Source organism: Rosistilla carotiformis (assembly GCF_007753095.1).
Taxonomy (GTDB): Bacteria; Planctomycetota; Planctomycetia; order Pirellulales; family Pirellulaceae; genus Rosistilla; species Rosistilla carotiformis.
The window spans coordinates 5665496-5723166 of the sequence record NZ_CP036348.1 but is presented as its reverse complement, the minus strand read 5'-3'; the positions used below and the strand labels follow the sequence as shown (position 1 = coordinate 5723166).

Annotated in this window: 42 protein-coding genes (2 of these 42 running past the window's edge); 29 read left to right on the top strand and 13 right to left on the bottom strand. The window is 57.8% G+C overall.

The genetic code is table 11. From position 1 onward, the window contains the following. Nucleotides 1–366, top strand: partial view of an HDOD domain-containing protein gene (locus Poly24_RS20720; protein ID WP_145100070.1) — the 3' end only. 1371 nt of this gene lie to the left of the window's left edge; only the last 366 of its 1737 coding nucleotides appear in the window; the start codon falls outside the window, past its left edge; the stop codon is at nucleotides 364–366. A gap of 198 nt (nucleotides 367–564) precedes the next feature. Continuing rightward, a complete protein-coding gene (gene ppnP / locus Poly24_RS20715) occupies nucleotides 565–855 on the top strand; it encodes a pyrimidine/purine nucleoside phosphorylase (RefSeq protein ID WP_145100067.1) in 291 nt (96 codons plus the stop codon). A gap of 36 nt (nucleotides 856–891) precedes the next feature. Here ppnP and Poly24_RS20710 read toward each other — a convergent pair whose 3' ends face one another. Next, complete coding sequence (locus Poly24_RS20710) at nucleotides 892–2001, bottom strand: chromosomal replication initiator protein DnaA (RefSeq protein WP_145100063.1); 1110 nt, start codon at nucleotides 1999–2001, stop codon at nucleotides 892–894. Nucleotides 2002–2259: 258 nt separating this feature from the next. On the opposite strand from Poly24_RS20710, the gene Poly24_RS20705 reads away from it, so the two are divergent. From Poly24_RS20705 to Poly24_RS20670, 8 genes are all read left to right on the top strand, one after another. Next, a complete protein-coding gene (locus Poly24_RS20705; RefSeq protein ID WP_145100058.1) occupies nucleotides 2260–4062 on the top strand; it encodes an ATP-binding cassette domain-containing protein in 1803 nt (600 codons plus the stop codon). A gap of 215 nt (nucleotides 4063–4277) precedes the next feature. Further along, nucleotides 4278–5012 (top strand): arginyltransferase, encoded by a 735-nt coding sequence (locus tag Poly24_RS20700; protein WP_145100055.1) that lies wholly within the window; start codon nucleotides 4278–4280, stop codon nucleotides 5010–5012. A gap of 171 nt (nucleotides 5013–5183) precedes the next feature. Next, nucleotides 5184–5621, top strand: coding sequence for a thioredoxin family protein (locus Poly24_RS20695; RefSeq protein WP_145100052.1), 438 nt, complete (start codon nucleotides 5184–5186; stop codon nucleotides 5619–5621). A gap of 74 nt (nucleotides 5622–5695) precedes the next feature. Continuing rightward, nucleotides 5696–6139: a hypothetical protein gene (locus Poly24_RS20690; RefSeq protein WP_145100049.1), complete on the top strand. Its 444-nt coding sequence runs from the start codon at nucleotides 5696–5698 to the stop codon at nucleotides 6137–6139. Between the two features lie 770 nt (nucleotides 6140–6909). Beyond that, nucleotides 6910–9963, top strand: coding sequence for a vitamin B12-dependent ribonucleotide reductase (locus tag Poly24_RS20685; RefSeq protein WP_145100046.1), 3054 nt, complete (start codon nucleotides 6910–6912; stop codon nucleotides 9961–9963). Nucleotides 9964–10105: 142 nt separating this feature from the next. Beyond that, nucleotides 10106–10600, top strand: coding sequence for a dihydrofolate reductase (locus Poly24_RS20680; protein ID WP_231753260.1), 495 nt, complete (start codon nucleotides 10106–10108; stop codon nucleotides 10598–10600). Between the two features lie 390 nt (nucleotides 10601–10990). Continuing rightward, the gene (locus Poly24_RS20675) at nucleotides 10991–12415 is read left to right on the top strand and encodes a TonB-dependent receptor (protein ID WP_145100038.1); all 1425 of its coding nucleotides are present in this window, start codon (nucleotides 10991–10993) and stop codon (nucleotides 12413–12415) included. Nucleotides 12416–12455: 40 nt separating this feature from the next. Next, complete coding sequence (locus tag Poly24_RS20670; protein ID WP_197452060.1) at nucleotides 12456–13523, top strand: potassium channel family protein; 1068 nt, start codon at nucleotides 12456–12458, stop codon at nucleotides 13521–13523. A 17-nt stretch (nucleotides 13524–13540) separates the two neighbouring features. Here Poly24_RS20670 and Poly24_RS20665 read toward each other — a convergent pair whose 3' ends face one another. The 6 genes from Poly24_RS20665 to Poly24_RS20640 form a co-directional block, all read right to left on the bottom strand. Beyond that, nucleotides 13541–14050, bottom strand: coding sequence for an RDD family protein (locus Poly24_RS20665; RefSeq protein WP_145100031.1), 510 nt, complete (start codon nucleotides 14048–14050; stop codon nucleotides 13541–13543). Between the two features lie 391 nt (nucleotides 14051–14441). After that, nucleotides 14442–15062, bottom strand: coding sequence for a bL17 family ribosomal protein (locus tag Poly24_RS20660; RefSeq protein WP_145100028.1), 621 nt, complete (start codon nucleotides 15060–15062; stop codon nucleotides 14442–14444). Nucleotides 15063–15155: 93 nt separating this feature from the next. Then, nucleotides 15156–16145 carry a DNA-directed RNA polymerase subunit alpha gene (locus Poly24_RS20655; RefSeq protein WP_145100025.1) on the bottom strand — a complete coding sequence of 330 codons (990 nt, stop codon included), beginning with the start codon at nucleotides 16143–16145 and terminating at the stop codon, nucleotides 15156–15158. Nucleotides 16146–16245: 100 nt separating this feature from the next. Further along, nucleotides 16246–16629 (bottom strand): 30S ribosomal protein S11, encoded by a 384-nt coding sequence (gene rpsK, locus Poly24_RS20650; protein WP_145100022.1) that lies wholly within the window; start codon nucleotides 16627–16629, stop codon nucleotides 16246–16248. Nucleotides 16630–16817: 188 nt separating this feature from the next. Then, nucleotides 16818–17189, bottom strand: coding sequence for a 30S ribosomal protein S13 (gene rpsM / locus Poly24_RS20645; RefSeq protein WP_145103237.1), 372 nt, complete (start codon nucleotides 17187–17189; stop codon nucleotides 16818–16820). Nucleotides 17190–17768: 579 nt separating this feature from the next. After that, nucleotides 17769–18404, bottom strand: a complete 636-nt coding sequence (locus tag Poly24_RS20640; RefSeq protein ID WP_231753259.1) for a DNA-3-methyladenine glycosylase — start codon at nucleotides 18402–18404, stop codon at nucleotides 17769–17771. A gap of 10 nt (nucleotides 18405–18414) precedes the next feature. On the opposite strand from Poly24_RS20640, the gene Poly24_RS20635 reads away from it, so the two are divergent. The 3 genes from Poly24_RS20635 (at nucleotide 18415) to Poly24_RS20625 (ending at nucleotide 21150) form a co-directional block, all read left to right on the top strand. Beyond that, nucleotides 18415–19653 carry an amidohydrolase family protein gene (locus Poly24_RS20635; RefSeq protein WP_145100014.1) on the top strand — a complete coding sequence of 413 codons (1239 nt, stop codon included), beginning with the start codon at nucleotides 18415–18417 and terminating at the stop codon, nucleotides 19651–19653. Beyond that, nucleotides 19654–20010, top strand: a complete 357-nt coding sequence (locus tag Poly24_RS20630) for a DUF952 domain-containing protein (protein ID WP_231753258.1) — start codon at nucleotides 19654–19656, stop codon at nucleotides 20008–20010. Nucleotides 20011–20097: 87 nt separating this feature from the next. Continuing rightward, complete coding sequence (locus Poly24_RS20625) at nucleotides 20098–21150, top strand: GHMP family kinase ATP-binding protein (protein WP_145100010.1); 1053 nt, start codon at nucleotides 20098–20100, stop codon at nucleotides 21148–21150. Nucleotides 21151–21154: 4 nt separating this feature from the next. Here Poly24_RS20625 and Poly24_RS20620 read toward each other — a convergent pair whose 3' ends face one another. The 4 genes from Poly24_RS20620 to Poly24_RS20605 are packed head-to-tail and all read right to left on the bottom strand — an operon-like array spanning nucleotide 21155 to nucleotide 38376. After that, nucleotides 21155–23170 carry a 3-oxoacyl-[acyl-carrier-protein] synthase III C-terminal domain-containing protein gene (locus Poly24_RS20620; RefSeq protein WP_145100007.1) on the bottom strand — a complete coding sequence of 672 codons (2016 nt, stop codon included), beginning with the start codon at nucleotides 23168–23170 and terminating at the stop codon, nucleotides 21155–21157. A 4-nt stretch (nucleotides 23171–23174) separates the two neighbouring features. Next, the gene (locus tag Poly24_RS20615) at nucleotides 23175–26567 is read right to left on the bottom strand and encodes a non-ribosomal peptide synthetase (RefSeq protein WP_145100005.1); all 3393 of its coding nucleotides are present in this window, start codon (nucleotides 26565–26567) and stop codon (nucleotides 23175–23177) included. After that, entirely contained in the window at nucleotides 26564–29632 is a 3069-nt protein-coding gene (locus tag Poly24_RS20610; RefSeq protein ID WP_145100002.1) for a beta-ketoacyl synthase N-terminal-like domain-containing protein, read from the bottom strand. The genes Poly24_RS20615 and Poly24_RS20610 overlap by 4 nt, the downstream gene beginning before the upstream one ends. Further along, complete coding sequence (locus Poly24_RS20605; protein ID WP_145099998.1) at nucleotides 29629–38376, bottom strand: SDR family NAD(P)-dependent oxidoreductase; 8748 nt, start codon at nucleotides 38374–38376, stop codon at nucleotides 29629–29631. Before Poly24_RS20605 ends, Poly24_RS20610 begins: the two co-directional genes overlap by 4 nt. Before the next feature lie 385 nt (nucleotides 38377–38761). Here Poly24_RS20605 and Poly24_RS20600 point away from each other — a divergent pair, with 385 nt between their 5' ends. From Poly24_RS20600 to Poly24_RS20590, 3 genes are all read left to right on the top strand, one after another. After that, entirely contained in the window at nucleotides 38762–39769 is a 1008-nt protein-coding gene (locus Poly24_RS20600; RefSeq protein ID WP_145099995.1) for an NAD-dependent epimerase/dehydratase family protein, read from the top strand. 160 nt (nucleotides 39770–39929) lie between these two features. Continuing rightward, nucleotides 39930–41057, top strand: a complete 1128-nt coding sequence (locus tag Poly24_RS20595) for an ABC transporter permease (RefSeq protein ID WP_145099992.1) — start codon at nucleotides 39930–39932, stop codon at nucleotides 41055–41057. A 37-nt stretch (nucleotides 41058–41094) separates the two neighbouring features. Further along, complete coding sequence (locus Poly24_RS20590) at nucleotides 41095–41793, top strand: ABC transporter ATP-binding protein (RefSeq protein ID WP_145099989.1); 699 nt, start codon at nucleotides 41095–41097, stop codon at nucleotides 41791–41793. Between the two features lie 292 nt (nucleotides 41794–42085). Here Poly24_RS20590 and Poly24_RS20585 read toward each other — a convergent pair whose 3' ends face one another. Further along, on the bottom strand, nucleotides 42086–43318 hold the full coding sequence (locus Poly24_RS20585) for a DUF4912 domain-containing protein (protein ID WP_145099986.1): 1233 nt from the start codon (nucleotides 43316–43318) through the stop codon (nucleotides 42086–42088). 487 nt (nucleotides 43319–43805) lie between these two features. Here Poly24_RS20585 and Poly24_RS20580 point away from each other — a divergent pair, with 487 nt between their 5' ends. The 11 genes from Poly24_RS20580 to Poly24_RS20530 all read left to right on the top strand — a co-directional run bounded on the left by Poly24_RS20580 (nucleotide 43806) and on the right by Poly24_RS20530 (nucleotide 54704). Beyond that, on the top strand, nucleotides 43806–44018 hold the full coding sequence (locus Poly24_RS20580) for an AtpZ/AtpI family protein (protein ID WP_145099982.1): 213 nt from the start codon (nucleotides 43806–43808) through the stop codon (nucleotides 44016–44018). A 53-nt stretch (nucleotides 44019–44071) separates the two neighbouring features. After that, on the top strand, nucleotides 44072–44494 hold the full coding sequence (locus tag Poly24_RS20575; RefSeq protein ID WP_145099979.1) for a hypothetical protein: 423 nt from the start codon (nucleotides 44072–44074) through the stop codon (nucleotides 44492–44494). Further along, nucleotides 44488–45510, top strand: coding sequence for a F0F1 ATP synthase subunit A (gene atpB / locus Poly24_RS20570; RefSeq protein WP_145099975.1), 1023 nt, complete (start codon nucleotides 44488–44490; stop codon nucleotides 45508–45510). The genes Poly24_RS20575 and atpB overlap by 7 nt, the downstream gene beginning before the upstream one ends. Nucleotides 45511–45576: 66 nt before the next feature. Continuing rightward, nucleotides 45577–45822: an ATP synthase F0 subunit C gene (gene atpE / locus Poly24_RS20565; protein ID WP_145099972.1), complete on the top strand. Its 246-nt coding sequence runs from the start codon at nucleotides 45577–45579 to the stop codon at nucleotides 45820–45822. Between the two features lie 82 nt (nucleotides 45823–45904). Next, on the top strand, nucleotides 45905–46576 hold the full coding sequence (gene atpF, locus Poly24_RS20560) for a F0F1 ATP synthase subunit B (protein WP_145099969.1): 672 nt from the start codon (nucleotides 45905–45907) through the stop codon (nucleotides 46574–46576). A 140-nt stretch (nucleotides 46577–46716) separates the two neighbouring features. Further along, nucleotides 46717–47343: an ATP synthase F1 subunit delta gene (gene atpH, locus Poly24_RS20555; RefSeq protein ID WP_145099966.1), complete on the top strand. Its 627-nt coding sequence runs from the start codon at nucleotides 46717–46719 to the stop codon at nucleotides 47341–47343. Between the two features lie 106 nt (nucleotides 47344–47449). Beyond that, a complete protein-coding gene (gene atpA, locus Poly24_RS20550; protein WP_145099964.1) occupies nucleotides 47450–48964 on the top strand; it encodes a F0F1 ATP synthase subunit alpha in 1515 nt (504 codons plus the stop codon). A gap of 127 nt (nucleotides 48965–49091) precedes the next feature. Beyond that, nucleotides 49092–49970: an ATP synthase F1 subunit gamma gene (gene atpG, locus Poly24_RS20545; protein ID WP_145099960.1), complete on the top strand. Its 879-nt coding sequence runs from the start codon at nucleotides 49092–49094 to the stop codon at nucleotides 49968–49970. A gap of 53 nt (nucleotides 49971–50023) precedes the next feature. Further along, complete coding sequence (gene atpD / locus Poly24_RS20540; RefSeq protein WP_145099958.1) at nucleotides 50024–51478, top strand: F0F1 ATP synthase subunit beta; 1455 nt, start codon at nucleotides 50024–50026, stop codon at nucleotides 51476–51478. Nucleotides 51479–51505: 27 nt separating this feature from the next. Further along, nucleotides 51506–51898, top strand: a complete 393-nt coding sequence (locus Poly24_RS20535; protein ID WP_145099955.1) for a F0F1 ATP synthase subunit epsilon — start codon at nucleotides 51506–51508, stop codon at nucleotides 51896–51898. Between the two features lie 145 nt (nucleotides 51899–52043). Then, nucleotides 52044–54704: a hypothetical protein gene (locus Poly24_RS20530; protein ID WP_145099952.1), complete on the top strand. Its 2661-nt coding sequence runs from the start codon at nucleotides 52044–52046 to the stop codon at nucleotides 54702–54704. Between the two features lie 590 nt (nucleotides 54705–55294). Here Poly24_RS20530 and Poly24_RS20525 read toward each other — a convergent pair. Further along, the gene (locus Poly24_RS20525; protein WP_145099949.1) at nucleotides 55295–56566 is read right to left on the bottom strand and encodes a lactate racemase domain-containing protein; all 1272 of its coding nucleotides are present in this window, start codon (nucleotides 56564–56566) and stop codon (nucleotides 55295–55297) included. 183 nt (nucleotides 56567–56749) lie between these two features. Between Poly24_RS20525 and Poly24_RS20520 the strand changes: the two genes are divergently transcribed. Further along, complete coding sequence (locus Poly24_RS20520; RefSeq protein WP_145099946.1) at nucleotides 56750–57184, top strand: 3-hydroxyacyl-ACP dehydratase FabZ family protein; 435 nt, start codon at nucleotides 56750–56752, stop codon at nucleotides 57182–57184. A gap of 2 nt (nucleotides 57185–57186) precedes the next feature. Continuing rightward, nucleotides 57187–57671: the 5' portion of an enoyl-ACP reductase FabI gene (locus Poly24_RS20515; protein WP_145099943.1), read on the top strand. Its footprint extends 319 nt past the window's final position; the window shows 485 of its 804 coding nt (coding positions 1–485); it begins with the start codon at nucleotides 57187–57189; its stop codon lies off the right edge, out of view.

The window sequence follows — 57671 nt, the reverse complement described above, 5'->3', positions numbered from 1 at the left end:
ACCACCGCGTCAAAGCGGCCCGCGCGGCGGACCAATTCGATGCCGACCCTTCATTATTGGAACCGCTCCCCGGCTCCGTTCGACTTTGTCGCGAGATTGATCGACGGGATGGATTTCCGCATCCAGCCCGCCGACGCATCGAATCTCCCGATGGCAGCGACGATCGTCGTCAATTGCTCGGGATTATCGAAGGCCCGTACGCAACAAGAGCTCCGCCGTTTGATGGAGACCGACATCGTGGCAATTGTCGATTGCGACGGCGCCGATGAATTGGAGGTGGATTGCCAAGTCGTGCAGCTGCCAGCCAGTTACGGAGCGATCCGATCGGTCCTATTTAAAGCTTCGGTGAAATTAGAATTGGCATAGTGGAGCCAGCGGCGCCAGAGTTCTGGCTGCACGGGGCCACTCTCTGAAATCGCATACGGTTTCCCTAACCCCGATGCTCATTGGCTGCGGTTTTGCTAAAACGTGCCCATCGGCCAACGGTTGCATCGGCGACCTCGCGGCGCGTGACAATCCGACTGCTTGGGCAGTCGCTCACCATCTAGCTAGAAGATACGTGCGATGAAGGTAAATGAATATTTTGACGGCAACGTCAAATCGATCGGTTTCGAGAATCGCGAAGGCCGGGCGACCGCGGGCGTGATGGCGGCGGGAGAATACGAGTTCGGCACTTCGGAAAACGAGTGGATGAAAGTTGTGTCGGGCGAATTGCAGGTCAAGCTGCCTGGTTCAGAGAGCTACAAGTCGTTTCCGGCGGGAACCGATTTCCGCGTCGGTGCCAACGTGAAGTTCCAGTTGATCGTCGCCGAACCGACCGTTTACCTCTGCTTTTACGGCGAATCGGCGGGTTAATCGTCGTGGCGTGCGACACGGCTGATGCGGAAAGCATTAATTGCCGCGGGGCGTCCACAGTTCGGCTCGCGAGCGGTGGCGGGTGAGGTCGATCGTCAACTCGGCGGTGATCTGGTCTCCTGCCGGCGTTTCGACACGGCAATAGACGTCGACCTCATCTCCCAAGGGATGCTTGCCATCCCATTGGATCGGAAGGTGGACGCCGTCGGTTGCGACGGTGGTACGCCATGCTTCGCGGACTTGAGGCAGATCGAAATCCCAGCGCCCGAGTCGAGCTTGGGAACCGCTGCGTTTGGGATCCATGATCGCTACCTTCAACGGGGTGTCGATTTTCACCTCGCGTCCCTTGGCATCGAGGGCTTTGAGCACGAGATAGACGCCCGTCGTTTCGCCGTCGCTGGTGAAGTCGTGTCCACGCGAGTAGGCGGGATCGATCAGCAGCGACGTGATCTCTCCCGGCGGTTCCTCCACCGGACTTTCGGCCGCAACCAATTCAACCTGCGATCCCTGATCGAACAATTGATTCACTGCCGCTGGCAGGATCACTTGTCCCGGAGCCGCTGACGGAAGGTTCCGTGCATCGCCGGGAGGCAAGACTTGGCCGGTATCGATTTGCGGCGGAATCAATAAGGAATCCGAAGGCGGGCGGACCTCGCCTGGGATAATTTCGGGCAATTGGATGTCGGGCAAGTTGTCGTTATTGGGCAAGCTCATTTTAGGCGGCGTCACATTGGGTTGTCCCAAATCGACTCGCGGCGTCTCGATCGGGCCGAGCGTGTCTTGGTCATCGTCGTCCCGTCGGGGGACGTTGTCGTCGTCGCGGCGGTCTGTCGAACGGTTGTCCTGGTCGTCATCACGCGATGGTTTGACGCGGCTTGGGGAACGCAGCACGCTCTTGGGGGGGGCTTTTTCGGCGCGGGCCTCGGCTCGCTTGGCTCGCTGCAATTTCTCGCGCAAGACCTTGTTTTCGTAGTCGATCTGGTACAGCTGGTCTTCCAGGAATCGGACCTCTGCCGCCAATTTATCGACGTAGACGTCGTTGTGCGCCGCGCTGCGACAGCCTGCCAGGCACAACAGCACCACCGTGCTGCATGCCAAGGGCATGCAGTTCATGGAGAATCGCAAGAGGATCGAAATTCGTTTCATCAACAGGCGTTTGCTAGCTGTGGGCGCGGAGATTCACTCAGCAAGAGGTTGTCGATTACCAGAGAATCGCCTTCACGGTCAAGCCAACCCTGAGAAAGTTGCCAAATTGATTCAAGTTTTGCCGACCAGGTAAAATTGCAGCGGAGCAAGACACGGTGGGCCAGTTCAAGTACACGACGGGTCGGCGAAAAACGTTCTATCGGCTAATCTTTGGACTGCGTCACGTCGACGCAGGCGTTCGTTTCCCCTAGGTTTTCCATGGCACTTATTTCACTTCAAAACATCACCGTCGGATTTCGTGGCCCCAGTTTATTGGACGACGTCAATTGCCAGATCGAAGCCGGCGGGCGGATCGGTTTGCTGGGGCGCAATGGCGCGGGGAAGTCGACGCTGCTGAAGATGCTGCGCGGCGGGATAAAGCCCGATCACGGATCGATCATCATGCCGTCGGGAACCCGGGTCGCCTACCTGCAGCAGGATGTTCCGTCGGGAACCAGCGAAACGGTTGCCGAAGTGACTGCCAAAGGGCTCGGTGAGGACTTCCATCTGCAAGAGAACGCCTGGGAAGCCGAACATCTGGTCGAACAAACGCTCTCGCGGATGGAATTGGATGGGGAGGCGTTGTTCGAAACGTTGTCGTCGGGAATGAAACGGCGGGTGCTGTTGGCTCAAGCGATCGTTTCGAAGCCTCAGTTGCTGTTGTTGGACGAACCGACCAACCACTTGGATATTGAAGCGATCGGTTGGTTGGAAGGCTTTTTGAGCAAGTGGCCCGGGACGTTGATCTTCGTCACGCACGATCGGATGTTTCTGCGCCGCTTGGCAACGCGGATCCTGGAGATCGATCGCGGCAAGCTGTTCGATTGGTCGTGCGATTACGACACGTTTCTGAAACGCAAAGAAGAGGCTTTGGCGGCGCAAGAGAAACAAGACGCGTTGTTCGACAAAAAATTAGCTCAAGAAGAAGTCTGGATCCGCCAGGGAATTAAGGCTCGACGGACGCGCAACGAAGGCCGCGTCCGCGCCTTGGAAAAACTGCGTGAAACGCGATCGCAGCGCCGCGGCGCCACCGGCACGGTGCAGATGCAAGTGCAAGCGGCGGAGCGGAGCGGCAACCTGGTTACCGAAGTCAAAGATGTCAGCTTCGAATACCCCGACCGTCCGATCTTGAAGAACTTTTCGACAAGCATCATGCGTGGCGACAAGATCGGGATCATCGGTCCCAATGGCGTCGGCAAGACGACGATGCTGAAGATCCTGCTTGGGCAACTGGAACCTCAGTCGGGGACCGTTCGCACCGGCACGAATCTGCAAATCGCCTACTTCGACCAACTGCGAGATCAATTGGATGAAGAGGAAACGATTCAAGAGAACGTTGGCCTGGGGCACACCCAGATCGTGATCAACGGTCGTGAAAAACATATCATCGGCTACCTGCAGGACTTTTTGTTCAGCCCCGAACGGGCTCGCACCCAAGTGAAATTTCTGTCCGGTGGTGAACGCAACCGCGTCCTGCTGGCGCGGCTGTTCGCCAACCCAGCCAATGTGATCGTGTTGGATGAACCGACAAACGATCTGGACGCCGAGACGCTGGAGATGCTCGAAGACAAGCTGGTCGGATACGACGGCACGCTGCTGTTGGTTAGCCACGACCGGGCGTTCTTGAACAATGTCGTTACCAGCACGATCGTCTACGAACCCGATGGCGTCAAAGAATACGTCGGCGGTTATGACGATTGGCTTGCCCAGCGCGGCCCGCTGCCGACTGCGACGACCGAGAGTAGTTCGGCCGGGGGAAGCAAGTCGAAGAAGAAAGGGGGCGCTGCCTCCGCGGCACCCAAGCAGCGGCTCAGCTACAAACTGCAGCGCGAACTGGACGGGTTGCCGGCAGAGATCGAGAAATTGGAAAAGCAAATCGCCGGGGTCCATGAGACGATCGCTGACCCTAGCTTCTATCAAGGCCCTGGCGAGCGGATCGCCGAGGAGCAGCGTAAGCTGAAGGACTTGGAAGCGCGACTGGCCAAGACGTACGCGCGATGGGAAGAACTGGAAGCGAGTTAACCCCAGCGGGCTCACGGTGCCCGCCAGCACCCAAACTCGATGTCTTCCGAACGCGCCGGTGTTTGTTCCGCGACGGTGAACGGTCGCCAGGGGGCGCTTTGCCTGATCGGAAGCGACGTTCTGCCGAGAATGAATCGAGCAAAATCGGTGCGATTTGTTGACCTATCCAGTACACTGAAGTCGGCCCTTTTCAATTGTCCGCACGGCGTCACGCGATGTTCCAACCTCTACCCGTTCAAGGCGAAGCGACCAATCCGCTGGTCGTCGTCCACGACGAACCGCAGCCCTGCCCGTACATCGCCGGTCGTGAAGCGCGGATGCCGTTGCAATGGCCGCTGGGAATGATGACGGCCGACATGTTGGACCAGTATCTCAGTGCAGGTTTTCGACGCAGTGGGCCGTTCCTTTATCGAACGAAATGCGCCGACTGTCAGGCCTGTGAATCGACCCGCGTCGACATGCAATCGTTTCATTGGTCGCAATCATTCCGGCGGATCTTGAAACGGGGCGATCGAGATCTCCAAGTGCGAATCGCTTCGCCAACGGTCGACCCGGCGCGGGTCGCGATGTTCAACCAACATCGTAGCGCCCGGCAGTTGGGACTGTCGGAACGCGAATTGGACTCGCAAGAGTACACGGGCTTTTTGGTCGAAACGATTTGCGAAACCCAAGAGCTCAGCTTTTGGAAAGAGGATCAATTGGTTGCTGTTGCGACCACCGACTTTGGCCGCGACAGCCTATCGTTGGTCTATTGCTTCTTCGATCCCCAGTTCAGCCGATACAGCCTGGGGACGTATTCGATTCTGAAGAACTTCGAATTGGCGATGCAATCGAATCGCCGCTGGGTTTACCTTGGCATGTACGTCGCCAGCAACTCCCATTTGAATTACAAAGCCCGCTTCAAACCTCAGCAGCGTTTGCACCAAAAGGACTGGATAACATTCGAATAACTTGTCGGGCAAAAGCTTGCTATTCGGTTTATTTTTACCCACAGTGTGTCCTAGTTCACCGAACTGATTTCGGGAACCGACGATGCTTATCTCAACGATTCGCACTGAATGCGATCGCAGCGAACCAAGTCGTCGCATTAAGCACATCGAAAGACTCGAGGAGTTGTGGGAATGCGGAAGCCGCAGATTGGACGCCTGTCCATCGTAGCCGTTGTTTGTTTGAGTCTAATGCTGTCGCGCAGCGAAGCGTTAGCCGAGATTCAATGGATCAAATCCGTCGCGCAAGCGCAGCAGAAATGGAACACGTCGGCAAAGCCTTTGCTGGTTTATGTCACCTCCGAATCTTGTTTCTTCTGCCAGAAATTGGATCACGCAACGTGGATGGACCCATCGGTCGGCGTTTTGGTAAACGATCGATTTGTGAAGCTGAAGGTCAATGGCCAACGCAATCAAGCGATCGCAAAGCAATTGAACGTGACTGCCTTTCCGGCCGTGGTGGTATTCTCCGCGGACGGTCAGGTGATAGGCCGCCGCGACGGATTTGTTGAGCCGGGCGAAATGTCCGCCTTCCTGCAATCGGTCGTACCACCTCAGACGACACACCACTAAGATCGCTCGCCAGGTGCCGCTTTCGAAGCGTGCGACGGTGATCTCGAACTTCCCATTCGAAGGAAAACGTTTCCGTGAACCGACCGCAATCCACTTCGGACGACTGGCTGCCGTGTGAACCGGGGACTCTGCAACAAATCGCCGATCAACAACGTCGCAAGCGGCGAATCGCAACGACGCGGCGGATTGCCCTGCCGGTCGCCGTGCTCGGCTTGCTGGTCGCCGTGGGAATGAATATCGGATCGCGAAGCGCATCAGAGCACAAGCACCATGGGGGCCTCAGCTGTGCGGAATTCGCAGCGCACATCGAGGCCTTTGCCAAACACCAAGTCGATCCCGGATTGGCGGCGAAGATGCTCCAGCATGCCGATGATTGCCCTCGCTGCCAACAAAAATTGCACGCATTGCAGTCGGGAACGGCGCAGCGAGACGCCGTCACGACGCCCTCATGGTCCTCGCCGCTGCGCCAGGCCATTCCGGGATCCGCCGATATGTTGGCCGTTGCCGATCGCCGGTAAACCCCAAAATCGCTGCCTGCTTGCGACATGGGAACGTGTGTGGGGGGCCTCGCTGGCGGTGGCTTCGATGCCCGCCATGCTGAGACCTGATCTGCGCTAATCTCTATCGTCGGAAGCGGCATGCGCGGGGCGGGGCTGCGACGCGCATCACGACCGCAGGCGTTGCTTTAGGGGCTGCCGATACCCCGTCGCCACCGAGGATTTGTGAAATCAAGTCGCCGCTGCGCTTTGGCAGCGATCTTCCGTCGGTCGTCAAGCTTCGCCTAAGCGAAACGTGCGCTCTGAGGAATTTCAATATTTCACGAAATCTAAGCGGATTTTTTACGTGTCTAACATTGGATCCGTTGCAATTCTCTAAATCTTAAAGCAGCCTGAATTTACGTTATCCAACGGGCTCTCGGACGCTTGGTTTTGCGCGCTTTGCTATCACCGCTAGCAAAGCAGTTTGCTGCATTTTCCGCACTTTAAGCAGTTCGTTGACAGCGATCAGCCGAACGGTAGGATAAATGGAGATCAACATGTAGTGTTGTTCGTCATCGAATGCCACTACAGGTAGTGCCCAGCGAATGCTAGCGATTCTTGCTGTTTTTCTTGCGGTCGACGTGGATATGAGATCATAACGTGGCCAATCGCACGCTCGCAGACGGGTAACTGATCGAACGCTTGACGACTTTTTCTAATACTATGGCCTCACTCCTGACGCTGGGAAGCGTGTATCGCAAGATGCTAGGAGTGAGTCCCACGGATGAAAACAAGGGAGTTTCTGACCTATGGCAATTGCGCCCACCTGTCCCCAAAATGACCAGCAACATGGTATCGATCACGCCCGCGCCAAGTTTTCCTCCGCTGGACGCAGTAGCGTCGTGGGACTGAAAATTGATTCGGAGTTTTGCCCAACCGATGTCGACAGCCCGTTCGACACCAGCGAGTGGGTGCTCCGCAGCGCGGCGATCAAAGATGAAACGGGCACTGCACTGTTCGAGCAGCACAACTGCGAAGTTCCAGCGAAGTGGAGCCAATTGGCGACCAACGTCGTTGTCAGCAAGTACTTTTATGGCGACCCGAACAAGTCCGAACGCGAAACGAGCGTTCGCCAATTGATCCACCGCGTCACCCGCACGATCTCCGACTGGGGATTGGCCGATGGCTACTTTGACACCGCGGAAGATGGCGAAAATTTTTATCGCGATCTGACCTGGTTGTGCCTGCACCAACATGGTGCTTTCAACAGCCCGGTTTGGTTTAACGTCGGCCTCTACGACCAATACGGTGTGACCGGCGCGAAGTGCAACTGGCACTACGACAAGACGCAAGGCCGCGTCGACCAACCCGAAAACCCTTACGAATTTCCTCAGGGTTCGGCCTGCTTCATCCAGAAGGTTGAAGACAACATGGAAGACATCATGCGTCTGGCGACCAGCGAGGCGATGTTGTTCAAGTTTGGCAGCGGCACCGGCACCGATCTATCGAGCATCCGCAGCGAGCGAGAGAACTTGTCTGGCGGCGGCAAGCCGTCGGGCCCTCTGTCGTTCATGCGAGTCTACGATCAGATCGCCGCGGTTGTCAAAAGCGGTGGCAAGACCCGTCGCGCCGCGAAGATGCAATCGTTGAAGGTCTGGCATCCCGATATCTTGGAATTCATCGAGTGCAAGTGGAGCGAAGAGAAGAAGGCTCACGCGCTGATCGCCCAGGGCTACGACAGCAACTTCAACGGCGAAGCCTATTCGTCGGTGATGTTCCAGAACGCGAACCTGTCGGTCCGCGTGACCGATGATTACATGCAAGCGGTTCGCGACGGCAAGCGTTGGCAAACGCAATGGATCAGCGAAAAGGCGACCGGCACGCCGCCGGAATACGACGCTCGCGAACTGTTGAACAAGATGGCCGAATGCGCATGGCACTGCGGTGATCCTGGCGTTCAATACGACACCACGATCAACACCTGGCACACCTGTCCCAACAGCGGCCGGATCAACGCCAGCAATCCGTGCTCGGAATACATGTTCCTGGACGACACGGCTTGCAACCTGGCGTCGATCAATCTTATGAAGTTCCGTCGCGCCGACGGCAGCTTCGACGTCGATCGTTTCCACGCCGCCTGCCGCGTCTTCTTCATCGCCCAAGAGATCTTGGTCGATCACGCCAGCTATCCAACCGCCGACATCGCGCTGAACAGCCACAACTATCGCCCGCTGGGGCTGGGGTATTCGAACCTGGGTTCGTTGGTGATGACCAGCGGTCTGCCTTACGATTCCGATGGCGCTCGCGGGTTGTGTGGCAGCCTGACTGCATTGATGCATGGGACGGCTAATCTGACAAGCGCCGAAATGGCGGGTGTCGTCGGACCGTTTGAAGGCTTTGCCAACAATCGCGAACCGATGCTGAAGGTGATGGGGATGCACCGCGATGCTGTCGAACAGATCCACGACGAAGGTCCCGAATACCTGAAGGACGCTGCTCGCAACCTGTGGGACAAGGTCCTCGAACTGGGCAACCGTTACGGATTCCGTAACGCTCAAGCGACCGTGTTGGCACCCACCGGAACGATTAGTTTCTTGATGGACTGCGATACCACCGGCGTCGAGCCCGATATCGCGCTTGTCAAGTACAAGCAACTGGCTGGCGGCGGGATGTTGAAGATCGTCAACCGCGGCGTCGAAGGGGCTTTGGAGTCGCTCGGCTACGACACGACGCAAGCAAAAGCAATCGTCGCCTACATCGACGAACACGACACGATCGAAGGGGCTCCGCATCTGGCCGACGAGCATCTGCCCGTCTTCGATTGTGCGTTCACCCCTGCCGGCGGAACGCGCAGCATCGCTTGGCAAGCCCACGTGACGATGATGGCTGCTGCCCAACCGTTCCTGTCGGGGGCGATCAGCAAGACGGTCAACATGCCGACCGATTCGACACCTCAAGATATCGCCGATGCGTATTTCTGGGGTTGGGAACTGGGGCTCAAGGCGATCGCGATTTATCGGGACGGTTCGAAGCAGAGCCAACCGCTGAACACCAAGAGCGGTGAGAAGACGGCGGCGGATGCGGAAGTCAAAGTTGTCGAGAAGGTTGTCTATCGACCACGCCGGGAACGCTTGGAAGATACGCGCCATAGCTTGACGCACAAGTTCAACATCGCGGGACACGAAGGCTACATCAATGTTGGCCTGTATCCCGACGGTCGCCCTGGCGAAGTCTTCATCACGATGGCGAAAGAGGGTTCGACGATCGGTGGCCTGATGGACAGCTTCGGCACCTCGACTTCGATCGCGCTGCAATACGGCGTTCCGATCGAAGTCCTGGTCAACAAGTTCACCCACACCCGCTTCGAACCGATGGGGCATACCAGCAACCCTGACATTCGAATCGCAAAGAGTATCGTCGATTACATTTTCCGTTGGATGGGAATTACGTTCCTGGCCGGATATCGGGAAGCGACCGTGCCCGGAGCTGCCGAGAAGAACGACGGTGGCGATTCGACCGAATCGAAGTCGGTTGAAAGCGTGGCCAACGGAAACAAGCCCGGTGAAGGCGATGGGATGAAGATCGGTGGTAATGGTCCAACGATTGAGACTCACGACACGGCGGCGAAATACACCGTAGGCAATCTGCCGACGGTCGACATCGACGCGCTGGAGCGTGCGGGCGTTTCGATGCAGATTGCGGGCGACGGGGCCAGAGACAATGGCAAGCCCGGTTCGCGAAGCGATCAATTCGCTCGGTTCCAAAGCGACGCTCCGGCTTGCGACAACTGCGGCAGCATCACCGTTCGCAACGGCAACTGCTATCTGTGCCACAACTGTGGTGCCAGCATGGGCTGCAGCTAACGTTCGGTTGGACGCAGTCAAGAATTGCACAGCGCTTCGGTGACCTCACCAAGCGCTGTGCCGATGCCAACACGGCCACCTTCGCGGTGGCCAGTTTTTTTGAATAACCGGCTTCGCTCTCTGCTACAAAAAGTTTCTCCGCGTGACATTGACCGCAATCGTTGCCGCAACCTCGACGGGGACCATTGGTCTCGATGGTGATATGCCGTGGCAATTGAGCCATGATCTGCGGCGGTTCAAGCGTCTAACGATGGGTTGTATCATCGTGATGGGACGTAAGACGTTTGACTCGATCGGTCGTCCCTTGCCGGGGCGAGAAACCTTTGTGTTGACGCGCGACCGACAATGGTCGCATCCCGGAGTGGCTGTCTTTCCCGATCCGGAATCGGTGCTGGCTGCCATCGGCGAACGAACGGCGTTTGTCGTCGGCGGTGCTCAAATCTATGCGGCGATGCTGCCGGTTTGCACGCGTGTGTTTCTGACGCGTGTCTGGAGCCAGACGGTGGGCGACACGACGATCGATTTCGACTTGAACGGCTGGCATTGCAGCTACGTCGAACGCGTGCCCCCTGCGGCGCGCGACAGCGTTCCCAGCGAATTTAGCGTTTGGGAGCGGCCGATATCACGTCGGTCGTAATCGTTCGATCACAAGAGCTTCCAGAATCGATCGTGTTGCGATTGCATGCTTTTATTGCTGTTGTGCATGTATTCTAGGCACGCCCCTTGGGCCGCGATGGTTGGATCGAATCGGATTTGCACAAATTTTTGGCAGTGCATTGAATAGCGGCCCCTCCTCAGAATTCCAGCTCGGATCAGTTTGAGCTGCCGATTTGCAGGGCAACACGCCCCCCCGATTCTTTCATCGAAGCGGGTGAGGTTCCGAGCGGTGTCGTCTGGTGGAACTGCGGATACGGAAATTTCAATTCTTAACCTGCGTGAATCTTGGAATTGGTACACTTCGTGCTATTAAACACGGATTCAACTACTTTCACTTTTTTCGCGTTTGAACATGGCGGGCTATTTCAAAATGCAATTGTCACCACGTATTCCTTCACCGGAACCTATCGACACACACCAGAAGGCGTTGCAGGTCAATCTCGATCCACGCCGCTATGGCACGTTTGCTGAAATTGGTGCGGGCCAAGAAGTGGTGCGGTGGTTCTTCCGTGTCGGCGGGGGCGCCGGAACGATCGCCAAAAGCATGTCGGCCTACGATATGAAGGTCAGTGATGCGATCTACGGTCGGGCGAGTCGATATGTTTGCCGCGAGCGTCTGCAAGCGATGCTCGATTACGAGCACCGTTTGAACTTGGATCGCTTGAAAGATGTGCGTGGCGATACAACGGCCTTCTTTGCTTTTGCCGATACCGTCTCGGCTCGGAATTTCCAGGGCACCAACGAATGCCATGGCTGGATGGGAGTCAAATTTCAAGCGCACCCGCGAGATGACGACAGCCAAATCATCATCCATGTTCGGATGCTCGACAACGAAGCTGCCTTGCAACAGGAGGCGCTGGGAATCGTCGGTGTGAACTTGGTCCACGGCGCGTTTGCCTTGAACCACGAACCCGAACTTTTAGTCGATTCGCTTTTGGATGGACTTTCCACCTCGCGGATCGAGATCGACATGATCGAATTCTCGGGGATCGCGTTCCGACACGTCGACAACCGTTTGATGAGTTTGAAGCTGGTCGAGCTGGGGCTCAGCGGCGCGGCGATGTTTGCTGCCAACGGCGACGTGTTGCAACCTTCGGAGTTCTTCCATCGCAAGCCGATCCTGGTCGAACGCGGCAGCTTTCGGCCCGTCTGCAACGTCAATCTCGACATGCTGCGTTGTGCCAATGAAAAGTTTACGGAGTTGCCGAATGTCCAAGGCAAAGAAGTAGCGCAGGTGATGGAGATCACGATGCGGAACTTGAAGGCCGAGGGCGAAATCGACCTGCGCGACTTCTTGGCCCGCGCCGACGTGATGTCCGCCTGTGGGATGACGGTGCTAATCTCCGACTATTTTCAGTACTATCGCTTGGCGTCGTATTTGTCGCGGTACACCAAAGAAAGTATCGCGATCACGATGGGGGCAGCCAGTCTGTTGGACCTGTTCGACGAAAAATATTATGCGTCGTTGGACGGTGGGATCCTTGAATCGTTTGGGCGGTTGTTCAAAAACGATCTGAAGATCTACTGCTATCCGCTGCGTGATCAGGCGACCGGCGCTATGATGACGTGCGAAAACCTGGAAATCAAACCCGAGTTGCAAAAATTGTATGGGTACCTCAAGGATCGTGGCGGCATCAACGACTTGGACAACTTCAATCCCGAATGCCTGAACGTCTTTTCGCGCGAGGTGCTGTGCAAAATTAAGGACGGCGATTCCAGCTGGGAGACGATGGTTCCTGGTCCGGTTGCCGATGTCATCAAATCGCGCAGCTACTTCGAATACCAGGCAACATGAGGAACCTTCTGTCTAGGGCACGCCGGCTGGGATGTCGGCCATGAGCGAAAGCACCTCGGTGCGGAAGATGTTGGTGGGATTGACGTTTCTGTCGATCACCTGTGTCGCTGCTGTGTTTGGATTCATCGCGGCGGGCTGGTCGGTTGTCGATTCGATCTACATGGTCGTGATCACGATCTTCGGTGTCGGTTACGGCGAAGTCCATCCCATCGACAGCACCGGCTTGAAGGTCTTTACAGCTTTCATCATCGTGGCCGGTTGCTCGTCGGGAATCTATGTCGTGGGCGGCTTTGTGCAAATGGTTGCCGAAGGGGAATTTTATCGCGCGTTGGGAGCGAGGCGGATGAGTCAGGGAATCGCACAAACATCGAACCACGTGATCATTTGTGGGTTCGGACGTGTTGGCCGCAATTTGGCTGAGGAGCTCAAGTCGCTTGACCAGGCGTTCGTCTGCATCGACGAAAATCCTGACCGCATCGCGCAAGCGGAAGAGCTTGGCTATCTTGTGGTCACGGGCAACGCGGGCGAAGAGGAGACGCTGATCAAGGCTGGCATCCACCGTGCCGCGTACCTTGCGACCGTTTTGCCCGAGGATGCCGCCAATGTCTTCATCACGTTGACCGCCCGTGAACTGACACAAGAATTGCAGATCATCGCCCGTGGCGAATCTGAATCGACTCAGCGGAAGCTTGTTCGCAGCGGGGCCAATCACGTGGTGATGCCCGAGGCGATTGGCGCCGCTCGGATCGCCAACATGATCTCCTGCCCGACCGCCGATGCGTTGATCTCCGACGCGCGTCAAAGGACTCGCTTGAACAGCGATCTGAAGGCGCTTGGGCTTGCGATCCGCGAGGTCCGGGTCGAGGGGGCGTCCGCGGTTGCAGGAGGCAAGATCTCCGATCTGAACCTCAATGACGGTGGGACCCTAATTGTGGCGATCCTTTCCACCGATGGGCGTATTCGTCGCAACCCTGAAGCTAGCGAAGCGATACACCCGGGCGACATCCTGTATGTCTTGTCGAGCCAAGAACAGACGCTGGCCGTGATCCGACAAGTCCAGGCCAAACGCACTGAGCTCACGTATCGCGGCTCACGCGTTCGACCCTGAACCTATGCAACACGCTGTTAGCGTCGCCCTGCACGGATGTCGACGACGCGCGTGCCCGACAATGAATCGTGCCAGCCGGTGGTTTTGTCACCGAACAGGAACGAGACGGGCTCAAACGGAATCAACCGCGCGAAGGTGCGGCCGATCAGTTTCCCGACGCTCGCTTTCCCGCCGCCCGCGTCGACAACGCGTGTGCTTGTCAGCAGTTTGCCAACCGTCGCCCCCATTGTTGCCTCCATGAGGAAGAAGTACAGCAGGACGACCAGCAAGCCCAACCCCATTCCCATCAATTGAAGTGTCGTAGCTTGATCTTGTGTGATCTGTCCGCCGTTGCTTTGCGCATAGGCGGCGCCCAACGCACCACCGGCAAGCGACGAAACAATCTGTGTCATCACGTTGTCCACCAAGAAATTCACGAGCCGTCGGTTTTGCGACGCAAACGGCATTCCGTCGATGCTACCTCCCTCATCGGAGACCGTAACGTCTAAAGGCGTGGCGACGGGACTGGCATACGGATTGTCGGACATCGTTCTTGCTCCTCGCTATAGATTCCGAAACAGCTACCTGATCTGGAAGTCCAGTGGTGTGGGCTGGATTATAGCGTTCGCTTGTTCAATCGACACGAAACACGTCGTGGTTGTTCCAGGTAATCTTATGCCCCCAGATGACCCGCTGGGGGTTCCAGGGCCGTAGCGTCTTCTGCCGAAACAACGGATCAATACCAGCCCAGGTAATCGCACCGCTTTGAACGTTCGTTTTCGGTCGTCACACGTCGGCCAGCAGAAGGGAGCGGAAGCAAGGGTCCAGGCGACCCCTAACTGGATGGACGGGGGAACGGGCGCCGTCATCAGCGCAAAAAAAAGAGCAGGCCGTTTAAGCCTGCTCTTTTCAAAATTTATGTTGCTGTCAGCCCGACGACTACTCGTCGCTAGCCTTCGATTCTTCGCTGGCAACTTCTTCTTCTGCGGCGTCGCTGTCGTCATCGAACGATGGGCGTTCCGCCTTTTGGCTCACGCGATCATTGACACCCACGAATTCCAGAATCGCTCGGGTACCGGCGTCGCCCAAGCGAGGCTTGGCCAAACGCAAGATACGAGTGTAGCCTCCTGGACGATCGCGGAAGCGGTCTGCCAGTTCGTCGAATACGATGTGCATCGCTTGCTTGTCGCCAAGCAATTGCAGTACGCGACGGCGAGCGGCAATTGCAGGAGCTCGCGCGTCGGTCCATTTGCGCCAGTTCTCGCTCTTCCGCCAGGTCTTCCAAGCGTCGGAGCCGCGTTCTGCGTCGGTCGCGTACTTCTGCGACTCTTCCTCGGCTGCCAACGAACGCTTGGCGATCGTAATGCAGCGTTCCACGAGCGGGCGAATTTCCTTGGCCTTTTCCAGTGTGGTAACAACGCGGCCCTTAACCTTGGGCGCGTTATCATCCAACTCCGCATCTCGTTCGGTGAGGAACAAGCTGCTAGCCAGGTTCTTGAACATTGCCTTGCGGTGGCTCGGACTGCGGCCGAGAACACGTCCTTTTCGTCGATGTCGCATGATTGAACTGCTTGGATGAGACAGGCATTACGCCCGTCGAAAAACAAAATGTGTTAGTGTTGGATTACAACGCGATGCTGGTGACAGCAACGATTACATCAACCCGCCGGTTGGAACCCGCATCCCCAGATGCAATCCCAACGCATTGAGCTTGTCGCGAACTTCGTTCAGTGTAGTATCGCCAAAGTTGCGGACTTCGATCAATTGATCTTCGGTGCGAACCACCAAATCGCGAACGGTGCGGATCTGTTCGGATTCCAAGCAGTTGCCTGCACGGACCGAAAGACGCAGATCGCTGATCGGCATGTTCAGCTTGGCTTCCAGTTGTGCCTCAGCCGAATTCGCTCCGCCGCGAGCGACAGTGTGAATTCCAGGGCCCAGTTCGGTGTATTGCACGAATGGGTTCAAGTGCTTTCGCATGATCTTGGCCGATTCGGTCAACGCCAGTTCGGGACCCACGGTGCCGTCGGTCCAGATTTCCATGATCAAACGATCGTAGTTCGTCTTTTGACCGACGCGTGTCTCTTCGACTTCGTAGCGAACGCGGGTCACGGGGCTGAAGACCGCGTCGATCGGAATGATTCCGATTTCGTGTTCGCCAGTGCTGTGTTCGGTCGACGGAACATAACCGCGACCATTTTCAACGACCATTTCCATCATGAATGGCACGTCTTCGGTCAACGTTGCCAGGATGTGGTTGTTGTTGATGATTTCAACATCTTGATCGGTTTGCACATCGTTACCGGTGACGTCGCCAGCGGTGTTCCGCTGTACGGTGATCACGCGAGTCGATTCGCTATGATTGCGAACGATCAAGCTTTTTACATTCAAAACGATTTCGGTAACATCTTCCATCACGCCAGCGATCGAGCTGAATTCGTGTTGGGCTCCGTGCACCTTAATCTGAGTGACCGCGCTTCCTTCGAGGCTCGACAGCAACACGCGACGCAAGCTATTGCCGACGCTGTTGCCAAAGCCACGCTCGAACGGTTCGGCCACAAATTTGCCGTAGGTGGGAGACAATGTATCACGATCGACTTCGACCGTGCTGGGCAATTCCATTCCACGCCAACGAATGTGCATGGCTGATGTTCCTTGTTACGGAAAACTGATTTTAGTGGGAGGCTTCACTGGACCATCGGCCCAGTGCTTGCAATACGGTGACCTGGCGGACCAGCAAACGCTAGACGCGTCGCTTCTTACGCGGCCGGCAACCGTTGTGGGGGATCGGGGTGACGTCTTCGATCAGTTTGACCTTCAGGCCTGCCGATTGCAGCGAAGTGATCGCGTTTTCGCGTCCGCTGCCGGGGCCTTTGACGCGCACTTCAACTTCGCGAACGCCAAACTTCTGTGCCTTCTCTGCACATTGTTGCGCTGCCATTTGACCGGCGAAAGGAGTGCTCTTTCGGCTGCCCTTGAACCCGCACGTGCCAGCGCTAGCCCAGCACAAGGTCTCGCCCTTGGGATCTGTGATGGTGACGGTCGTGTTGTTGAAGGTGGCATGGATGTGGGCAATGCCCGATACCACGTTACGCCGTTGCTTTTTCTTGGTTTTAACTTTTGACACGTTTTAAATCTTCTCAGTCTGGTTTGCTGGGCTTCCCTGGCAATAATTGCACTAGCGAAGGGCATATCCCATTTGGTGAAAAGGACAACTTGGAATTCGGAGCGTTTCTGGCGGGGAGCTGGCGAGTTGCCTGCTCAACACAGGCCCGACCGGAGCAGTGCCCCGGTCGCTGCGGTCCACAAATGGGATTACCGCAAGTCTTTAACGCCCTTCTTACCGGCGACAGTCTTCTTGGGGCCCTTGCGTGTTCGGGCATTCGTCTTGGTGCGCTGGCCGCGAACGGGCAGCCCCAGGCGGTGCCGAATGCCGCGGTAAGCCTTGACTTCACGTAGACGGCTGATGTTCGAACTCAGCTGACGACGCAAAGGACCTTCGACGGTGTATTCGCTTTCCAAGAAAGCAGCCAGTTTACTGACTTCTTCTTCGGTCAACTCGAACGCTTTGCGCTTTGGATCGATTTGCAAACGCTCACACGCTTCACGTGCGGTATATAAACCAACGCCGTAGAGGTATGTCAGCGAATATTGAATTTGTTTGTCGTTAGGGACATCAACGCCCAAAATACGGGGCATAACGGCATTCTCCTGTCACAGTTGCCGTGCTATCAATGCAGACGTTCGCCCACAGCGAACCATCGAGCTGGCTAAGAACCACGAAATATAGCGTCTGGCCCCCAAATTGCTCAATGGGTTAAACGCACGATTTTCCACAAAGAATTATATATCGACCGCGATAATCCACGACACAGCGGAAAATCGTAGCAAATTAATAAGAAAGCGCGGCCGGCGTTTTCGCACAAACAGCCGCGCTCGCCTGTGGTCGACGCTTTATATCACAAACGCTGGGCGCTGCGAACCACGTTCTCGATTCGGGCAATTGAACGGTAATTTTTGGTCGGGCCTTCACGATTTGTGCCCGCAATCCAGCGTTGCGTCGGCTGCGGATCCTGCAAGCTGCGAGCATCGACCAGCAGGCATGACGAAATTACCGCCCGCACCCGCATGCCCGGATTTGGCGTGTGGTTCACCGAGGGGCAGGATTGGGATTTTGCTAGCATTCCCGTGGCACTGTCTCCGTCGTTCACTTTCGCCGTAAACGGTTCGTAGGGACCGGCCTCCGGCAGCATTCGGTTCCTCAGATCAAGGGGCGGTCTTGTGCCAGTATTTGGGGCCACTGACAAACGGGCTGTTCCGTACAAAATAGCGAAGCGGTATTTCCTTGGCTTGTGAAATTCCAATCCGGGGCGCGGTCACGATTTGCGAGGCGATGATGCGTTGAACCGACCGACCGATCCAAACCGTAGTCGTTTCGGTCAAGCAAACGCCATCGTGTTGTAAATCGATGCCCATCGCCTGGCACAACATCGCAGGGCCACGACACAGCCGGTCGCTCGCATGCTGGCCACGCCGCTGCTGCATCACTTCGATTCCCCATCGCGGTTCGATCGCTCGGATCAATACCGCGCTACCAACGCCCGCTCGCTGCGTGACCGCGTTCAGGCAATACTTGGCGTGGATCGTGTAGACGTACAATCGCCCTTCGGGGCCAAACATCGTGCGGTTGCGCGGTGTCATCCCGCGGGCCGCATGACAGGCGGGATCCGATTGGGCAAGATAAGCTTCCGTCTCCACGATCACTCCACCCACGACCTGGTCATCGCGACGGTGCAGCAACGTCTTGCCAATCAATGCCCTCGCAACGATCTCGGGGGGGCGGCGGTAGAAGGATGGGGCCAGTGGTTTGGGCCAGGTCGTCGTTTGTTTTTCAGTATCCACGGTTTTGGTCATGTCTTTAAGCGAAGTCGCTCCAATAAACTATCGCGCTCGCTGGATCGTACCGGTCGCCGCTCCCGTCGTCCACGATGGCGTGATCTCAATCGCCTCAGGACGGATCGTCTCTGTCGAATCCTACCGCGGCCAATCCTATCTAAGCGATCTGGGGGACGTGGCGATCCTACCGGGGCTCGTCAACGCGCACACGCACCTTGAGTTCTCCGACCTAGCGACTCCGATCGGTACCGCGGGGATGTCGATCGCCGATTGGTTGCCCGAAGTCGTCTGCGCACGTCGGCAACAGCAATTGACTCAGGACCAACGGACGGCAGCGATCCTGAAGGGGATCGACGAAGTCGTCCGCACCGGCACGGCGCTATTGGGAGAGATCGCAACGAAACCGTGGCCCTACGAAGCGGTCGTTGCGCAGCAGAGCCTCGCAAGCGACAGAGAGCTGCGGATCGTTGCCTTTTGCGAAGTCTTAGGCTTATCGCCCGGGCGGCAGCAGGAATTGCTCGACTGGGCCGAAACGCAAATCGCTGGCGGTGGAAACGATCGGATCGCATTTGGCATCAGCCCGCACGCACCGTATTCCGTCCCGCCAGCGCTACTCGAATCGTGTATCGATAGGGCGCGAAGCCGTTCAATTCCGTTAGCGATTCATTTGGCCGAATCGCTCGAAGAGCGAAGGTTTATCGAAAGTGGAGACGGTCCGTTGCGGGAGACCTTCGAATCGCTGGGCCTGCCGGGATTGGAACAGTATCCGCTGGCGATCACGATCGATCAGATGATCCAACGCGTCGCCACCGCTCCCCGAGGACTGTTGGTCCACGGGAACTACCTTTCGGCTGACGAGATTCAAACGATCGCCAGTCATCACCAGCGGTTGTCGGTTGTTTATTGCCCACGCACGCACGCCTTCTTCGATCATGCACCACATCCCGTCGCCGACTTGATGGCCGCCGGGGTGCGGGTTGCTTTGGGAACCGATTCGCGCGCGTCGAATCCCGATCTCGATCTGTGGAACGAGGTTCGGCATCTCCTGCGGCATCGGCAGGATCTTGATCCACGTGATGTCGTCGCGATGGCGACGCGGCACGGAGCCGACGCTTTGGGACAGCCGACCTATGGGCGTCTGCAGCCTGGATCGGATGGCCACCTATTCGTATTGAAGACCGCTGCAGCGACGGAGGCTTCGCTGTGGGAGACGCTGCTGGATGCACAGCCTATTCAACTTCTCGGAGAACGATAAATGATGAACGATCCCCATCCATTGATCTACAAAATTCTGACGCCGGCGCAGTGGCAAGCCTTCCGAAACGAGGGCCAGTTTCTTGGAGCTCCAATCGATCTTGCCGATGGATTTATCCATTTTTCCGCCGAGCATCAGCTGGAAGAGACGGTGGCGAAGCATTTTGCGGGACTGGGAGACTTGATCCTGGCCGAGGTCGCTACCGATTCGCTGGGCGAAGCACTGAGGTGGGAGGTCTCGCGCGGCGGCGACCTCTTCCCGCATCTGTACGCCCCGCTGCCGTTGAAGGCTGTCGCCCGGCACACGTTGCTGCCACAGCTGGAATCGGGATCGCATCGGTTTCCTGTGCAGTGGTGAGTTCGATCGCCAGGGGCCGTTGGGGATCGTTTGCATCGCGATTGGCTAGGGTAGCTTTGACACTGCCAGTGACTTTAAACTGGGGGCATGTCCGCTCATGATCCCAGCTCCGAAGCGACCTGCGCGTCGCACCTGCCCACGCATCCTGTCGCTTGCCAGCGGGTGGATGTTGTCACGGGCAGCCGGTTGCATTTTGGGCTGTTGTCGACCCAGCCTGTCGATCGCGTCTGCTACGGCGGTTGCGGGCTGATGATTCGCCGACCGAGCGTTCATGTCCGCGCTGTCCGGTCGGATCGGTTTCGATTCGAAGGTGAATTCGAAACGCGGTGCCGAGAAGTTGCCCAGCGGTTTGTCGATTACTTTGGACTGCCCACGCTGCCCTCCTGCGATCTGCAACTGCTGCAGTCATCCGACGCGCACGCCGGTTTGGGATCGGGAACTCAGATCAACCTCGCGATTGCCACCGCCTTGACGACGTTGTTGCAGATGCCGATCTCCTTGAAGCAATTGGCGGCGGAGATCGCGGCGCGTGGGCGACGTTCGGCGATCGGAGTGCATGGGTTTGCGCACGGCGGGTTAGTCGTCGAATCGGGAATCCCCGAGGGGCAGATGTTGGGAAGGCTCACCGCGACGCAGCCGTTTCCTAGCCACTGGCGGATCTTGTTGGTGCGGCCTCGCCAGTTCAAAGCGCACGTTCATGGTGGCGTGGAACAGGCGCACTTCGCTCAATTGGCATCCGCCGCTCCCGCCGAACGCGATGCGCTATTGGCGATCATGAACGACGAGATCTTGCCGGCGAGCATTGCTCACGATTTTGAAGCTTTTTGCAATTCGGTCTCGCGCTACAACCATGCGTCGGGAATGTTGTTTGCCCCGGTGCAAGGCGGCGCCTACAACGGTCCGCAACTGGAGGCACTGGTCGCGTGGCTTCGCGATGCCGGTTGCCAAGGGATCGGCCAGAGTTCGTGGGGACCGACCATTTTTGCGTTTTGCCCCGATCAGGAATCGGCTGAAGCGATGCGACAGCGTCTGTTGTCGGCCGACGACGGGGATCGCTTAACGATCGAAATCACGCAGGCAAGAAACAAGCCGGCATCGGTCTGCGCGAAACGCGAATCGAGCGGTTGCGAAATCGAATAGCCCGCTACGCCATGTAGAGGGCACATCCGATCTGGATACCGGGGCTGACGCTTATGAACAGCACCATCTCACCCGAGGCGACTTCAAGGTTTTTCAGGCCAACGGGGATCGCCGAAGACATCAGCGAACCGTTGGCGTCGGAGATGTCGAGCACCTTTTCGGCAGGGAATTGCAACCGCGTTGCGACATCGGCGACAAACGCGCTGGAGATCGGAGAGGGGACAATGCGGGCGATGTCTTCTCGCGTAAGCTCATTGGTTTGCAGGAAATTGGCGACCGTCGTTTCGATACAATCGAGATAGGCCGCGTGCAACGCTTCGGGTTGATCGGTGCAATTCATGCAGGCTTGCCCCTGCTGGTTCCAGTAGCCTTCGGATTTCCGGAGGTCTTTGAACTGCGTGAAGTCTTGGAAATGGAAGGACAGAAATCCGCAGGTCGCATCGACCGATTCCTGGACGATCAACGCCGACGCCATCGGCGAGACGTCGATCGATTGATCGGGGCGATCGGCTGCGTTGTTGTCGACTTCCGATCCGACGACCATCACCTTCTTGCCGCGACCGGCGCGAATGAATTCCGAAGCCAAGAACAACGACTTCATCATCCCAATTTCGCCGTTGATCACATCGAAGGCAAACGTCTTGTCTTCGGCTTCGGGTTCGCGATCGAAGTTGATCTCCATCCGGCCGGCCAGCAAGGCTGCGATCGCCGGTTCCATGATAAATTCAGTGCGGTAGGTGCAGGCGGCGATCAGGATATCGATGTCCTGTTTTTCGCAGCTGGATTGCTTCAAGCATTGCTCTCCGGCCTGCTGCAGCATGGTCAGCGTGTCGGCGGTTTCGCGAGTCGGCGGATACGCGATGCCTAGCGATTCGACTTGCAATTGGATCGGCATCAGCGCCGATTCGGTCGACGCGATCTCGCGCCGCGGTTTGCCGTTTTGAGCGTCTTCCGCATTGATCCGTTCGGGCAAATCATCGCACACATAAAGGGCGGTCCCCGTCGTTTGACCCGATCCGGAGATGCAAAAGACGATCGAATCGCCTCCTTTGACTTCGCGCCGTCGCATCGCGTCGTGCAATGCCAAGAAGTGGGCGTTGCTGGATGTGTTGCCCCTTTGTTCTAAGTTGTTAATCAGGCGTTGCGACAGGTCGTAATCGAACAGCCGCTTGATCTCACGCATCCCTTCTTGCATCGTCAGCTTACTGGTTTGATGCGGGATCACATGTCCAATCGCATCGAAGCCCCATTCGTTTCGATCGAGAACATCTTTGGCGTGCCGCGCCGCATGAGGGACTACCGACTCGGTGACCTTGATCGCATCGGTGTACATCGCCGCGCCGCCGTGAGGCTTGTCGGTCGGCTTGGCAACACAAAACTGGCTGTATTTGCTGAGCGTGTACATATCGAGATCGTGAAATCCGCTGCCGGTCGATCCCGCGGCTGTCAGCGTCAGCGCGACGCCGGCGTCCCCCAGCGTCAGCGAAGCCAATTGCGGATCCATGAAGTCGACGATTTCCTTCTGCGCGGTATCGATCAGGTGGGTGATGTATTCCCCGCTGACGACCATTCCACTGCGGATCGCACCGCTGCGAATCAAAGCATCGATCATGTAGACGCCGGTCCACATTCCAGCACACGCATTGGAGATGTCGATCGCGATGGCGTTGTCCAGTCCGAGCAGCGATTTCAGCCGGACGCTGGTCGCCGGTTCAAATGTGACCGAATTCTTGCTGTCCCAACGCGAGATGTTGGTGCAGACGATCGCCTCGATTTGGTCGGCGGCCAACGCCGAATGGTTCAAGCAGTCGCTGACCGCTTTCTCTGCCAGATCGATCGAAAACTCATCGACCCCCGCGCGGCGACGCGAACGAATGCCTGTCAGCTTCGCCAGCGGCACGCGGACTTTCCGTTCGCACCCCTGTACGATCTCGTCGGTCGTCACCTCGTGCGAAGGCAGGTAAGCACCAATGCTCTCGATCACGGTACGCAGCATGGTATCGTTAGTCTTCATCAACATCAGTTTATGTACTCGCAAGCCTCAGGTGAGGCGAAAGTTCAGAAATCGTGGTGTATTGGAAAAGCATCTGAGGGCTCAGGGGAAGGCCGTCGTCGTCGCTTTGTGAAACAAGGTCTTGGGCTGATAATTCCGAAACGATACGGAGCGCTTGCAGCGATCCGCCGCCGAGGTCGTAGAAGTCGTCGTCGATTCCGACCCGTTCCAAATTCAGCACACTGGCCCAAACCTCCGCGAGGATCTGCTGGACCTGGGTCTGTGGCGCGACATAGGCCCGATGCAATACGGCGGTCGATGGGGGATCGGCATGCAGCTGATTCGAATCGACCTTGCCGCTGGCCAACAGGGGCAATTGATCCAGAATCACCACGCGTTGGGGAACCATGTAAATCGGCAGTCGCCCCTTGAGATGCGAAACGATCGATTCGACACTCACATCGTCGGAAGGCTCGGTTGTCAGGAACGCCGCCAGGTAGGTGTCGCCAGCATCTTCAAACGCTTTGACGATTCCTGCGCTGACGCTTGGATGCAACGCCAACGCCGCTTCGATATCCCCCAGCTCGATCCGGAAACCTCGAATCTTCACCTGGCGATCGATCCGGCCCAAAAATTCCAGCTGCCCTTCGGAGTTCCAACGCGTCAGATCGCCCGACCGATACATGCGTTGGACGACGCCATCGACTTCGACTTGGATGAATCGCTGCGCCGTCTCTTCGGGCAGGTTGACATAACCGTCGGCCAGCATCGGCCCGCCCAGATACAGTTCGCCCGCCACGCCGATGGGCATCTGCCGGTGCCGGCGGTCCAGGACGAAAGCGGTTGAGCCGGGCTTGGGTTTACCGATCGGCAACCGCAGACGGGCCCAGTCGGCAGTCACGTCGCAGGTGGTCGCGGTGATCACGGTCTCGGTGGGACCATACGCGTTGAGCAACCGAACGCCGCGATCGATCCAGTCGCTGGCAACATCGCGTGGGAAGACGTCTCCCCCAACGATCATCAGACGTAGGCTGCGGGGCCAGGCATCGCCAAACGGGATCGCACGACTGCACTCTTCGAAATATTTGGGGGGCAGGTTGGCGATGGTGATCTTTTGATCCAACATCGTCTGCCAAAACTCTTCGACCGATGGCAAGTTGTCATCGCGAAAAACAACGGCTCCGCCAACCGACCACGGTACGACCATTTGTTCGATCGATGGGTCGAAGGTCAGGTCGCTGAACTGATACATCCGATCGGCGGCCGTCGTGCCGAAGACCTCACGCATGCTGGCGGTATGCCGGCAAAGCGCGGCATGTGACACGGCAATCCCTTTGGGCGTGCCGGTCGAGCCCGAAGTGCAAATCACATACGCTGTCGTTTCGTCGCCAAAAGCCGCTCCAATCCGCGCGTCGTCTAGGTCGGCTGCCAAATTCAACAGCGTGGCGGCGTCGAGCACACGCTGCTGCGGCAATTCTTGAGCGAGCGAATGGGCAAGCGAGGGGACGGCAATCACCAACGCCGGATTGCAATCCGAAACCATTTGGCACGCGCGGACCTCGGGAGTCGTTGGCGACATCGGCACATAGGCGGCTCCGATTTTGAAGCAGGCCAACATCAAGACGGGAGCTTCGATCGTTCGTCCACACGCGACAATCACATGGCTGCCGATCGACGCGCCGTGTTGTTGCAGCAGGCGGCCAACTCGATTGGTCAGCGCGTCCAGTTCAGCATAGGAAAGCTGGTGCTCTCCCAGCGCGGCGGCCGATGTCTCGGGGGACGCGGCGGCTTGCGATTCAAACCACCGGTCGAAACGTAGGTGTTGTGGATCGTTGATCTGCGGAGCGATCGCCCACTGCCGCAACTGAGCCCGCTCCGCGTCGGGAACGATCGAATAGTCATCGACGTCGCGATGGGGATCGTCGACAACCTGTCCCAAAAGGTGCGCAAACTGGTCGGCAAACCGTTTTGCCGATGCGGTATGCATCAGATTCAGATCGTACTTCAACACGCCGGTATAGCCGTCGGGTGTCTGGTAAAGTTCCAGCACGAGATCGAACTGACCTTCCTGTTGATCCATCGGATAGCAGGCGACACGCGTGTCGCCCCATTCGACGGACTGGTTGCTGCCAGCCAGCAAGCTCGCCACGTCATCGCCGGCCATCGGCTTCTGTAGCCCAAACACAACGCGGCACAATGGCGGTGCCGACAAATCACGGACGGGGCGAAGACGTTGAACCAGCAACGCAAACGGAAAGTCTTGCGCTTGCCGCGCTTCGACGGTCGTTTGCATCGCCGACGTCAATACGTCTGCGAATTTCAGCTTTCCCTGAATTCGACCACGGATCGGCAACGTGTTGACAAAATAGCCGATCGCGTTGGCGTATTCGCGTGTCGAACGCCCCGCGGTCGTCATTCCCACCACCGCGTCTTCGATATGGGTGAGCCGATACATGAGCGTTTGAAAAACCGCCAACCCTACGGCCAGAGGCGTCGCGTTGTTCTCTCGCCCCAATTGTCGCAGGCCAGCGGCCAATTGATTGTCGATTGGGAAATGCAATGTTGCGCCCCGGGCGGCACTGCGGCGTGGGCGTGGTCGGTCCCATAACAGTTCGGCGGGAACCGGATCGCCTGCCAATTGCTGTTTCCAGTAATCCCATTGTTTGTTCCCCGCGGCGGTCTCAGGAAACTCGCGTTGCCAGCGGACAAAGTCGCTGTATTGGGCCGGCAGCGCGGGCAATAAACAATCCGTGCCGGCAACTTCACTGGCATACAACTGCTTCAGTTCATCTTGCATCACCCACAATGAAAAGGCATCAAAAACGATATGGTGGACGACGATCAATAGGATCTGGTCGTTGGCCGATCGGGTGAACAACCGGACTCGCATCAGCGGACTTTGATCGAGGCGGAACGGCTGCAAATATTCGGATCGCACACGTTGATGTAGTGCCGCTTCGTCGGCGACGTCGGCCTGCTGGAAATCAAGCGTCGCACTCGAATGCACGACGGCGTGAACGTCGTGCCCTGGGGCGGCTGCAAAGGTGGTTCGCAGCGGTTCGTGCCGGGCGATCAGTTTTTGAAACGCGGCGCGCAGCGCGGCGACCTCCACGGGAGCTACAAATCGCAGCGTGGCTGCCGTGTTATAGGCGGGACTGTCGGGGAATTGCTTATGCAAAAGCCATAACGATTCCTGTCCCAAGGAAACGGGACCGGTCTGCTGGTCGTCGTCATCGTCCGGTGATTCTTGCTGCAGCAGTTCCAGGATTGCAGCTTTGTGCTTACGCATCTGCAGCATCAACGCTGGCGAGAGCGCACTTTTGGAAGCGCTGAAGCGAAGCAAGCCTCCGTCGTTCCACAGCTTCACACCACGCTGTCGCAGGTCAGCGACCAACTTGTCGACAAGGGGATCGATCGAAATCATAACGCCCCCTCAACCCAAGCGTCGTCCGAGGACGAACCGGCGTGCTGTGCGTCGTTGGATCGGTGTGCGGAAAGCACTTCGTGTAGCAGCGCTCGCAAACTGAGATCTTTCAAGAACAGTTCCATCGAGACTTGGATGTCGATTTCTTTTTCAAGCACGTCTTGCAATTCGATCGCCATGATGGAATCGATTCCCAACGACGTCAGCGGGGCATCTAGCAATACTTCGTCGACATCAATCTCCGCGATCTCCGCAACCGTTCGCTGCGCAAAGTCCAGCAACTTGCTTTCATAGGTTGCCGCATCGGCGTAGTCCGCCGGGTGCCCCAGGGGGTGTGAATCGTTTGACCGGCGGGAACGGTGATCGCTCGGTTGGCGTGGTTTGGCAGCGAAGCGTTGCAGATGCAGGCCACGTACATTTCCCAGTACGTTTCGCGTTTCGTCGCACAATTGGATATCGCCGATCCATTGATCGCTGGTTTCGTCTCGCAGCAACCGTCCCACGACATGAAGTTTCGTCAACGAAGGTTTCAGGCTCTCGTGATCCACCCGATCGATCGACACCGGAAGCCACATCGCGTGTTGATCGCCGGGCATCAAAGCGGCGAGGACTTGGAAGCAAGCGTCCAGCAATGCGGGGTGCAAACTGTAAACGGCGAAGTCGGCCATCGACGGTGGGAATGCAACCTCGCCGCAAGCGATCGTCCCTTGGACGCTTAAGCGTTGCAAGCCACGAAATGTGGGGCCGTATTGAATGCCCATGGCATCCATCGATGCATAGTGTTTTTCGATCTCGATCTGTTTCGTTGGAACGGCAGCGGAACTTGCAGCGTTCCAGTTCGCGATCGCCAAGGCCTCGTGATCGGCATCTCGCAGCTGCATCGTGGCGTGTTCTTGCCAGGGGCCGTCGCCGCGGTGTTGAACGCTGCAACGGTATCCGCCGCTGTAATCCGGTTCCAAAACGACTTGGACACGGCAACCGCTTTCGTTCACCGGCAGAGGACGAAGCAACTGCAGGTCCCGCACGCCAAGGTTCTTACCGGCAATCCGCTGAGCCGCGGCCAGTCCTTGTTCGATATAGCCGGTCGCCGGGAAAATCGCTTCGTCCCGCAAGCGGTGATCCATCAGGTAGTCGACCTGGGCAATATCGCTCTCGAAAACAATCGCTTTCCCGGCCAGATCCAATCGGCTGCCCAGCAAAGGATGCGATTCGGAGGTCGCGAGCGTTTGCGCTGTACGTGTCGATTCGACGGGACCCGTGGTCTCATGCGGCTTCTGCGTTGTTACCCAGCAACGCTGGCGGACAAACGGGTGCCCGGGCAGGGTGACCATCTGGCTGCGTCGACCTGGTGTGACTGCAGGCCAGTCGATCGTTTCGCCAGCGACATAGCGTTGTCCTAGTGATAACAAGTCTTTGTGTCGGGGCGTTTGCGGTTCCGCGCTGGACGTCGGATCGTTGAGTCTCAAAACCAAGTCTTCGCGACTGGCGGCGATCACAAAACGGCGGAACTGAAAATCATCGCGTCCCAAATTCGCGGTTGCCGCAATTTGGGCGAGCGATCCGTCGGGGAGCGAACAGGCGAATTGGCGAGTCAGTTGTTCCAATGCGGTTTCCGTCTTTGCCGACAATTTGACGATTGTCAGTCCGGATTCGGAAACGTTGGATTCATCGGTTGCTGTCGGACAATACTCTTCCACGATCACATGCGCATTGGTGCCGCCGAATCCAAAACTGCTGACTCCGGCACGACGGAGTTGGCGCTCGCAGACGGCGGCGGTTTCCGTTTTCCAGTCGCGGTATCGGTTGGTCACTTCGATTGGCAGCGACCAATCAATGTGGTCGCTGGGCTGATCGAAGTGAAGGTGTTGGGGCAACGCTTGGTTTTGCAACGACAGGCAGGTTTTAATCAGTCCGGCGACGCCCGCTGCGCCTTCGAGATGCCCGATGTTCGTCTTGACCGATCCGACCAGCAAGGGGCGCTCGCGTTGGCCGAAGACTTCGCCCAAAGCCCGCATTTCGATTGGGTCACCCAACGGCGTGCCGGTTCCGTGGGCTTCGATGTAGTCGATCGCATCGGGGGTCAAACGACTGCGTTTCAGCGCCGCGCGGATTACGTCTTGCTGCGAGAGACCGTTGGGGGCGGTCAAGCCGTTGCTGCGACCGTCCTGATTGACGGCCGATCCGCTCAAACAGCACACGATTCGATCGCCATCGTGAATCGCGTCGCTGAGTCGTTTCAGCAGCACGGCGCCGCAGCCTTCACCACGGACAAAGCCATCGGCCGACGCGGCGAACGCTTGGCAAAGTCCACGCGGCGACAGCATGCCCGCTTGCGACAGATTGATGCTCAATCCCGGCGTCAGGATCAGATTCACGCCTGCGACCAACGCCATCTCGCACTCGCCGCCGCGGAGACTGGCGATCGCTTGATGCACCGCGACCAGCGACGAAGAACAAGCCGTATCGATCGCCATACTCGGCCCTTGCCACTTCATAAAGTAGCTCAATCGGCCCGCCGCCGCTCCGTGGGCGTTGCCTGTCCCTCGATAGGCATCGATCGTGGAAAGGTCTGTCTTATTTAGCAACGCCAGATAGTCGCTGCTGCAGATCCCGACAAACACACCATGTCGGCCGCCGGCGGTGCTTTCGACCGGGATGCCCGCGTGTTCGAGCGTTCGCCAAGCGGTCTCCAGTAGCAAACGGTGCTGCGGGTCCAGCGAACTCGCCTCGCGGCGGGTGATCTCAAAAAATCGCGAATCGAATTGATCCACCTCATCGATGAAACCGGCCCGATCGGTGATCATCTTGCCGGGCACTTTAGGCTGTGGCGATGTGAACGCCTCGGCATCCCAGCGATCGCTAGGAACCCGGCCGATCGCACACTTGCCGTCGCTTAACAAATTCCAGAACGCGTCCAGACCGTCCGCTCCTGGAAATCGGCACCCCATTCCAATCACTGCGATCGGTTCGTCTCGCTTGCGCCGCGCGTCGGCCAACCGTTGAGACGCCTTGGTCAAGGCATCAACAACTTGTTGTTCGGTGGAAAAGCGGAGCGGTTCGGTCATGATTCCCAGAGATTCAGTTCTGCGTTCAATTGTTCTAGTGAAGCTTCGATTGGATTGGAGACGTTGCTGACCGGCGCCATTGAAGGCTCTCCTGCGGGCTCGACACGCTGCGTTTCACTGACCGATGCAAGGTCTGCCTGATCGTCAACGGTTCCCAAAACTTCCTGGTTGCTATCATCGGCAGATTTTCCCGATGCCGTTATTAAGGTCAGCAAGAAATCGGACAACTCGCGCACCGATGGATAATCATAAACCAATGATGCGGGTAGCGCCGTCGCCAAGTCGGTTTGTAGCGAATCTCGCAATTCGAGCGCGGTTAACGAATCGAGCCCAATGTCGGTCATCACTGTCGATGCGGAAATTCGCGAAACATCGGACATCCCCAAAATCTCCGCCAGCGTTTTGCGGACGTGTTCAAGCATCCGCTGCGGTCGCTGGTCTGGATTCGCGGCGTGTATTTCGTCGACAATCTGACCTTCATTCGGGGGGGCTGGTGTTGTGGATGCGTTCAGCAGCGCCTGGAACAGCGGATGCGACTTCAGCCGCGGCGGCAACGTGTCCGCGTTGATCTGAGCGATCGCGGCGATCGCCGATTTACGTGGCAACATCCGCTGCATCGTCATCGCTCCGGCTGCCGGTTGGATCACGCCCACGCCTTGCATGTCGGTTCGGGAATCGGCACCGCGGCGAGCCGCTTCGCCGATCGATCCCCACGGTCCCCAGTTGAAATTGGTCGCGGGCAATCCGGACGCGAGGCGCTGTCGAACCAGGCCATCGAGAAAGGCGTTGGCGGCCGCGTGATTCGATTGCCCAGGTGCCCCAATCACCGATGCCAACGAAGAATAGACAACAAACAGATCGATCGGATCGTCGAGGGTCAGTTCATGGAGGTGCCATGCGCCCGCCGCTTTGACGTCGAACACTCGACCAAACGAATCCACATCTTGATTTTGCACAAACGCGTCGCGCAGCACGCCCGCCGAATGAATGATCCCGGCGATGGGGAACCCTTCGCGGCGGACACGGTTTAATGTCGATGCCACTTGATCGCGGTCGGCGATGTCCGCTTCACAAATCAAGACTTGGGAGCCGGCATTTTCGATCCGGTCGATCACGACTTGCTGGGCATCGGTCGGCCGACTGCGTTGGACCAATGCGATCAAGCCCGCGCCACGCTGCGAAAGATAATCGGCAGTCATCAGCCCTAAATCGCCCAGGCCACCGGCGATCACGTATGCGGCGTCTTTGTGAATCGAGAGTTCTTGAAAATCGAGTGACCCGCGAGAAGCCAGCTGCGGCGCATCGTCGGCGACAAGGACCAGTTTGCCGATCTGGCGGGCCAGCTGCATCTGCCGCATCGCGTCGACGGCATGGGATAATCGGAAGGTTTCCATCGGCAGCGGTTGATAGCTGCCATCGGCAAAGCGGGCCAGGAGGGCGCGGAGCCGTCGGATTGCGGTCTGCGGTTCTTGCTGAAGGATTTGCACCAAATCGAGCAAGTGGTAGGTCGCTGACGCCTCGGATTGACGGAAACGGAGGTCCGCAGCGCGATCGGTGGTCGGTTTGGTGATGTCGACGTACACGCCGCTCGGGGCCAAAGAATCGAGATTCTCGTGGAACATCGATTCCGGCAACGTGTCGAGGATCAGATCGACACCTCGGCCTCCCGTCGCATCGGCGATCGCGGCGGCAAATCCGGGCGACCGGGAATCGAAGACACTCGCGATTCCCAGCTCGCGCAAGACCGCGTGTTTGCTGGTGCTTGCCGTCGCAAAGATCTCCGCTCCCAATGCCTTCGCGATTTGGATCGCCGCCAAGCCGACGCCGCCGGTGGCTGAATGGATCAGCACGCGTTGCCCGGGCTGCAAATTGCCCAGCGTCTCCAACGCGAACGAGGCGGTCAGGAAAGCGACGGGAATGGTCGCTGCCTCGGCATAGCCAAGCCCGTTGGGCAGTGCGGTGATCCGCGACGCGGAAACGGTGACGAAATCGGCGAATGTCTCTTCCCCCAACGCGATCACGAAATCGCCCACCTGATGCGATGAAACACCGCTTCCCACGCGCGTGATGCGTCCAACACATTCGGCCCCCAGCGGCGCTTCACCGGGATACATGCCCATCGCCAACAAGATGTCGCGATAATTCAAGCCGCTTGCCAACACAGCGATTTCAACTTCGCCGCGTCCCGGCTTGCGACGCGGGACCGATTCCAATCGGACACCTTCCAAGCTGCCTCGCGTGGCCACACGCAGCACGCGACCGTTGTCGCCGATCAAGTCCGATGTCGACTGCAGCAATCGGCGGACACGGCGATCGGTCGCTAGGGAGACCTCCGGTTCCGTATCACCGCTCAACATTTCAGCGGCAACCTGGCGGGCGAATTTGTCTTTTTTACCGGCCGCATCGATCGAACGCACACGCCAATCGGGCTGTTCCAACGCGATCGAGCGGAGCATGCCTTGCAGCGCTGACGCGGTCGGATCGGTTGCGGCATCGGACGTGATCAATGCCAGTTCGATTGGTCCCACCACCTTGGGCAAAATTGCCTGCACGGTTTGTAGCAACCGCAAGCAGGCGGCGTGGGCGTGTTCGCTGGCATCACCTTGAGATCGGCCGGCGACGAACGCGATGTGCTGGGTGCCGGGATAATGGGTCATCGAGCCGCTGACGGACGCGCTGAAATCATCCGCGGTGGCATCGATCAATTCTGCGGTACAGCCTTCTTGGATCAAGCGTTTGGCGAGCCGTTGACCTCGCGACATCCGGTCGGTCACGAGCGTCCAGTGATCGCGAGTCGGCTTCGATTTCAGTTCCGTGGCGGTCGCCACGATCAGGACGTTTTCCGCGGTTTGGGCCGAGCGGGAATCATCGTCGGGCAGCGGACTGATGATCGTCGCGGTGTCGAATTGATTTTCTGCCAAGACGCTTCGCCAAGCCGCTTCATTGGCCATGGGATAGTCGCAGCGGATCGCATCGTCGAACCGCCACCATCCGTCGGTCAATCCGAACGTCAGGTCCATCCAGCGGCAGCGACGTGTCCCTTCCAGCAGCAACAATTGGCCGCCGGGGGACAGCAGCGAGCGGGCATTGGCGACGGTCTGGTTCAGATCGCGCGTGGCGTGCAATACGTTGGCGGCGATCACGAGATCAAAGCTGGCCAAATCGAAACCCTGCGATTCGGGAGCCTGTTCGATATCGAGCGACCTAAATTCAATCGCATCGCAACTGGCAAACGTCTGGCGTGCGGCCGCCAGGAAACTAGCGCCGATATCGGTAAACGTGTAGTGGAAACGATCTGCTGGCAGGCTGGCGAGCACATTGTGTGTGGTGCCCCCGGTCCCGCCACCGATCTCCAACACGCGGAGCCCGCGTCCATCGGGTAGTGCGGCGACGATGGCTTCAATCGCTTGCCCCAGCATCGCGTTGATCGTTCGCGCCCCTGGCGACGTCTTGTAGACATCCGCTGCCGTCACGCCTTGTTTGGGGAACAACAGGTCCAACGGCTCGATCTCGCCGACGAGCACTTCCGCCAATTGGCTGCCGCAGCGCTGCAGTAACGCGGCTTCGGAAGCGACAGCGATGTTCAATGAGGTCGCCTGAGTGTCTTCATGGAATGTCGCGTCGCCCGGTTCCAACGCGACCCTCGTTTGCCAACCCTCTTCGACGCGAACCAACAGACCGTCTTCGACCAGCATTTCAAGCATGCGTTCGAACGATCGAAGCTTCTCGGGCAGCAAGCCCAGTCGTGTTGGGAAGTCTTCACGAACCAATGTCTTGCCCACGGGCAGCGGCCCCATCAGGCTGACAAGGCAGTGGATCACCCAACGCTGGCACGTCTCGTCAAGCAATTGCCGCGCATCGATCGATTCGAGGAACCCGGTTTTGCTAAGCAGTTCGTCGCGCCGCTCCAGCAGATCGGCGGAAATCTCCACGGCGGTGACCTCAGGGGGCGGTGTCGCTTCGTGTTGCCGGATCTGCGGCAGCCAAGCTTCTTCGTATCGCGAGACCGGCGACACGGGGTGGCCGTTCTCTAACCGCAAGCCTTCGACGACTGCAACGACATGATCGTCGGAATCCAACAACCAAACATCGCCAAGCAGCGACGCGGTTGCTTGATCAAAACGAAGCTGGCCGCGGACCAAGACCTCACGCCCCAATGGACCTTTCGATAGGAACCTGAAACGCTGGAGTCCGACAGGTAGCCACAACCCCATCAATTCCTCGGGGATCAATGCAGCCAAGGACTGTAGGCAGGCATCCAACAATGCGGGATGGATCACCACGGATGAAAATGCGTCGACGTCCGTTGGCAACATGACGCGTCCAACCGCCGTGACGGTATCCGACTGAACTTCGACCAGTCCCCGAAACGCCGGGCCGTATTGCAATCCTAAGGCATCACAGTTGGCATAGTGATGTTCGGAGGAGCGATGTGTTGGCGAAGAGAGTTCCGACGTCGGGGGCGTCATCCGGAGCGGCGTGCTGGCGACAACTTGGCACGACGCGACCGGTTGCCACCCGCTGTCTCCTCGGTGTTGAATGCGACATTGATATCCATCGTCTCGAGGATCCAGTGAAATTTGAACTCGGCAAGGGCCTGTCGCTGCAATCCGCAACGGTCGCTCGATTTGCAACGCTTCGATTTCCCACGCCTTGCGACCGCTGGCGATCCAAGCCGCCGAGAGCGCTTGTTCAATGTAGCCGGTCGTCGGGAAGAGGGTCTCCCCACGCAGCCGGTGATCGCGCAACAGATCGATCGCGGAAAGATCGGTTTCAAAAACGATTGTGTCGCCGGCCAAATCGAAACGGTTTCCGAGCAACGGATGCTCGCTTGGGAGGTCACCGGAGAGCGGGCGTCCCGTCGCGTCGGCCGGCTGCGTGCGAAACCAGCAGCGATGACGTCGCATCGGATGGCCGGGAAGGTCGATCGTTCGCGAGGCATTTGGATGCAGCCGACGCCAGTCGATTGCGGCGCCATCGACGTAGTGTTTTCCCAGCTGTCGAAGGTCGTCCAGCGTGGCGGTGCTGGCAATCGCTTGGTGCAACGCTTGACGGACCTGTTCGGCAGCCGGTCGTTGCGACCCGTTTTGACTTCGTAAGACGCGCGGTTGGTTCTCAGGATTCCCCAGGCACTGCATGAGGTCGTCGGTCGACGAAGCGATCACGGCCAAGCGATGTGGGAAATCGGAACGGCCCAAGTTGGCAGACGCCGCAATGGCGGAGAGTTCCGCAGCCGGCGCGTTATCCGAAAACTCGGCGACCAAAGCGTCAAGTGCTTCGTCGCTCTTGGCGGAGAACTTGACCAGATGGAATTGCGATGGTTCCTCAGCTGCGTCTTCGGATCCGGCCGCAAGGGACGACGCGGGAGCCTCAAGGATCAAGTGCGCGTTAGTGCCACCGAAGCCGAAACTGCTGACGCCTGCGCGTTGCAGCTGCCCATCGTCACAATTCCATATCGTTGTGGAGGAAGCCACTTCGATCGGTTGAGACCAATCGATATGTGGGTTGGGGGCATCGAAGCCAAGGTGCGGGGGAATGATTTGGTTGCGGAGCGCCAAGACGGTTTTGATCACGCCCGCAATTCCTGCAGCCGCTTCCAGATGACCGATATTCGTTTTGACCGAACCGACCCGCAAGGGGCTGGAGCGGTCTCCGTAGACGGCCGCCAAGGCACCGATCTCGATCGGATCGCCTAGCTCGGTACCAGTACCATGCGCTTCGACGTATTGGACCTCCGCCGGGTGAACGTCTCCATTGTTCAATGCGCTGCGGACGACTTGTTGTTGCGCAAGGCCGCTAGGAGCGGTCAGGCCGTTGCTGCGGCCGTCTTGGTTGATGGCCGAACTTCGCACAACGCACAGCACGTTGTCACGATCAGCCACCGCTTGGGAGAGCCGCTTTAAAACGACGACACCACAGCCTTCGCCGCGGACAAATCCATTGGCTCCGGCGGCGAACGTTTTGCATTGACCGGTCGGTGACAGCATGCCCGCCTCGTGGAACGCATGGGTGACCGCCGGATCGAGAATCAGGTTGACACCACCGGCAATCGCAGTGTCGCATTGTCCGCCGCGGATTGCTTCGGCCGCTTGATGCACCGCGACCAATGAGGACGAACAGGCGGTATCGACCGAGAAGCTGGGGCCTTGGAGATCCAGGAAGTAACTGATGCGGTTGGCGATGATCGCGTGGGAGACTCCCGTTGCCGAGTGTCCACCCGTCGGATGCCCCGCCGCGTTGCACAGGCGTTCGTAATCGTTACCGCTGGCTCCAAAGAAAACGCCTGTCGGGGAACCGGCCAAACGCCTTGGATCCATGTTGGCGTGCTCGATCGCCCGCCAACTCACCTCCATGGCCAGTCGCTGACGGGGATCCATTTCATCCGCTTCACGCGGGCTGATCGAGAAAAAGGAGGGATCAAATTGATCGACCCCGTCGATGTAGCCGGCCGCGGTCGGCACTGCCGAAGGGGCCGAACCCCCAGACGAAACTGGTTGCCCATCGCGTGAAGAACGGATCGCGCAGCTTCCGGAGCTCAACAGATCCCAGAATTCGTCGATCGACGCCGCTCCGGGAAAACGGCATGCCATGCCGATGATCGCAATCGGATCGTCGGCGGTTGACGCGACGGGAGGGACGCGATCGCGCGTCGACAAGCGGCGGGCCGATTCGCCAAGAACCAAGTGCCGGCAGATCGAATCGATCGTGGGGAAATTGTAAGCCAGGGTCGGATCGATCGGTTGGTCGACGCGCTGTGAGAGCATGCCTGCCAATCGAACGGCTGCGACAGAGGTGAGTCCATAGAGTGCCAGCGGTTCGCTAGCGGAGATCGATTCGGGAGAGATCTGCAGCAGCGAGGCTAATTGTGCTGTCAGCCAGGTTTGCAGTTCGGCCAATTGATCTTGCTGTTGGCTCGTTTCGGTCGCCGGAGTCGCGTCGACATTTTCAGGTTTCGATTCGGTGGGATGTGAAGACGCCATTGCTTCGTCGCGCGACCAATCGACCAGTGTCTTCAGTTCACCATCGGCAAACAGTTGGGCGGTCAGTCGACGCTGAAGCTTTCCGCTGGTTGTTTTTGGAATCGATCCGGGACGCAACAGGACAATGCCAGCAAGTGTGAGGCCATGGTCCTGGAAGACGCGTCCATAGATCGCTGAGATGACTTCGTCTTTATCAAACGAACGCCACTGCGAACGCTTCAGTTCCTGGGCGACAAAGACTTGTTCGCGATCGTCGCGGTCGATCGAAAAAGCCACTCCACCACCGATCGCCAACGATGGATGGCTGGCGACGACTGTCTCTTCGATATCACTAGGGTAATGATTCGCTCCGGCCACGATGATCGTGTCTTTGAGACGACCGGCAACATACAGTTCTCCGTCGCGAAGGAAGCCGAGGTCGCCGGTTCGCAGGTAGTGTTTGGCAGGCTCCGAATCGCCCGCGATCGTGGCCTGGAAGGTTTGTTCGGTTTCGGTTGGTCGATGCCAATAACCGTTGGTCACGCTGGGTCCATGGACCCAGACTTCGCCCGTCTTGTTCTCTGGCAATTCGATGCGTGTTTCGGGATCGACGATTCGGACATCAAAATCGCTCCCGGGGCGTCCCGAGGAGACGATCGTCAACGGTGGCTCGGGAGGCTGTGGGGCGGGAGATTCAACGGTTCCCTGGCGGAGTGATTCCGCATCGACCTCGATCGATTTGTGGGCCTCGGGGCGACGCGTTCCGCTGACGATCAGCGTGGTTTCGGCCATCCCGAAGCAGGGGGAAAAGGCGGTGGGGGAGAAGCCGTGCGGTTGGAAAGTTTTGATAAACCGCTGCAGCGTTGCGTGGCGGACCGGTTCGGCGCCGTTGAAGGCGAGGTTCCAGCTGCTTAGATCCAAGCGCTCGCGTTCGTGTTCGCTGATCGCTTCGACGCACATGTCGTAGCCGAAGTTGGGGCTGCCGCTGATCGTGGCGCGGTGATCGGAGATCGCTTGCAACCAGCAGAGCGGTTTTTGGAAGAAGGTGAATGGCGACATCAATACCAGATGCCCGCCCAGATACAGCGGATGCAACAGGTTGCCGATCAACCCCATGTCGTGATACATCGGCAGCCAACCGCACGTGATCACTTCGTCTTCGCGCTGGCCGAAGATCTCGGTGATCATGGTTTGGTTTTCGAGCAGGTTGCGGTTGGTGACGCTGACTCCCTTGGGCGCTCCGGTCGATCCCGACGTGTACTGCAGGAAGGCGAGCGATTGGGGATCGGCTCCGAAGGCTGGATTGAATTGCGGGTCCTCCGTCAACGTATTGATCGACAATAAAGACCGCTGCCCAAGGGGGTTGTCTTCGTCGACCCAGGTGCTCAAGGATTCCAGCAGTTCGTCGTTGGTCAAGATCACGTCGGCGCCGCTATCGCTGGCCATGCCTTGCAGCCGATCGAGGTTTCGGTTGCGACGGGGCGGATAGGCGGGAACGGCGATCGCTCCGGCGTAAAGGCAGCCAAAGAAGGCGGCAGCGTAGTCGATACTTTGGGGAAAGACGAGCAGTACCGGTCGGCCGCGCAAACCGCGATCCGACAGCCACGAACCGATCGACGCGGCGCGGGCGTGCAGTTGTTGATACGTGACCTGGTCCGTTACCTCGGTTCCCTCGGCGAGGAACTTGATCGCCGGGCGGTCGGGGTGGAGAGCGGCGCGAGTTGACAACAGCTCGGAAAAAGTGCGTGCTTGGCCAGTTTGGTTTTGGTGGGAAGCATTCTTCACGGGGAACCAACTTTTGCTCGGTCTCCGGTTTCCGCTGAGGGTGGCTCAAGGGAGCAATCTCACTTAAGCTGCCCGGGACACCGTGTCAGGTTGTGTTGATGGAAAGCGAGGTCGAACCGATATCACCAATCTGGTGAGAATAGCGAAACTGTGACAGTTCGGCAATTCGCTATTTGCTGGGGAAGCCGTCTGTAGCGGCTGGGGTCTTCGAAGCGACCGTTGAATCATGCCCGCTGATTTCCCGCTGGACGTCGATTTTAGCAGCCAAAAGAGGGAAAAAAACGTTTGCTTCCTGACACGACGACAAATCCGATGCCATCGTTTGGTGCCGCGATGCTTCTGCGGTGAATGATTGATTTTCTTTAAAGGAGAGGATGGTTCGTCGATGACGCTTGCTTTGGTTACCGGTGCGGGAGGTTTTGTTGGCCGCAATCTTGTCGAAGCGTTGCGATCTAGCGGGCGGGAGGTCGTTGCGATGGTTCATTCCCAACGCAGCGCTTGCGACCTGCAGGGCGCAGGTGTGCAGGTATTGGTTGCCGATATTATGGAAACCGATGGGTATCGCCAAGCCGCGCAGCAAGCCGATGAGATTTATCATCTGGCATCGGTGGTCGCTCCCAAGCAGGCAAGCATCGCGTTTGACGTTAACGTTGGCGGCACGCAAAGGCTTGCTCGGTGTATCCGCGAATCTCCATCGCCTGGCCGGCTAATATATGTCTCGTCTCTCTCGGCGTCGGGGCCCTGCGTGCACGACAAGCCTCGTCGTGAGACCGATCAGGACGCTCCGGTTTCGATTTATGGGAAGAGCAAGCTGGCGGCCGAAGCGGAGCTGCTGAAGCTGGCTGACGACTTGCCGATTTCGATCGTTCGTCCGCCGGGAATCTTTGGTCCCTGGGATCGCAATCTGTTGGCGATGTACCAATCGATTCGCTGGGGGATCAATGCGATCGGGATCTCGCGGCAGTATCGCTATTCGTTCGTGCATGTCGACGATTTAACGACTGGGCTGATGCAAGTCTGCGAAATGGGGAAGCGGATAAAAAGCGGCGACGATAGCGATCGCGAGGGCTTTTACTTCATCTCTGACCCACATCCCATCCCATTCGAGACACTGGGTAACATGATCGCGAAATCGTTGGACCGTGATCCGCCTTTTCACCTGACGGTGCCTAGCACGATCTGCTCGGGTGTGGCATTCTGTTCCGATATGACGAGCCGCTTGACGGGGAAAAGGGTCTATCTGAACGTCGACAAGATGCGTGAGGCACGCGCCGGTTCATGGTTTTGTGATGTGATGAGAGCCGAGAAGGAAGTTCATTTTCGGGTCGCGATGGATCTGGAGCAGCGAATTGTTCAGACGCAGCAATGGTATGCCCAGCAAGGGTGGCTGTAGCGGTCCCGCGGTGCGACTTGGGTATCCATTCGTTCGGTTGTTGTGAATGAGCAGGGCATGTCATAGAACAGGGAGTTGGTGATCGACGACTCGCGGTTCACGGGGGCGGCGCGTTGCGACAGGAGTTCATGATGGTAATTAAGACGCTCTGGAGATTGGGATGCGATTTGGTTCTTTGATCTTCAGGAATGTGCTGCGGCGAAAACTGCGCAGCAGTCTGACGGTCTTCGCAGTGGCAATTGCCGTCGGTTCGGTGGTCGCGTTGGTCGGGATCGCCAACGGATTCAAAGAGACGTTCATGGAGTTTTATCAGGGCGTCGATATCGATATGGTCGTCGTTCGCAGCGGCAGCCAACGCCGTTTGACCAGCACGTTGGACGAATCGCTGACAAAGCGAATCGCGGCGTTGCGGGGCGTTCGAGAGGCCGTCGGCGGGCTCGCCGATGTGGTCTCGTTTCCGGAAGCGAATCTCTACGTGGTTCCTGTTTCGGGGCTGCCGACCGATACCACGGTGTTCGACCATTTTCATGTCCTCAGCGGCAAGCGGATTGAAGCGGGGGACAAAGCTCAAGTGATGCTAGGGACCACGCTGGCCGACACGTTGGAGAAAAAAGTTGGCGAGACGGTGGATGTTGTTGAAGAGGAACCGTTTGAGGTTGTCGCGATCTTTGAATCGGACAATGTTCTGGAAAACGGTTCGATGATCGTCTCGTTGCCTCAATTGCAGCGGATCATGGGGCGCGAGCATCAGATATCGGGGGTCAGTATCGTCCTGGACGATGGCGTCTCCGACCAACGGAAAGAAGAGATTACTGCAGCGGTTCACGAGATGGATTCCGGGCTCAGCGTTCGCACGACCCGCGATCACGTGGAAAGTTTGTCGGAGATCCAGGTGGCCATTGCCATGGCGTGGCTGACTTCGACCGTCGCCATCTTGATCGGTTCGCTGGGGACGTTGAACACGATGTTCATGTCGATCCAGGAACGCACTCCTGAGATTGGAATTCTGAAAGCGATCGGCTGGGAGCGTCATCGAATCATTTCGATGATCCTGGGGGAATCGATCCTGTTGAGCTTGATGGGAGGTGTGGTCGGGACTGTCTCGGCGATGCTGTTAGTCAAACTGCTGACCCAGATGCCTGCGGTGAATGGTTTGATCCAAGGGAAGATTAGCCCTGCGATCCTGATGCAGGCGTTTGCCGTGGCTGCGGTGGTTGGCTTATTGGGAGGCCTCTTGCCGGCGATCACTGCTTCGCGACTCGCTCCCACCGTTGCACTGCGGCAGTAACGAATCCATCGAACACGACCAGGCATGGCGTTATAGTATGAACCCAAGTGAAACATCCCGCGGCGAGATCCTGATCCGCGCCGAAGACGTGACCAAGACCTATCCCGATGGAGATGTGCCAGCGCTACGCGGTGTCTCGTTGGACATTCGCCAGGGCGAGTATGTCGTCATTATGGGGCCCAGCGGCAGTGGGAAGAGCACGCTATTGAATCTCTTGGGCGCGCTGGACACGCCGACGACTGGCGAGGTGTATTTCGAAGAGCGGCCCATCACATCGATCCATCCGCTGCATAAATTGCGATCCGATAAAATTGGGTTTGTCTTTCAGTCGTTCCATCTGATCCCGACGCTAACATCGGTGGAAAACGTGCAGATCCCGATGTTCGTCAAGGGTTGGTCGCCCAGTCAACGCGCTTCCTTGGCGACGGAGTTGCTGGAATCGGTGGGGATGTCGCATCGGCTGAACCACTTTCCCAATAAGCTCTCCGTTGGGGAGCGGCAGCGCGTGGCCCTGGCCCGTGCTCTGGCAAACGATCCCGTGGCATTGCTCGGCGACGAGCCGACCGGGAATCTCGATTCCAAAACTGGCAATGACGTCTTGGATCTGTTTGATCGCCTGCACCAAGATCGGCAGAAAACATTAGTCATTATCACCCATAGCGGCGAAGTGGCCGAGCGTGCCGACCGTGTCGTGCATATCCGCGACGGGATGATCGAGCGGGAAGACACGCGTTAGCCGACGCAGTGTCGATTGATTTCGCGTTTGAATCGATCTCTTGAACCGCAGCAGTTGACGGTCGGTCGGCCTGCGGGCATCTGCCGCCGTGCGGGAATCCATCGATGGGCGTCCCTTGGGCATGGGTGCATACAAAAAAAACTCCGCACAGCGATGGCCGTGCGGAGCCTTGTTGGAGATTGCAGTGGAGTCGAAGGGACTGCGTCGCGGGGGACCTTCTCTTTCCTCTGCAGGTGCGAGAGGGGGGGCGGGCGAATCCGTCGACTCGCTCAAGGTCGCTCTCTGACGCGAATCAGTCTTCGCATTCGGAGTCGCGGGAGATGGGTTCCATCACCTTGGTGTTGCGTTCCACAGCGACAACGGTGGTCCGTTGCTGCATTCCGTCGGGAGAGCTGGCAACAATCGGAAGCACCTGGCGTCGGTCGGGCAGTTCCATCCTCACGGTGAAGGTTCCGTCGGGTTGCAGTCGGACGGGTTCACCAGCAAGAGTCACCGATGACCCAGGGGAAGTCGAACCGAAGACGATCAGTTCTGCATCGACCTTGAAGGGGAAGCGTCGTTCGCGGCGAAGCGACAGGTCGGCACCGTTGGTCAAAGGTCCGCCGTTGGAGACGCGGATTCGGCGTCGCAGTCGGTCTTCGAACAGTTCTTTCAGTTCCGAGTCTTCCGAATCGCCATTGCCGCCGCTAAGCGAATAGATCCGTTCGTAATCCTCGGCGATATCTTGCCAGTGGGCATCGATCGAATCGCTGACGCCCGGTTCCGGTGGTTCAACGATGTTGCTCTTGCAAAGCGCAAAGAAACGGTCGGTCGATTCAACGAGGTATCCTAACAGGACCTGGAATCGGCCCGGCGGATCCATGATATCGATGTACCAGTTGTTGACGCCGCCGTGGACGGGGATGTCGCGATCGGTTTGTTCGGACGCGTTGGTTTTGGAGGTGTCGGCGACGCGAATCAGTCGCAAGACGGGGATCGCTGCGTGCCATTGCTCAGCCAGCGCGGCGCGGGCCCGTTCGACGCTGGAGCGTTGGACATCCCAGGTCGCTTGCAGCCAGAAGGAATCGCGGACAAGCAATGCCACGCGGTCTTTCGTGTCTGGGGTTGTTTGCGTTGCGTTGTTTTTCGCGTTCGAGCCTTTCACCAGCATGGTCGCTGAGAGGTCTTTGCGTTTTTCCAGTTCCGCGCGATGCTTTTGGATCATTCGTCCAACGCGCGTGACGCGATGGGGGGTCGGCGCGGGAGCATTCTTCTTTTGTCGCCGGCTGCCCGCTGCGGGAGCCTTCGATGTGATCGACGTGGCGTCTTTCTTGGCTTGTGTCTGTTTGCTAGCAGTCTTGGTGCTCGTCTTCCCTTTGGAAGCCTTCTCTCGGGCGGCCTTTTGTTGCGTTCGTCGTCGCACCTTTCGCAGCTCTTCGATCAATTGGTCCTTCCGCATTCCATGCCAACCCTGGACTCCCAACTCACGAGCCATATTTGCCAGGTCTTGACGCGTCTGGGATTTCAAATCGGCAGTGGTGATCAATTTAAGAGCTCCGTGTTGGTTGCTGCAACGGTTCATCGCATTGCATCAAAAGGGCTTGGACATTGGCAGGCAACACTCCAACGAGCCAAGGCACCGCGTTACAAGACGAGCTACGTGCCTGCAAGCGTCATTGGACCTATCGAGGTGAAGGGGTGGCTGAGACCCGCTACCATTATTGCAAGGGAATTGAGCCTGTTCTAGGGGCTAGCTTTTTCATTGCGCCCAATACATTCGCAATGGATGCGTGAATACCATTAGGTGGGCGTGAGCGTGAAGAAAGGGAGGATTGTATGCCAAAAAAAGTCAGTCCGTTTTTTCGCTGTAATTCGCACGTTCAGATCAATCCGGCAAACTGTCCCCTGGATTGACCTGGTGCGGCGTTTGGTCGCTTGCTGTTGAGCGATATCAATTTCAGGATACACTCGGCCTTTAAGGATTTAATGGTTGTCATCGTGCCGCTGATCGAACGACTGAGGTAACCGGGTTGGTGAAGTCTGATGATGACAAACCTAACTACTTGCGATTTGCCGGAGCGGGCCTGGAGCTAGCAGGCTCGATGATCGTCCCGGCGGCCATCGGTTACATGATTGATAGCCACTTCCGTTGGGAAACTCCCTGGGGTTTTTTGATCGGGGGCATTCTCGGTTTTTCCGCGGGGATGTACAACTTCATCCGATTGGCGAACAAGCTGAATCAATAAGACTGCGTTTGGAAATCAGCCGTATCGGCTAACGTAAGAATAACGACCCGTACATGACGTACTCATCACGCCAACCGATCGTCGCGAGGACTGGGATTCCAGTCATGGTTGGTGCTGGCGTGTTTGCGTTTGCTGGGTCGGTGATCTTCGCTCGCTTGACCGACCAGCCGCTGGGGTTGGTTGTCGCGTGCGGCTTGCTCTGCTTTACCGGCGCGATCGCCTCGCTGTTTGTCACGCTGACGATGTCGCGGGCGAGCAACGACGGGATTGTCGGCGGGGCTATCGCCGGAATGTTGGTTCGCGCCGCGATGGCGATGGCCGGAGCGATTGTTTTTGTTTCCGCGGGGCTTGGCCAACGGCAAGTTGTCGGCGGATGGATCCTTTACTGGTACTTGACCTTCTTGGTCGTTGAGGTTGTTTGGCTGGTACGTCAAATGTCTCCGACCTCGTCGACACAGGAGGCACAATCATGCTAAATATTTCATTGCTCGCAGCGGGGCACGGCCCTGTTGATCATGTCGTCCCGCACACACTGCACTCCGAGCCGCTGTTTTCGTGGCAGGTTGGTGGACCCGATTACAACAATCGCTGGTTGAATATCCAAAACGGCGTCTACGACTTTTACATCACCAACCACATGGTGATGACGCTCGTCGCGGCGGTGTTGGTTGTCTTGGTCTTCGCATGGGTCTCGCGCCGCGTGCGCCCCGTCGGTCCCGGATTGACAAAATATCAAACCCGCGGTCGCGGTGCTCAGTTGTTTGAACTGCTGTGCACCTTCATCCGCGATGAGGTCGCTCGTCCCAACCTGAAGGGACTGACCGATAAATACATCTACTATGTCTGGACGATCTTCTTCTTCATTCTGTTTGCCAACATCTTGGGGCTGATCCCGTTTGGGCCGATCCTGCGATTGTTGACCAATGATTCCGGTTGGGAGCATTGGGGCGGCACGGCGACCAGTAACCTGGGGTTGAACCTGGTGCTTGCGATGGCTTCGTTTGTCGCGATCATTGTGATCGGTATTCGTGAGCAGGGCGTCGTCCACTTTCTGGCTCACTTCAACCCCGTCGGTTGGGACTGGAAAAGTCCGATGATCGGCATGGGGTTGATGATGTTCGTGCTCGAATGGATGGGGCTGATGATCAAGTGCACCGTCCTTGCCATGCGTCTATTTGGGACGATGATGGCAGGTCACTTGGTGATCGCCGCGTTTATTGCTTTGATCTTTGACGCCGCTGCAAACGGAGCGGTGATGGGATATGGCGTCGGCCTGGCTGTCTTGTTTGGCGGTGTGGTGCTGACGTTGCTGGAATTGTTCATCTGTGCGTTGCAAGCGTTTATCTTCACGTTCTTGACCGTCTTGTTCATCTCCGCTGGTGCGGTGGGCGAACACGATCACGATCATGAAGAGAATCCGCTGAGCGACGAATCGCAGATGGATGTAGATAAGATGATTCGACCTCAAGACCTTCGGCCAGTGACGGCTTAGGGCATCCATTGCATTTCGCATTACGAAACTGTTTCCACTTAACGAATTGTTAGGAGTAATCCAAAGATGTTGGACTTCATGATGTTGCTGGCACAATCGTCAGAATTGGGCAAGATGGGCGCTGGATTGGGCATGGGCCTTGTGATCCTGGGCGCTAGCCTTGGCATCGGACGCATCGGCGGCACCGCTGTCGACGCGATCGCACGCCAACCCGAAGCGGGTGGACGTATCGGTACAAACATGCTGATCGCTGCCGCTCTGATCGAAGGTGTGACCGTGATCGCGTTGATTCTCGAGTACATTCTCAATTAGTTCGGTGAACTTTTTTGTGCGTGCGATCGTGATTCCTCGCGGCGCGCGCTTGAACTAGGGTTCCCTACCAAGGTGAATGTTCATGAAGTTAATTCGCTCGAGTTGCCTGACGGCACTATGGCTTACGTTGGCGATGGCAATCGTCGCGCCCGCTGCCTGCATGGCGGCGGACGAACCAGCGGCAAAGGCTGAAGCCGCGTCGGATCACGAATCGCACGGTCACGACGACTCGGATCACGAACAAGGACACGCGGAAACGCCGTTTTTGTTGAAGGCCGATCCGGGTGCCGCGCTTTGGAACTTGGCGATCTTTGCTGTTGTGTTCTTGGTGTTGACGAAGTTTATCTGGCCTCCGATCCTCGAAGGTTTGCAAGCTCGTGAAGCCAAGATCCACGACGACCTGACCGACGCCGAACGCGCCCGATCGACCGCCAACGCGATGTTGTCCGAATATCAAACGAAATTGGACGACGCGCAGACTCAGGTGCAATCGATGTTGGCCGAAGCACGTCGCGATGCGGAGCAATCCAAGCAAAGCATCATCGACGAAGCCAAAGCCGAAGCCAATCGCCAACGCGATCGTGCGGTTGCTGAAATTCAATCCGCCAAGACCGTCGCAATCGGCGAACTGGCAAGCCACTCGTCGTCGATTGCGTTGCAGTTGGCCCGGCAAGTGGTTGGGCGGGAGTTGAACGAAAGCGATCACGCCGATTTGATTCGCAAGTCGCTGGACAATCTGCCCAGCAACAACTGATCGCTCGTCGATCGACCATTACGTTAAATTGCAGACTCAAAACAATCCGTTTTGGGTCTCACCCCAACGTCTCCGGATTTCGTCGATCCGGCGGCGTCACTGATACAAGTCACCATAACTTTCGGGATTGATGCGAAACGATGAACGAATCTGCCAAGCATGAGACGGTGCTGGACACCGGAGCTTTGCAACTTGGGCGTGTCTATGCTCAAGCGTTAATCGGCGCGGCCATGAAAGAAGGCGTGACGGATGACGCGATCGAGCAGTTGGGCCAGTTGGTCGACGATGTTCTGTCGCAGCATCCGACGCTGGCCTCGGTTTTCGCCTCGCCAAGGGTCAGCCAGGAAGAGAAGTCGCGGATCTTGGACAGCCTGCTTGGTGACAAGGTGCATCCGGTGCTGCTTCGCTTTTTGAAGGTGGTCGCCGGCCGCGGTCGGTTGGGCTACCTGAACGAAATTCGCTACTCGGCGGATGAGCTGAAAAACGAGATGATGGGACGCGTGGTTGCGGAGGTGCGAACTGCGCTGCCGTTGACCGACGAACTGCGCCAGAGCGTTCAACAACGCTTGGCAGACAAGCTCGGCAAGGATGTTGTTTTGAAGGAAACGGTCGACCCGCAGCTGATCGGCGGCTTGGTCGTTCGGGTTGGCGACACCGTGATCGATTCGAGTGTCGCAGGGCAATTGGAATCGCTGTCGCAGCGAGCTCGCGATGGTTTGGCCAGTAAGTTGATTGCCAATGCCGATTCGTTCGCCAGCGGATCGTAACGCCGCACGATAACGTCCAAGCGACGCTCCGTCGCTGTGATTACAAATACAAAGTTAGACGCAAGCGGTTCATAAACGCCGCACGGTACAACAAGGAAATATACGGATGAAATTCAACTCCGATGAGATTGCTTCGGTCTTGCAGCAAGAGATCGAGCAGTACGAGAGCAAGGTTGATGTCCGCGAAGTCGGAACGGTCTTGGAAGTTGGCGACGGTATCGCTCGCGTTTACGGCCTTTCGGGCGTAATGGCTGGCGAGATGGTCGAATTTCCCAACGGTTCGATCGGGTTGGCTTTTAACTTGGAAGAAAGCAGCGTCGGTGTGATCATCTTGGGTGATTACCTGACCATCGAAGAAGGCGACGAAGTCAAGGCGTTGGGCAAGCTGTTGAGCGTCCCCGCTGGCGACGCCGTTGCCGGTCGCGTGCTCGATCCGCTGGGCAACCCAATGGACGGCAAGGGCCCCGTGCAATCCGACATTCGCCGCGACGTGGAAGTCATCGCGACGGGCGTTTCCGAACGTCAACCGGTTCACGAGCCACTGCAGACCGGTATCAAAGCGATCGACGCGATGACACCGATCGGCCGCGGTCAACGCGAACTGATCATTGGTGACCGTAAGACCGGCAAGACCGCGGTTGCGATCGACGCGATCATCAACCAAAAGGGAACCGGCGTTAAGTGCTTCTACGTCGCGATCGGCCAGAAGGACAGTGCGGTTGCGACCGTCGTCGACGCGTTGGAAAAGCACGGCGCGATGGACTACACCACGATCATCGTCGCCGGTGCGAGTGCTCCTGCACCGCTGCAGTATGTCGCTCCTTACGCCGGTACCGCGATGGCCGAACACTTCATGTTCAACGGCCAGCACGCGTTGATCGTATATGACGATCTCAGCAAGCAAGCGGTCGCTTATCGCCAGATGTCGTTGCTGATGCGTCGTCCGCCAGGCCGCGAAGCGTTCCCCGGTGACGTTTTCTATTGCCACAGCCGTTTGTTGGAACGATCCAGCAAGCTGAACGATGCGCTTGGTGGCGGATCGTTGACCAGCCTGCCGATCATCGAAACGCTCGAAGGCGAAGTTTCGGCTTACATCCCAACCAACGTGATTTCGATCACCGACGGCCAGATCTACCTGCAACCCGACTTGTTCTTCGCAGGTGTCCGTCCCGCGATGAACGCCGGTATTTCGGTTTCTCGCGTGGGTGGTGCCGCTCAGATCAAAGCGATGAAGAAGGTCGCCGGTGGTTTGCGTCTGCAATTGGCAGCCTTCCGTGCTCTCGAAGCGTTCGCTCAATTGGGTACCGACCTCGATGCGGCGACGCAACAAGAGTTGGATCGCGGTTACCGAATGGTCGAACTGCTGAAGCAGCCTCAGTACTCGCCGTTGGATGTTTCGCTGCAGGTGATCAGCTTGTACGCCGGTACGAAGGGCTTCCTGGACGATGTTGCTGTCGACAAGGTTCAAGAGTTCGAAAAAGCGATGTTGCAGTTCATTCACGACAAGCACAGCGGAATCGCATCGAGCATCAAGGAATCGGGCGAGATGTCGGATGAAGTGACCGAGAAGCTGGAAGCAGCGATCAAAGATTTCAAGCAAGGCTGGAAGCCCACTGCGTAAGCGGATTTCTGATCGCGGCGGCGGATCGCAAGCGGCACCGATCAGACATCCCGATGTTTACTGAATCCGATCCGTTCGGATTCAGCGTTCCGCTTAACGTTCTGAACTAAAACAACCTGAATCATCCATGGCCAACGCCAGAGCACTTGATAAACGCCGGAAATCGATTCGCAACATCCGCAAGATCACGCGGACGATGGAATTGATCGCCACGGCGCGGTTTCGCAAAGCGATGGATCGAGCCGCTGCGGCGACCGATTACACCGAACGTATCACCCAAATCGTCGCCAGCCTTGCGGCAGCCGGTTTGGAAGTTCAACACCCGTTGCTCGAAGCACGTCCCGATCCGCGGGCGGCTTCCTGTTTGGTGCTGACCAGCAACCGCGGCCTGTGCGGCGGTTACAACAGCTCGATCTTCCGACGCGCGTTGCCACGGATCGAAGAACTCCGCAAGACGATGGATCACTTGAACATCGATGTCAGCGGCAAGCGTGGAATCGGTGCGTTTAAGTTCCGCGGGATCAAGACCAACGACACCTACCAACAGTTCGACGACCAGCCCAAGTTTGCCGAAGTCGAACAGATCGCCAACAAATATCTGGCGGCTTACGCTGCGGGTGAGATCGATCGTTTGGACGTCGTTTACACCAAGTTCCACAGCGTCGCTAAGCAGGAAGCGGTTATTGAGACGCTGTTGCCGCTCGGTTCGATCGATTTGGACGACGAAGAAGCGACCGGGTTGTCGGCCGATTATGAATTCCTGCCATCGGCGGAGAGCATTCTGGAAGAGGTCGTTCCAACGAGCTTCAAGATTCGATTGTTCAAATGCTTTCTGGACGCCGCGGTCAGCGAGCAGGTCGCACGGATGGTGGCGATGAAAAGCGCAACCGAAAACGCTGGCGAGATCATCAAGCAACTCTCCATGACCTACAATCGTGCTCGTCAATCGCAGATCACGGGCGAAATCATGGAAATCATCGGCGGCGTCGAAGCCTTGGCCAATTAAACCAATTCATTCACCAACAATTAACCCGACGCCAAAGCGAGGGATCTATCACAATGTCAACCGTCACTGAAAACAAGCCGGGCCGCGTTACGCAGATCATTGGATCGACGTTCGATGCGGAATTTCCGCAAGACTCGCTGCCAAAGATCTACAACGCGTTGAAGATCACGTCGGAGCACAAGGGTGTCAAAGTTAATTTGACAGGTGAAGTTCAACAGCACCTTGGCGGCGGACGCGTCCGCTGCGTCGCGTTGGGTAGCACCGACGGCATGATTCGCGGCATGGAAGTGATCGACACCGGTTCGCCGATCACCGTTCCTGTGGGCAAGGGTGCTTTGGCTCGCGTCTTCAACGTCTTGGGTGAACCCGTCGACGGTCGCGGTCCTGTGGAATCCGAAGAGCGTTGGCCGATCCATCGTCAAGCTCCCCAGATCTCGGAGCTGTCGACGAACACTGAATTGTTCGAAACCGGTATCAAGGTGATCGATCTGCTGACCCCGTTTGTTCGCGGTGGTAAAGCGGGGCTGTTTGGTGGTGCGGGACTGGGCAAGACGGTTATCTTGACCGAGTTGATCGCTCGTATCGCTTCGACTCACGGTGGTTATTCGGTATTCGCGGGTGTCGGTGAACGAACTCGTGAAGGAACCGACCTGTGGTTGGAAATGCAAGAGACGGAGATCGGTTCGACCGGTCGTAACGTTATCGAACAAACTTGCATGGTCTTCGGCCAGATGAATGAGCCGCCAGGGGCTCGTTTGCGTGTTGCCTTGTCGGCGTTGACGATGGCTGAATATTTCCGTGACACCACCGGCGTCGATACGCTGTTGTTTGTCGATAACATCTTCCGCTTCTCGCAAGCTGGTTCGGAAGTATCGGCGTTGTTGGGACGGATGCCTTCGGCTGTGGGTTACCAACCGACGCTGGCGACCGAAATGGGAGCTTTGCAAGAGCGAATTTCGTCGACCAAGAAGGGTGCGATCACATCGGTTCAAGCGGTCTACGTTCCTGCGGATGATCCGACCGATCCGGCTCCTGCGACGGCGTTTGGTCAGTTGGACGCGTTCATCTACCTGGAACGTTCGATCTCGGAAAAGGGTATCTACCCTGCGATCGATCCATTGGCTTCGAACAGCCGTATTCTGGATCCGCAGTACGTCGGCGAACGTCACTACACGATCGCTCGTCGCGTTCAAACGATCCTGCAACGCTACCGCGAATTGCAAGATATCATCGCGATTCTGGGTGTCGACGAATTGAGCGAATCGGACAAGATGATCGTCCACCGCGCTCGTCGTATCGAACGCTTCCTGTCGCAACCGTTTTTGGTTGCCGAAAAATTCATCGGCAAACCGGGTGAAGTCACCTCGATTGCCGATACCATTCGCAGCTTCGAAGAGATCTGCGACGGCAAGTGGGATCATCTGCCAGAGCAAGCGTTCATGTACGTCGGTTCGATCGAACAGGCGGAAGCGCAAGCCAAGCAGATGGCAGAAAAGGCGAAGAAGTAGAACGGCACCCGGAAAAAGGCATAGATCGTGGCAAAGTTAAAGTGCGTTGTAGTGACGCCAGAGAAAACCGAGATCGATCGCGAAGTCGACAGTCTGGTGCTGCCATTGTACGACGGTGCGATGGGTGTACTTTCCGGACGCGCTCCGTTGATCGGACGCCTCGGGTTTGGACAACTTGAACTGACCGATGGTTCGTCGACCGAGACTTACTTCGTCGACGGCGGGTTTGCTCAAGTCGAAAACAACGTCGTCTCGATCCTCACCGGTCGAGCGATGCCGGTCAGCGACATCGTCTACGCCGATGCGGAGAAGGATTTGGCAGCCGCGTTGCAGTTGCCTGCGAACACCGAAGAGCAGCGTCAGGTCCGCGATGCGTCGGCGCTGCGAGCACGCGGTCAGATGCGTATCTCGCGCAAGTAAATCGCTTGGTTAAAGCCCGTCGCTTCTTTGCGGCGGGCCACGTGGCTGGTATGCAATCGAGGCGGAAGTGGGCGGCTGTGGCTGAACCGCCGACGCCGCATCCGGCAACAGGGTCGATGTGAAAGCGTTTTTGATTCCGCTTGGCTTGTTGACCATATCGTTGGGGACGATTCTCTACCCAGCTCTCTCGGGTGATCGACGGCTCGCGTTTCGCGACGTCTCCCATTTCTACCAACCGCTCTATCGAGCGATCGATGCGCGGATCTCCGCCGGTGATCTGCCGCTCTGGAATCCCTTGGACCAGTTTGGTCTGCCGGTCGCCGGAGAGACGACGACGGCGTTGTTCTATCCCGGCCGCGCGGTCTTCCATCTCGGGTTGGATACGCCGCAATCGCTGGCGATCTACGTCTACCTGCATCTGATCCTGGCGGGACTGAGCACGTTTTGGATCGCGCGTCGGTATCATGGCTCGGTTGCCGCCAACGCACTTGCCGGAATCGTCTACGCCGCCAGCGGTCCCGTCTTGTTTTTGTACACCAATCCGCCGTTCCTGGTCGGTGCGGCATGGTTGCCGATGGCGGTCGGCTTCTTAATCGAAGCCGTTCATCGTTGGAGCCGTTCCAGCTTTGCGATCGGATCGTTGTCGCTGGCGATGATGATCCTTGGAGGTGACGTTCAGTCGGCTGCTCAAGTGATCGTCTTCCTTGTCGGCTACGTCTTGTTTCGCGCGGTCCGCCGCCTTCGGATCGCCCGGCGTCGAACGCGGCGCAGCGGAAGCGTGCGTCTTGGCTATTCGATGTTGATGACCGGGACGGCGCGACGTCTGATGACGATCGGTTTGGCGATCGGTTTGGCCAGCGCAGCGGCTTCGCTGCAGATCATCCCCTCGTGGCAGTGGTCGCAGCAGAGTGTGCGGCGGCACAGTCCTTCGCCGGGCGTGGCGCAGTTGACCGCTGCAGAGCCCTATGTCGCCGCGCCGTCTGCTTGGTGGCAGGCCCCGGCGGCCGGAACCCATCAATCCAACGTCTACGATTTCAGCGTGGGGCCGTGGCAGTGGATCGGGGCTCTGTTGCCGGGCGTATGTGGAGAGATGTTTCCCGAGAACACGCGAATCACGCGTCTGCTGCCCAGCGAGGGAAAGACCTGGACCCCGTCGCTGTTCCTGGGCGTGCTGCCGGCGATCTGTCTATTGCTCCGGCTGCCGATTTGTCTGCGATGGCTGGTTAACCGGCAATCGCCGCGAGGGTGTGGAAATCCGCTGCGGATTTGGGACGGAATGATCCTCGCTGGACTGGTCTTCAGTTTAGGAGGCTTTGGGCTCGTTTGGGCGGTTCGCGAAATAGCCTATCTGTTCGGCGGGGCGATGGTCTTGGACGATTGGAACGCTGCGTTGGGCGGTCCGTATTGGTTCCTTGTGAGTTTTGTGCCCGGCTACAGCAACTTCCGCTTTCCCGCGAAGTGGCTCGTCTTTTTTAGTCTCGGACTGGCGCTGCTGACAGCGCACACGATCGACCGCTGGTCGCGTACATCACGCGACGGATCGATCCGTGCATCGGCCGTGCTGATCGGAATCTCTGTGCTAACGCTGGTGTTAAGCCTTCTACCGATCGGCAGCTTGGGCATCGATCTCCGCCCCGCAGCTGATCGCTTCTTCGGTCCACTAAACCTTTCGTTGTGGCAGCTTCAAGCGTTTGGAGCCGCAGTGCACGCTGGGCTCTTTGCGATGATCATCCTGGTTCTTTGTCGACGCTGCACACCCGGCTCTTCCCTGCTGCCGATCGCCCTGCTCGCGTTGACCTTGGTCGACCTGACGCTTCATGGCCGCAGCTTGATCGCAACCGCATCAGCCCCGTCCGATGTAAAGCTCGCCGAGATGCAGCAGACGACAGCACCGCTGCGCCGCGTCGTTTCGCTGGCGACCGCACCACGTTGGCCCGAGCGTTGGGGGACGTCGAGTCCGTCGGCGACGACCGATCCGCGGAATCGAAGGATCGAACAAGTCGAACATGGGCAACAGTTATCGTTGTTCATGCGTTGGCATTTGGATACGGGGATCGCCAAGTTCAATTCAGCGACGTCGATCAGTCACTGGCGCGGGCCGATCTTCTGGGACGCGGTTCGCCCAGTTTTAGTCGACAGCCCACCCGAACAAGCATCGGAACGTCTGAGTCGGCTGTGCCAATTGCTAGGAGCCGATGCGACGCTCCAGCCGCGCGTCGCGCAGGCCGACCATGGCCCGACGGCGAGCACCGAGGCTCCGCTGCAGGTCAGCTTGGACGCGCGGATCCGCAACCCCGGTGCGGCGCCGATCCAATTGGTCGACGACTGGCGCGTCGTCGCTCCGTCGGAGATCGTCGCGGTTCTTCCGGAGCACGTTCGCGACTATCTGGCGGGCGCAACGGAAGCGAGCATTCTGGAATCGGATGGGGATTCGCTGCGCACGGATTCGCAGCAGATTTCTGCGGTTTCCGAGTGTCAAATCGAAGCGCACCAACCCGAACGAACGTTCGCCCATGTCGAGGCTTCTCGCCCGACGCTAGTGAAGTTTTTTCAGATGCAAGACGGAAACTGGAAAGCCCGCTACCGCGCGACCGGCGAATCCGTATGGCATCAAGCAATCAGTCGTCCCGTCGACTTTATCAGCCAAGGATTTGAGCTCCCCGCAGGCAATTGGCAAGTCGAATTCCGCTATCGCCCAACCTGGCTAGTCCCCGCGTCGGCGATCTCGCTGTTTGGTTGGGGATTTGGGGTGTGGCTGCTCGCCTCTGGTTCTGGGCGTTGGAGATGGGCTCGGTTGGGGGCCTGACATCGCAGTTCGGCTTGTGTCGGCCTCCGGCCTTTTAGTTTCCGTCTCGGTCTCGGTTTCGGTGGCTTACACCACCGGCAGAGGATATGCCGGCCTCCGGCCTAGTACCTGGATGCTCTGGCTGGTCGCGGCGATGGGGCTTGTGTCGGCCTCCGGCCTAATGCCAGCATGCTCTGGCTGGTCGCGGCGATGGGGCTTGTGTCGGCCTCCGGCCTTATGTTTTTGGCGTGGCTTGGGTTCCGGTGGCTTACACCACCGGCACAGAATATGCCGGCCTTCGGCCTAATACCTGTATGCTCAAACCGCCCGAGGCCGAAGGCCGACACAAGAATTGCCGGTGGTGTAAGCCACCGGAACTGAGGCCACTCCCGTCCCAAGGCCGGAGGCCGGCACACGACCTGCCGGCGGTGTAAGCCGCCGGAACTTGAGATCCCCACAAGGATTTTAGGCCGGAGGCCGACACAAGAATTGCCGGTGGTATAAGCCACTGGGCCTGTGGACGCTCCATTCAACAAGGCAATAGGTCGACACGTCTTTATGCCAACCGATTGGAAGGAAAACAATCGGCTGAAGCCTTTGACTCCAACGTCTCAGACGCGGCCGGGGGAGGCCCAGAGGCCGAGGGCTGGGTTCTTGATGAAATAAAACTCTTCGCCGTCGCTGTCGGTGTGCCAGCCGTCGTTCAGTTTTTCCGGTGGGTACTTTTCCATCAAGCTTTTCACATTGCCGTAGTTGTAGCCGACGCTTTCGATCTCTTGCTGCGATAGTTCGCCGGGAGCGTAGGTGACGCTGAAGCGGTTCTCGCTGCTGCCGTGGATCAGGTGAGCCGCGGCGGAGAGGTTGTTGCGAAGGTCTTCGTTCTGTTGGACCAACTCCATCACGCGGGCGCTTGGTTGGTAACCGTATTTGCGGATCAGCCCGTCGATCGCTTCGTCTTCGCCAAACATCCGCACGGCGGGACCCAAGACGATCAGTTCCCCTTCGTCTTCGATCGCCAATCGCGTTCGGTAGATCGACTTGTTGCCGATCCAAGTGCTGTGGAATTCGGACGGGTCGAGATAACAGACCATCTTTTTCGGGGCGCGTTCCAAAACGGTGAAGTTGACTTTCAGGGCCAGCTCTGCCGCCTCGAAGAAGGTGTCGTGATCGTCGCCGATATAGAGGCCGCGGGTGACCAGCGATCCATCGGGCTGTTGGCCGATGACGGTCAGGATGTAGACCAGCGGCATCTCTTTGCAGAACAGGTCTTGAGCGCGATTGAGGATCTTTCGCAGCGGCGTGTCGGCGCGTCCCATCGTCCGTTCCATGCCGTAAGCCGCACTCAGGAAGTGGCTCTCGTTGATCCCCTTCACGCCGCCGGTGCCAACAAAGATGTTCTTGTTGTAGTTGGCCATTCCGATCACTTCGTGCGGAACGACTTGGCCGATCGAGAGGATCATGTCGTGGCCTCCTTCGAGCAGCAGGCGGTTGACCTGCGCCGGCCACGGCTCCGAATAAATTCCCTCGGTCGCTTGGCTGACGAAATCGGCATCGACATCGCCCAGGGTGACGACATCGTTTCGCCAATTGTGCTCGCGGATCAGATCGGTTGGCAGGCTGGGGAACATGTGCGCCAACTGTTCCGGCGACATCGGTTTGTGCGTTCCCAAGGCGGGCATCACATCGACCATCGCATCGCCGAGCAGTTCGTGGCAGAGGCAGGTGATTTCGCCGGCGCGGCTGGGCAGGCGGCTGTAGTCCGGGGGAATCGCCAGGGCTTTGCTGGGGCGGCCGCGGTCGGTGAACAGCTTTTCTAAGCCCTCTCGCAGATCGGCGGTCGAGAGTTCGGCGGTTTCAGAGCCACGGGCAAAGTAGGTGGTCATGGGCGGATGGTCGGGTAGGAGTCGGAGAAGTCGAAAGGGCTGTCGGGCGACCGCGTCAGGCGGGGCCGGTAGTGTTTAAGATAAGCGGCATGACAAGCTTTGGGCAGTCCGGTAGCATAGCGTTTTCAACCGTTTGCGATCGATTCGCCAATGAGCCCAACCTTCGAACCCTAGTCCCCACCAATGACTGCTGAAAAGATTGAAGCCGCCATCCCTCACCGCTTGCCGATGCGTCTGTTGGACGAAATCGTCGAACAGACCGAGAAGACGATCGTTTGCAAGAAGAGTTTTCACAGCGACGAATTTTTCGTGCAGGGGCATTTTCCCGGCTACCCGATTGTACCGGGGGTGATTCAATGCGAATGCTGTTTGCAGGCCGGGGCGATCCTGTTGAGCAAGCAGACGCCGCAGGACGGTTCGGTCGTTCCGGTGGCGACGCGGATGGACAACGTCAAATTCAAGAAGATGGTTCGTCCGGGGGATACCGTTGAGATCCACGTCACGCTGAACGAACAATTCTCCAACGCCTTCTATATGACGGGCAAGGTGATGTTGGACGGCAAGCTGGCCGCTCGGTTGGACTTTGCATGCAGTGTTGCGACGCCTGAGGAGGGCTAGGAATGACCGATTTTCTGAAACTCAGTGGCCGCAACATCTTGGTGATGGGCGTTGCCAACAAGAAGAGCGTCGCCTATCACGTCGCCAAGACGCTGGAAGAGGTCGGGGCCAACGTGATCTATTCGGTGCGTAGCGAGCAGCGACGCGAGTCGTTGGCGAAGTTGTTGCCGGGCCGCGAGATCCTGATTTGCGACGTCGCGCAGCAGGTGGAGATCGATGCCTTGGCCGCCTATATCAGCGACAACGGCTGGACGATCGATGGCCTTCTGCACTCGATCGCCTTCGCCGATTACAGCGATGGGATCAAACCGTTTCACGAAACGACGCGAGCTCAGTTCCTGCAAGCTGTCGACATTTCGTGCTTCTCGTTGGTGGCGATCTGCAACGCGCTCCGCGGCTGTTTTTCCGACGACGCCAGCGTCGTCACGATTGGAATCAGCACGACGCGGATGGCGAGCGAGAGCTACGGTTACATGGCTCCGATCAA

Bases quoted from the DNA above. Each gene is read 5' to 3' on its own strand.
- ppnP (WP_145100067.1), top strand. From the start codon at position 565: ATGAAGGTAAATGAATATTTTGACGGCAACGTCAAATCGATCGGTTTC.
- Poly24_RS20710 (WP_145100063.1), bottom strand. From the start codon at position 2,001: ATGAAACGAATTTCGATCCTCTTGCGATTCTCCATGAACTGCATGCCC.
- Poly24_RS20705 (WP_145100058.1), top strand. From the start codon at position 2,260: ATGGCACTTATTTCACTTCAAAACATCACCGTCGGATTTCGTGGCCCC.
- Poly24_RS20700 (WP_145100055.1), top strand. From the start codon at position 4,278: ATGTTCCAACCTCTACCCGTTCAAGGCGAAGCGACCAATCCGCTGGTC.
- Poly24_RS20695 (WP_145100052.1), top strand. From the start codon at position 5,184: ATGCGGAAGCCGCAGATTGGACGCCTGTCCATCGTAGCCGTTGTTTGT.
- Poly24_RS20685 (WP_145100046.1), top strand. From the start codon at position 6,910: ATGGCAATTGCGCCCACCTGTCCCCAAAATGACCAGCAACATGGTATC.
- Poly24_RS20675 (WP_145100038.1), top strand. From the start codon at position 10,991: ATGCAATTGTCACCACGTATTCCTTCACCGGAACCTATCGACACACAC.
- Poly24_RS20670 (WP_197452060.1), top strand. From the start codon at position 12,456: ATGAGCGAAAGCACCTCGGTGCGGAAGATGTTGGTGGGATTGACGTTT.
- Poly24_RS20665 (WP_145100031.1), bottom strand. From the start codon at position 14,050: ATGTCCGACAATCCGTATGCCAGTCCCGTCGCCACGCCTTTAGACGTT.
- Poly24_RS20660 (WP_145100028.1), bottom strand. From the start codon at position 15,062: ATGCGACATCGACGAAAAGGACGTGTTCTCGGCCGCAGTCCGAGCCAC.
- Poly24_RS20655 (WP_145100025.1), bottom strand. From the start codon at position 16,145: ATGCACATTCGTTGGCGTGGAATGGAATTGCCCAGCACGGTCGAAGTC.
- Poly24_RS20635 (WP_145100014.1), top strand. From the start codon at position 18,415: ATGTCTTTAAGCGAAGTCGCTCCAATAAACTATCGCGCTCGCTGGATC.
- Poly24_RS20630 (WP_231753258.1), top strand. From the start codon at position 19,654: ATGATGAACGATCCCCATCCATTGATCTACAAAATTCTGACGCCGGCG.
- Poly24_RS20625 (WP_145100010.1), top strand. From the start codon at position 20,098: ATGTCCGCTCATGATCCCAGCTCCGAAGCGACCTGCGCGTCGCACCTG.
- Poly24_RS20620 (WP_145100007.1), bottom strand. From the start codon at position 23,170: ATGTTGATGAAGACTAACGATACCATGCTGCGTACCGTGATCGAGAGC.
- Poly24_RS20615 (WP_145100005.1), bottom strand. From the start codon at position 26,567: ATGATTTCGATCGATCCCCTTGTCGACAAGTTGGTCGCTGACCTGCGA.
- Poly24_RS20610 (WP_145100002.1), bottom strand. From the start codon at position 29,632: ATGACCGAACCGCTCCGCTTTTCCACCGAACAACAAGTTGTTGATGCC.
- Poly24_RS20600 (WP_145099995.1), top strand. From the start codon at position 38,762: ATGACGCTTGCTTTGGTTACCGGTGCGGGAGGTTTTGTTGGCCGCAAT.
- Poly24_RS20595 (WP_145099992.1), top strand. From the start codon at position 39,930: ATGCGATTTGGTTCTTTGATCTTCAGGAATGTGCTGCGGCGAAAACTG.
- Poly24_RS20590 (WP_145099989.1), top strand. From the start codon at position 41,095: ATGAACCCAAGTGAAACATCCCGCGGCGAGATCCTGATCCGCGCCGAA.
- Poly24_RS20575 (WP_145099979.1), top strand. From the start codon at position 44,072: ATGACGTACTCATCACGCCAACCGATCGTCGCGAGGACTGGGATTCCA.
- atpB (WP_145099975.1), top strand. From the start codon at position 44,488: ATGCTAAATATTTCATTGCTCGCAGCGGGGCACGGCCCTGTTGATCAT.
- atpE (WP_145099972.1), top strand. From the start codon at position 45,577: ATGTTGGACTTCATGATGTTGCTGGCACAATCGTCAGAATTGGGCAAG.
- atpF (WP_145099969.1), top strand. From the start codon at position 45,905: ATGAAGTTAATTCGCTCGAGTTGCCTGACGGCACTATGGCTTACGTTG.
- atpH (WP_145099966.1), top strand. From the start codon at position 46,717: ATGAACGAATCTGCCAAGCATGAGACGGTGCTGGACACCGGAGCTTTG.
- atpA (WP_145099964.1), top strand. From the start codon at position 47,450: ATGAAATTCAACTCCGATGAGATTGCTTCGGTCTTGCAGCAAGAGATC.
- atpG (WP_145099960.1), top strand. From the start codon at position 49,092: ATGGCCAACGCCAGAGCACTTGATAAACGCCGGAAATCGATTCGCAAC.
- atpD (WP_145099958.1), top strand. From the start codon at position 50,024: ATGTCAACCGTCACTGAAAACAAGCCGGGCCGCGTTACGCAGATCATT.
- Poly24_RS20525 (WP_145099949.1), bottom strand. From the start codon at position 56,566: ATGACCACCTACTTTGCCCGTGGCTCTGAAACCGCCGAACTCTCGACC.
- Poly24_RS20520 (WP_145099946.1), top strand. From the start codon at position 56,750: ATGACTGCTGAAAAGATTGAAGCCGCCATCCCTCACCGCTTGCCGATG.